We start from the raw sequence: 54901 nt of genomic DNA on the forward strand, positions 1-54901 counted from the left end.
ACGCTGTCGAGCACGGTCTCCAACCTGATCTCGGTGGTCGTGGTCGGCATCGCGATGATCGCGCTCTCGTGGCAGGTCACGCTGCTCTGCCTGGTGCTCTTCCCGATCCTGTTCCTGTCCTCCCGCATCGTCGGAGGCAAGCTCGCCGGCCTCGCGCGCACGCAGATGGACGGCAACGCCGACATGGGCAATGCGATGACCGAGCGCTTCAACGTCGGTGGCGCGATGCTCTTGAAGCTCTTCGGTCGCCGTGACGAGGAGGACGCGAGCTTCGCCGCGAAGGCAGGAAACGTCCGCGACATCGGCATCCGCATCGCGCTGGTGACCCGGATCTTCGGCGCGACGCTCATGCTGATCCCGGCCCTCGCCACCGCCCTGGTCTACGGCGTCGGCGGCAACCTCGTCATCGACGAGGAGCTGACGGTCGGGACACTGCTCGCCCTGGCAACCCTCCTGCTCCGGCTGCTCGGCCCGCTGCAGGGACTCTCCAACGTCCGCGTCGACGTGATGACCGCCCTGGTCAGCTTCGACCGGGTCTTCGAGGTGCTGGACCTGCCCTCGACGATCCAGGAGAAGCCGTCCGCTGTAGTGCTGCCCGCTTCGGCGGCGTCGCTGGAGTTCTCCAACGTCGCGTTCACCTATCCGCGCGCGGAGGACGTCTCGCTGGCCTCCCTCGAATCGGTTGCCCGCCGCGAGTCCCGCGACGTGCGCGAGGTCATCCACGACGTCTCGTTCACCGTCTCGCCCGGACAGATGGTCGCGCTGGTCGGCCCGTCGGGCGCCGGCAAGACGACGCTCACGCACCTCGTCGCCCGGCTGTACGACGTGACCGCCGGTGCCGTCCGGATCGGCGGCTACGACGTGCGCGACGTGACACTGGAGTCGCTCGAGGCCCAGGTGGGTTACGTGACCCAGGACGCCCACATGTTCCACGACACGATCCGCGCCAACCTCGTCTATGCCCGTCCGGACGCCTCCGATGACGAGATCTGGGCGGCGCTCGCTGCGGCGCAGATCGCGCCGCTGATCCAGGGTCTGCCCGACGGGCTGGAGACGGTCGTCGGTGACCGTGGCTACCGGCTCTCCGGCGGTGAGCGGCAGCGGCTCGCGATCGCGCGGTTGCTCCTGAAGGCGCCCGCCATCGTCGTACTCGATGAGGCGACGGCCCACCTGGACTCCGAGTCCGAGGTCGCGGTCCAGCGTGCACTCGACGCCGCTCTGGCCGGCCGGACGTCGCTGGTGATCGCGCACCGGCTCTCCACGATCCGGCACGCCGACCAGATCCTCGTGGTCGACGAAGGCCGCGTCGTCCAGGCCGGATCGCACGAGGCGCTGCTCGCCGCCGGGGGCCTGTACGCGGAGCTGCACGCCACACAGTTCGCCCGCAGCAACGACGGCTGACACTGTCGATGCCGCACTCGGGGCATATCGGGCGCATACTGGTAGAGATGACTACCACGCCCGCACGTCGCCGCCTGTCCAGCAGCCCGTTTGCGGTTGCCCCCGAGCCTGTCATCCTCTCGTGGGAGATGGATGAGCTGGTCTGCCACGACTCCTACGGGATGGGTCGCATCATCAACGTCGAGGCCGCTGCGGTCACCGTTGACTTCCGCCCCCAGAAGGTGCGGATCGCGAGCCCCTACCCGAAGCTCGGCAAGCTCTGAGGGTCTGAGCCCGACTCGCTAGGGTCGTCGGCATGGACCTGCACCTGACAGACCGTGTCTACATCGTCACCGGTGGCTCGCGGGGCCTCGGCCTCGCCACTGCCGAGGTGCTGATCGAGGAAGGCGCGCACGTCGTGCTCTCCGGACGGCACGAGGACTCCCTCGAAGCCGCCGTTGACGGGCTGGGGGAACGCGCGATCGGCGTGGTCGCCGACAACGCCGACCCGGGGACTCCGCAGCTCCTCATCGCCAAGGCGCTGGAGACGTGGGACCGCCTCGACGGCGCTCTCGTCTCGGTCGGTGGCCCCAAGGCGGGCAACGTGACGGACAGCAAGGACGAGGACTGGTCCGCCGCATTCAACAGTGTCTTCCTGGGCGCGGTCAGGCTCGGGCGCGAGATTGCCGCGGCGTTGCCCGCAGGCGGGAGCATCGCCTATGTGCTGTCCAGCTCCGTGAAGGCCCCTGTGCCCGGCCTGGCCATCAGCAACGGGCTGCGTCCGGGCCTGGCGATGGTCGCCAAGAGCCTGGCCGACGAGGTCGGTCCGAAGGGCGTCCGCGTCAACGGGTTGCTCCCCGGGCGCATCGACACCGACCGGTTGCGCGAGCTCGACGCACTCGGCGGCGACCCGCAGGCGGCCAGGGCAAAGGCCGTCACCAGCATTCCCCTGGGGAGATACGGCGAGGCCGCGGAGTTCGGCCGGGCGGCTGCGTTCCTGCTCAGCCCGTTGGCCTCGTACGTCACCGGCGCGATGTTGCCGGTCGACGGCGGGCTGATCCGCTCGCTCTGACCCGTCGCCGGAGTCAGCCCTGGCGGCGAGGAGCCTTGCGAGCGGTGAGGATCCGCCACTCGTCGTACGCGAGGTAGCCGAAGCCGAAGATCGCGAGCACCCCGAAGAACCACCACTGCAGCCCGTAGAAGAAGTGCGGGCCGTTGCCCAGGTCAGGAAGCTCGCCAGCGCGCAGTGCGGTCGCTGGCTCCGGCGACTCCTTGTCGAGCTGCACGAACCCCTGGTACGTCGTGAGGCCCGTCTCGGCGGCAATGGTCCGGCTCGAGATGGCGCGAGTCGAGACCGCACCGCCTTCGCCGCTGACGGCGGTCGACTCGCCCGTGGCGTCCGCACGCGCCCAGCCGGTCACGGTGACCGTGCCCGTCGGGGGATCCGGGATGTCGGCGAGCTGTGCCGTCGCCGTGTCGGTGGCCAGCCAGCCGCGGTCGATGAGGACGGCAGTCCCGGAGGACGTCACCAGCGGCACCACGACCTCGACACCGGAGTTGCCCTCATAGGTGCGGTACCGCACCTGGACGGTGTGCTCGACGTCGTACGTGCCGGTGGCCGTGATGCGCGTCCACTCGGCCGATGCGGGCACGGACCGGGAGGTCGAGAGGACGGTCGAGACAGGGACCGCAGACGCCGACTCGTTGCGCTCGATCACCGCATTGCGGTCCCGGCGATCCTCGAGCCGGTGGAACTGCCACTCGCCGAGCCACCAGGCAACGTAGGCGAGCAGGCCGACGATGATCGCAAAGAGGACCCATCGCCGGCTCACCAGGAATGAGAGCGAACGCACCGGGCGAGGGTATCTGCCACCCCCGCACCTAGGATGAGCAGGTGACGACACTTGCGCTGGGGGACCGCTACGGCCGCGTGGCCACGGACCTCCGCGTCTCGTTGACCGACCGGTGCAACCTCCGCTGCTCGTACTGCATGCCGGCGGAGGGTCTCGACTGGATGCCGGACGAGAAGATGCTCACGGACGACGAGATCGTCCGGCTGATCACGATCGGTGTGGAGCGCCTCGGCATCCGTGAGGTGCGCTTCACCGGTGGCGAGCCGCTCGTACGCCGCGGCCTCCTCGACGTCGTACGACGCACGAAGCAGCTCGAGCCGACCCCCGACGTGTCGATCACCACCAATGCGCTCGGCCTGTCCCGCATGGCGACCGCGCTCGTCGACGCGGGGCTCGACCGGATCAACGTGAGCCTGGACTCGATCCGTCCGGAGACGTTCACCGAGATCACCCGGCGTGACCGGCTCAAGGACGTCATCGCCGGCCTGGAGGCTGCGCACGACGCCGGGCTCACTCCGATCAAGATCAACGCCGTGCTGATGCGCGGCATCAACGACGACCAGGCTCCCGAGCTGCTGGCCTGGTGCGTCGAGCGCGGCTACGAGCTGCGGTTCATCGAGCAGATGCCCCTCGACGCCCAGCACGACTGGAAGCGCGCCGAGATGGTCACCGCCGAGGAGATCCTCACGTCGCTCTCGACGCGGTTCACCCTCACCCCGGCGCGAGAGCCGCGGGGGAGTGCTCCCGCCGAGCTGTGGAACGTCGACGGCACCAGTTCGACCGTCGGCGTGATCGCCAGTGTCACCCGCCCGTTCTGCGGCGACTGCGACCGGGTGCGGCTCACGGCCGACGGTCAGGTGCGCAACTGCCTCTTCGCCCGCGAGGAGTCCGACCTGCGCACGTCCATGCGCGCCGGGGCGAGCGATGACGAGCTGGCGATCCGCTGGGTTGCCGCCATGCGCGGCAAGCGCGCGGGTGCCGGCATCGATGACCCGTCGTTCCTCCAGCCCGACCGCCCGATGAGCGCGATCGGCGGTTAGGTCGGGTCGACGCCTTCGGGTGTGAAGTCCGCGATCGCCTCGGTCTCGCGCAGGAACCCCCGCGCGGTCAGGAAAGCGGTCAGCGACTCCCGGTGGGAGTCGCACGCCAGCCACGCCTTGCGGCGATCGGGCGTGTGGATCTTGGGGTTGTTCCAGCGCAGGGCCCAGGCAGCGTCGGCCTGGCAGCCCTTCGCGGAGCAGAGGGGCGCTTCAGTCGTGGGGGAGTCATTCATGCCGGCGGGAGCATCCCACGCTGGCTGCCGGGGCTCTGCATCGCCGGTCCGTCGTCGCGCTTGGTGGCGGCGTTGGCCATGACCACCGCTACATAGGGAAGGAAGACCGCGCCGATGATCATCACCCAGAGCAGCCAGCCGTCCTTGACCACGACTGCGCCGACCACGCACGCCGTGCGGATCGCCATCGAGATCAGGTAGCGACGCTGCCGGTGACCGAGCTCGTCGTCGACCGACTGAGGTGCCGTCGTGATGACGATCGCCTCGTCCCCGCCGTGTCGACGGTCCCGATGTCGCATGCCCCCAGCCTACGTCGCGGCGTACGTCGGTAGGCTCGGGGTGTCGCATCGTCCGCACCACCTGGAGGCCCTGCCATGTCGAACCGCACCTACCGCGTCACCGAGATCGTCGGCACGTCGCCGGACGGCATCGACCAGGCCATCCGCAACGGCATCGAGCGGGCCAGCAAGACCCTGCGCCACATCGACTGGTTCGAGATGACCCAGGTTCGCGGCCAGGTGAAGGACGGTGCCGTCGAGCACTTCCAGGTCGGCCTGAAGATTGGTTTCCGGCTCGAGGACGAGTGACTCAGGTGTCCCACACCCTGGTGCTGCTACGCCACGCCCACGCCGAGGGCTGGGCAGCGTCGGATGCCGACCGGGCGCTCGCGCCCCACGGCGTCGACGCGGCCGGGCGGGTTGCTGCCTGGCTTCGTGAGCAGGGCATCCAACCCGAGGTCGCGCTCGTGTCAGCGGCCGTTCGCACGCAGCAGACCTGGATGACAGTGGCGGCGGACGCGGGCTGGACGGTCGTCCCCGTGATCGACGCCGGCCTCTACACAGCCAGCCCTGACAGTGCGCTGGACACGATTCGCCTCACCGACGAGTCCGTCGGGACCCTGCTCGTGCTCGGCCACAACCCGACGATCCACTACCTCGCCCAGATCCTGTGCGACGGGCAGGGCGACCCGGCTGCCGAGACGGAGCTGCTGTCAGGCTTCGCGCCCGCCTCGGTGGCCGTCCTCGAGGTCGACGTGCCGTGGGCACGCCTGTCCGAGGGCTACGGCCGGCTCCGCGCGGTGCGGCCCGGGGAGAGCTAGACCGGGGGAGTTAGACCGGGGGAGCTGGCGTGACGATGCCGGCCTCGGCATCCGCTGCCTCGACCTCTTCGCGGCTGATGCCGAGCAGGTAGATGATCGTGTCGAGGTAGGGCACGTTGACGGCCGTGTCCGCGGCCTCCTGCACGACCGGCTTGGCGTTGTAGGCGATGCCCAGCCCCGCGGCGTTCAGCATGTCGAGGTCGTTGGCGCCGTCGCCGATCGCGATCACCGACTTCTCCGGTACGCCGAGCTCGGCGGCGAAGGCGCGGAGCGACGACGCCTTCCCGGCCCGGTCCACCACGTCGCCGACGATGCGACCGGTGAGCTTGCCGTTGACGATCTCGAGCTCGTTGGCGCGCGCGAAGTCGAACCCGAGGTCGGCCGCGATCCGGTCGGTGACCTGCGAGAACCCGCCCGACACCATGGCGAACCGGTAGCCCAGGCGCTTGAGGGTGCGGACCATCGTGCGCGCCCCGGGGGAGAGCAGGATGCCGTCGTAGACCTTGTCGAGAGCAGACGCGTCGAGCCCTTCGAGCAGTGCGACCCGCGAGCGCAGGGACTCCTCGAAGTCGATCTCGCCGCGCATCGCGGCCTCGGTGACCCGGGCGACCTCGGGCTCGCACCCGGCGTACGCCGCGAGCATCTCGATGACCTCGCCCTGGACCAGTGTCGAGTCGACGTCCATCACGATCAGGCGCGCGGCGCGACGCAGGAGGCTGACCTCCTGGACCGCGACGTCGACGCTGAACGGGCGGGTCTCGGTGACCAGTGCCGTGCGCAGTGCGTCGGTCGGGATCCCCGAGACGAGCAGCTCGATCGCGGTGACCGGGTAGCGCGCCATCCGCTTGATGCTGTCGATGTTGCCGCCCAGGTCGGCGATCCGGCCTGCCACGCCGGCCATTGCGGACGCCTTGAGCGGCGAGCCGATCACGGTCACGTGGTTGCGGTGCGGGGGCAGCGGGTTGGCGTCACCGCTGCGGCGCTGGATGGTGGCGTGCATGCCGAGGTCCGTGGCCGCTTCCTCGACGGCACGGCGGAGCTTCTTCGCGTTGCGTGGCTCCGTGACCAGGACACCGAGGACCAGGCGTCCGCGGAGCACGATCTGCTCGAGGTCGACGACCGCGACGCCCGAGGCGGAGAGCACCTCGAAGATGGCCGACGTGACGCCGGGCCGGTCGTCGCCGGTGAGGGTGATCAGCAGGGTTTCAGCAGTGGCATCAGTCATGACGCGCTGAGGTTATCGCCCTCGGGTGTCGACACCGCGCCGCGATCAGGGTGCGGGCGGCCACACCTCGGGTGAGCAGGCGGCGACCAGCGCACGTCGTGCCGCGGCTTCGAGCGGGCTCAGCTCCTCGATGGGTGCGAGGTCGGCGATCGCCCACGCCTGCAGGGCACGCGCCGCCAGGTCGACGCACAGGGCGGGTGTCCCGGCAGGAGCGTGCGGCATGTGCCGGTGGCGCAGGTTCAGCAACGCGTCAGCGAGCTCAGGCAGCTCATGGCCCAGCTGGCGGCCGTCGAGTCGGTGGGCCGTGGTCGCCAGGGTGTGCCGGAGCCCGCGGTCTGCCTCGCCCAGGTCGGGGAGCTGGCGGCGAGCCGCAGGCAGGCACTGCCACACCACGCCGTGTCCCGCACGGTGCGGGATGAGTCCCAGCCCCGCTCCGGCCAGGACCACGGCCTCGCCCGTGTCGAGCGCGGCCGTGTTGAAGTCCGCGGGACCGCCGAGGCCCAGCGGATCACCGTCGGCGGGCAGCGCCAGACCGGCGGAGACGGCGCCCAGGTCGCGCAACGCGGGGAAGGCGAAGACCAGCGAGAGCGGCTCGTCGTGGCCCGGCAGGCCGGTCACGTGGTGGATGCCCTCGAGCGCGTCGATGACGTCGTCCAGCGCGGCGTCACCGCGGCGCCAGGCGGTCCACCACCAGGCGAAGGACGCGGCATCGGAGAGGGTCACATCGGGGAAGCGTACGGACTCGATAAGGTCGTCCGCATGTCCGCAGTCATCGAGTTCGCTGACGTCACCGTGCGTCGCGGGCAGGCCACCCTTCTCGACGCCGTCACCTGGACAGTCATGGAGGGCGAACGCTGGGTCGTGCTCGGTCCCAACGGCGCCGGCAAGACCACGCTCATGCAGGTCGCCAGCGCGCAGCTGCACCCGACCGCCGGACTTGCAGGCATCCTCGGCGAGGTGCTCGGAGCCGTGGACGTCTTCGACCTGCGCGCACGGATCGGCCTGACCAGCTCCGCGCTCGCGGAGCGGATCCCGCGCACCGAGCTCGTGCGCGACCTCGTCGTCTCCGCGTCGTACGGCGTCGTGGGGCGCTGGCGCGAGGAGTACGACGCGCTCGACCACGACCGCGCGGAGGCGCTGCTCGTCGAGCTGGGTGCCAAGCCGTTGATGGACCGCACGTTCGGCACGCTGAGCGAGGGTGAGCGCAAGCGCGTGCAGATCGCCCGCGCGCTGATGACCGACCCGGAGCTGCTGCTCCTCGACGAGCCCGGCGCGGGTCTCGACCTCGGCGGCCGCGAGGACCTCGTATCCACGCTCGCGCTGCTCGCCTACGACGAGCTCTCGCCGGCAACCGTGCTGGTCTCGCACCACGTCGAGGAGATCCCCCCGGGCTTCACCCACGCGCTCGTTCTGCGCAACGGCGGCGTCGTCGCCGCTGGTCCGATCAACGAGGTGATCACCGACAGCGTGCTGTCGGCGACCTTCGGGATGCCGCTCCACGTGACCCACGAGGACGGCCGCTGGCAGGCGCGTCGCTCGCACCGGCACCTCGGCTGATCCACAGCCTCGGAGGGTCACCTGCGCCTGTTGGCGAACCCGGATAGATTCCTGCCATGGACTGGATACGCGATCACGCGTGGGAAACCTGGCTCGGGATCGCCATCGTCCTGGCGGTCGCCGAGCTGGCGAGCATGGACCTCGTGTTGCTGATGCTGGCGCTCGGCGCCCTCGTCGGCATGGTCGCGGCGTTCGCGACGCTGGACGGCGTCCTTCAGGTCGTCGTGGCCGGTGTGGCGGCCGTGGCGGCCCTCGCGCTGGTGCGTCCGTCGCTGGTCCGTCGTCTGCACAGCAGCCCGGCCGCGCCACTCGGCATCGAGCGCTATGTCGGCAAGCAGGCCGTTGTCACGGAGCGGATCACCGGCCTCGAGTCGGGCTCGATCCGCCTCGACGGTGAGACGTGGACCGCCGCGGTGCAGTTCGACTACGAGACGCTCGAGCCGGGTCAGACCGTCGACGTCGTGGAAATCCGGGGCGCGACAGCCGTCGTGCGCCCGGCCTAAGAGGGGGAAGCACATGCCCGCAGTGGCAGTAGTACTGGTCCTCGCGCTGATCCTGGTCGTCGTCTTCCTGGCGAAGACCGTCCGGATCGTCCCGCAGGCCTTCGCAGGAGTCGTGGAGCGGTTCGGCAAGTACCACGCGACGCTGCCGGCCGGCCTCAACATGGTCGTGCCGTTCATCGACAACGTCCGCTACATGATCGACCTGCGCGAGAACGTCGTCTCGTTCCCGCCGCAGCCAGTCATCACCGAGGACAACCTGACCGTCTCCATCGACACGGTCATCTACTTCCAGGTGACCAACCCGGTCGCCGCGACCTACGAGATCGCCAACTACATCCAGGCGATCGAGCAGCTCACCATGACCACCCTGCGCAACATCGTCGGTGGCATGACCCTGGAGCACGCGCTGACGTCGCGCGACCAGATCAACAACGGTCTGCGCGGCGAGCTGGACGGTGCCACGGGCAAGTGGGGCGTCCGCGTGAACCGCGTCGAGCTCAAGGGCATCGACCCGCCGCCGTCGATCTCCGACGCGATGGAGCAGCAGATGCGCGCCGAGCGCTCCAAGCGCGCGGCGATCCTGACGGCTGAGGGCGAGCGCCAGTCGGCGATCCTCACCGCGGAGGGCAACAAGCAGGCCGCGATCCTCACCGCCGAAGGTGCCAAGACCTCGCTGATCCTGACCGCCGAGGGTGACCGTGAGGCTGCCATCCTCCGCGCTCAGGGTGAGGCGCAGGCCATCACAGCGGTCTTCGAGGCGATCCACGAGGGTCGCCCCGACCAGGAGCTGCTGGCCTACCAGTACCTCCAGGCGATGCCCAAGCTGGCCGAGGGCACGTCCAACAAGGTGTGGATCGTGCCGAGCGAGTTCAGCAAGGCCCTCGAGGGCATCGGTCAGCTCGCCAAGGGTCCCGACAGCGGCACGACGCAGAAGTGACCCTGGTCGAGGCGGCCGCCATCCTGCTCGCCGGGATGGCGGCCGGCACGATCAACACGGTCGTCGGCTCCGGCACCCTGGTCACGTTCCCGACGCTCCTCGCGTTCGGGGTGCCGCCGGTGACCGCCAACATCTCCAACGCGATCGGGCTCGTGCCGGGATCGGTGTCGGGTGCGGTCGGCTACCGGCGCGAGCTCGCCGGCCAGCGGGCGCGCGTCCTCCGGCTGGCCTCTGCGACGACCATCGGCGCGGCCGCTGGTGCAGGCCTGCTGCTGGTCCTGCCCTCGGGAGCCTTCGAGACGATCGTGCCGATGCTGATCCTGCTCGGTCTCGTCCTTGTCGTGCTGCAGCCGCGCATCTCGCGGGCCGTCGCTGCGCGCCACGCCCGGCTCGGCGGCAGCCTGCCCGAGCACGGAGCCCGGTGGGTGTGGCCGGCCATCGGGGGCGTCGGCGTCTACTGCGGCTACTTCGGCGCCGCGCAGGGCGTGCTCTGCATGGCGGTCCTCGGCATCGGCGTCGACGACTCGCTCCAGCGGCTCAACGCCGTCAAGAACGTGCTCGCCGCGCTCGGCAACGGCGTGGCCGGGGTTGTCTTCCTCGCGGTCGCGCTCGACCAGGTCGACTGGAGCATCGTCGGCCTGATCGCGGTCGGCGCAACGATCGGCGGCCAGCTCGGCGCAACGTGGGGTCGCAAGCTCCCGGCGCCGGCACTCCGAGCCCTGATCGTGCTGGTCGGCACGATCGCATTGGTCAGGTTTGTGATCAGCTGAGCCCTCGTCGGCTGATCCACAGCCCGGCGAGACCGGCCGCGACGGCGCCGAGCGCAGGAGCGGTGAGGAACGCACTCGTCGGCTTGCTGACGTAGCCGTCCCGCCCGGCGAGGTAGCCGGACGCTGCGTCGGCCGCGTCCACCGCGATGCCGGCGATCGCGACGTTGCGCCACGTCGTACCGCGGGCCGTCAGTGCGGCAGCCCCGAGCGCGATCTCCCGTGAGCCGAACATCCGCGACAGGTAGGGCGACTGTGGGTTGGCCTCGGCGTCGAGCCGGAAGAGCTTCGCGGCGAGCGCAGGGCAGAGGAACGACAGCAGGCCGATGGCGATGCGCCCGAGGGCGAGGCCGGTCACAGGGTTCATGCCCTCATCCAGTCATGCCAAGGGCCCGAGGTCAACGCACGTAGGCCGTGTGCCACCGGTCGAGCTCGTCGTAGACGTGCTTGCGGACTCCCGTGCGCGACAGCACCACGTCGTGCTTCGCGCCCGGGATCGCGACGCTCGTGACGTGGTTGCCGATCGCCGGCGCCCACTGCCGGACCTGCTTCACGTTGAGAACGATGTCGCGGGTGTGCGCGATCTCGCCCATCTCCTTGGGTGCGCCTGACTTCAACGAGCTGAGCACCAGCGTGGGCGCGTCGATGCCCAAGCCGCGGTGGAGCTCGAAGTGGCCCCGACGGATGGCCGCGAGCCAGCCGAGCCGCACCGGCCAGGACGTCGACGGCTTCCAGCCGAGGTCGTAGGTCCACTCGCCGTCGAAGTCCGCGTGCAGGCTCTCCCCGTAGATGCCGGACACGGTGCGCGGCAGCACCGTCATCGGGCGACGGGTGCCGATCTCCTGCACCAGCCGGGTGCCGAGCGTGCGCTGCCACTCGGGACCCTGCAGGTCGAACCAGGGGGAGTTGAGCACGAGACCTCGCGCCTCGGCCCCCCGATCGGCGGCCCACAGCGGCACGACCAGACCGCCGGTGGAGTGGGCGCTCAGGACGACGTGGTCGTGGCCATCGCGCTCCGTGATGAGTCGCCACGCCTCGTCCAGCTCGGGCCAGTACTCCCGCAGGTCGGCGACATAGTTGGGTGTCTGGTGTGGCCGGATCGAGCGGCCGTACTTGCGCAGGTCGAGGGCGTAGAAGTCGTAGCCCCGCTCGGCCCACCACTCGGCGTACTCCGTCTGGAAGAAGTAGTCGCAGAAGCCGTGCACGTGCAGGACGGCCTTGCGTGAGGTGCTGCCGGAACCCCGGCGCACCAGCGTCGCGACGACAGCGCCCTCATTGTCGGAGGGCAGGTCGATGGTCTCAGCGGTGTACGGCGCCCCGAGGACGTCGATCACGGGATCCGGCATGGGATGAGTCTTCCACCTCAGGACGCGCGACGAGTGGCAAGGGCGACACCTGCCATGAGCGCGCCGAGTGTGCCGAGGGCCTCGTCGCCCAGGGTGTCGGTGTAGGCCGTGTCCAGCTCGGTGCCCTGACGGATGAAGCTGACCCATTCGCCGAGCTCCCAGCCGATCGCGAGGATCGCCCCGAGCCCGGTGATGGCGAGGACCAGCACCCAGCGCGGGGTGAGCTGCGGGCGGACCAGCAGCCCCAGGCCGCCGCACAGCAGAGCCCAGTTCACGAAGTGGTTGGCGTCGTCCCACCAGATGACGCGGTCGTAGAGATCGAGGCTGTTGCCGGTCACGTCGATCAGGAACGGCGACATGATCAGCGCGAAGGCGCCCCAAGGGACCACGGCGCCCTGATCACGGTGCATGCGCCACCACACGGCGGGAACCACGAGCATCAACGCGGGGTAGGCAGCCAGTCGCGAGCCGAAGGCCTTGCCCTCGAACTGGGCGAGGCCCGGCATGAACGTCGCGACCACGAGCTGGCCCACAGTGAGCACGAGGAAGAGGACCGGGACCCACCAGGGACAGCGACGCATGGCGCGATGCTCGCACGGAATACCCATGAGGGCCGGGAAGTTGATATGGTTGACACGTCATCTACCAAGGAGCAGGCCATGCAGATCGGCATCTTCACCGTCGGCGACGTCAGCACCGACCCGACCACGGGCCGCACGCAGACGGAGCACCAGCGGATCAAGGAAACCGTCGCGATCGCGAAGAAGGCCGAGGAAGTCGGCCTCGACGTCTTCGCGACGGGGGAGCACCACAACCCGCCGTTCGCTGCGCCGGCCAACCCGCCGGTCCTGCTCGCCCACCTCGCTGCCGTGACCGAGCGCATCATCCTGTCGACGAGCACGACGCTGATCACCACCAATGACCCGGTGCGGCTCGCCGAGGACTACGCCTACCTGCAGCACCTCTCCGACGGCCGCGCCGACCTGATGCTGGGGCGCGGCAACACCGGCCCGGTGTACCCGTGGTTCGGCAAGGACATCCGCGACGGCATCCCGCTGGCGGTCGAGAACTACGCGCTGCTGCACAAGCTGTGGCGCGAGGACGTCGTCAACTGGGAGGGCAAGTTCCGCACGCCGCTCCAGGGGTTCACCTCCACGCCGCGCCCGCTCGACGGTGTCGCGCCCTTCGTGTGGCACGGGTCGATCCGCAGCCCCGAGATCGCCGAGCAGGCGGCGTACTACGGCGACGGCTTCTTCTCCAACCACATCTTCTGGCCGGCGTCGCACGCGGCGCAGATGATCGGCCTCTACCGCCAGCGTTTCGAGCACTACGGCCACGGCAAGGCCGACCAGGCGATCGTCGGGCTCGGTGGCCAGTTCTTCATGCGCAAGAACAGCCAGGACGCGATCCGCGAGTACCGCCCGTACTTCGACAACGCCCCGGTCTACGGCCACGGTCCGTCGCTCGAGGACTTCATGGACCAGACGCCACTCACCGTCGGTTCGCCGCAGCAGTTCCTGGAGAAGACGCTCGGCTTCCGCGACTACGTCGGTGACTACCAGCGCCAGCTCTTCCTCGTTGACCACGCGGGCCTGCCGTTGAAGACGGTGCTCGAGCAGCTCGACCTGCTCGGCGAGATCCTGCCCGACCTGCGCGCAGGCTTCGCGGAGGGACGTCCGGCGCACGTCCCGGACGCTCCGACGCACGCCTCGCTGGTGGCGAAGGCCGGCGGTTCGCACGATGCCACGGTGTACGCCGCGGCCGACGACGTCACCGGGAAGAGCGACCGATGACGCACCGGATCGCCGTCGTCTCCGCCGGGCTCAGCGTGCCGTCATCGACGAGGAACCTCGCCGACCAGCTGGCGACGGCCGTGGTCGGGTCGCTCGAGACACGGGGCGAGCCGGTCGAGGTGGTCTTCATCGAGCTGCGCGAGCTGGCGCACGCGCTGGCAGACAACCTGCTGACAGGATTCCCGACCGGTGCACTCGCGGACGCGATCGAGCAGGTACGCCGCGCGGATGCGGTTGTCGCGGTGACGCCGGTCTTCTCCGCGTCGTACAGCGGGTTGTTCAAGACCTTCTTCGACGTCCTGGAGCCGGACCTGCTCGCCGGGAAGCCGGTGCTGGTCGCGGCGACCGCCGGCACTGCACGTCACTCGCTGGTGCTCGAGCACGCGCTGCGGCCGCTGTTCTCGTACCTGCACGCGGTCGTGGTGCCGACCGGCGTGTTCGCGGCGACCGAGGACTTCGGTGCTACTGCATCGGGCGCGTTGGCATCGCGGGTCGCGCGTGCGGCTGGCGAGCTGGCGGCTCTGCTGGGTGCCGGCTCCGCGACGACTGCGAAGCCGGCGCCCACCGCGGTGGACGCCGGGTTCGATCCGGGCTCGAGCAGCTACGTCAGCTTCGAGGATCTGCTCCGGAGTTGAGTGCGCAGGCATGTGGCGAGAACAGCCACTTGCGCACTCAACTCGGAGTCAGGCCTGCCATGTGCCGGTGATGACTGCGCGGCCCAGCGTCTTGAAGGCGAGGTTGAAGCCGACGACCGCAGGGGTGGCGTCCGCATCGGCACCGAGCTGCTCGAGGCCCACGGCGTGGACCACGAAGAAGTAGCGGTGCGGGCGGTCGCCCTCCGGGGGAGCGGCGCCGCCGAAGTCTCGGGTGCCGAAGTCGTTGCGCACGTGGAAGGCGCCGTCGGGCAGCTTGGCGTCGCCGAGCGCACCCGCGCCGGTGTCCAGCGACGTCACGTCGGCCGGGATGTCGGCCACGACCCAGTGCCAGAAACCGGACACGATCGGGGCGTCCGGGTCGAAGCAGGTGACGACGTAGCTCTTCGTGCCCTCGGGGGCACCGCTCCACGACAGCTGTGGCGAGGTGTTGCCCTCGGAGTAGACCTGCGCGGGCTTCAGCGGGGATCCGTCGGTCACGTCGTCACTGGTCACGGTGAAGGACGCGGTGGCCGGCAGGAACTCGTAGGGATTCGGGGTCTGCGGACGCTCGAGGCTCATGCGAGGCAGCCTAGGCAACAAGGCCCGCCGGGTGGAACGGGTACGGAGTTCCGATCCTGTTACGTGAGAATGGCTGCGTGACTGACGTACTGAGCACGACCCTCGCAAGCATCCAGCCTCTTGACGCCACTGCCGTCGCTGACGCCGAGGCGCGTCAGGCCGGTCTGGTCAAGCCTGCGGGTGCGCTCGGCGTCCTCGAGTCCCTGTCGATCCAGCTCGCCGGCATCGCCCGGACGTGCCCGCCCGCGGTGCCCGGTGCGCCCGCCGTCGCCGTCTTCGCCGGTGACCACGGCGTCCTCGCGCAGGGGGTGACCCCCTGGCCCAAGGACATCACCGCGGTCATGGTCGAGGTGTTCCGCAACGGTGGTGCCGCGATCAACGTGCTGTCGCGCGCCTGCGGCGCTTCGGTGACCGTCGTCGACATCGCGGTCGACGGCGACGTCGCCGAGGGTGTCGGCACCGGCGCGGAGGTCCTCTCCCGCAAGGTACGCCGCGGCACGGCCGACCTGGCCAAGGGTGCTGCGATGACCCGTGACGAGGCACTCGCTGGTCTGGCCGTGGGCATCGAGATCGCCAACCGCTTGGTCGACGGTGGCGCCGACCTCCTGCTGACCGGTGACATGGGCATCGGCAACACCACGCCCAGCGCTGCCCTGATCGCTGCCTTCACCGGCACCGACGCCGACCTGGTGACGGGTCGCGGCACCGGCATCGACGACGAGACGCTGAACCGCAAGACCGAGATCGTGGCCGCAGCTGTGGCGCGCACCGCAGGTGTCGACGACGCCATCAACCTGCTTGCCGAGGTCGGTGGCCTCGAGCACGCCGGCATCGCGGGGCTGGTCCTCGGTGGTGCCGCCCGTGGCGTGCCGGTCCTCCTCGACGGCGTGATCGCCGGCTCTGCGGCGCTCGTCGCGCAGCGCCTTGCTCCCGCCTCGATCGACTACTGCATCGCGGGTCACCGCAGCGTCGAGTCCGGCCACATCGTCGCGCTCCAGCAGCTCGGCCTGCGGCCCCTGGTCGACCTGGACCTGCGCCTCGGCGAGGGCACCGGCGCCGCCCTGTCGGTGCCGCTGGTCCAGGCCGCAGCACGGGTGCTCAACGAGATGGCCACGCTGGAGTCGGTCATGGCAGGGCCGGACGCCTGATGACGGTGATCCCGGAAGACCTCAACCTGCCGTCGTACCCGGTCGGGCTCCGGCTCGCCGGCCGCCGTGTCCTCGTCGTCGGTGGCGGACACGTCGCCCAGCGGCGCATCCCGACCCTGATCGGAGTGGGTGCCGACGTCGTCGTCGTGGCCCGCTCGGTCACCCCCGCCATCGAGGGCTTCGAGGACGAGATCACGCTCCACCTGCGTGAGTTCACCGAGAGCGACCTCGACGGTGCCTGGTACGCCATCGCCGCGACCGACGACCCGGCGACCAACGCCGCCATCGCGGCCGCGGCCGAGGAGCGTCGCATCTTCTGCGTGCGCAGTGACGATGCGAGCGCCGCCACCGCATGGACCCCGGCTGTCGGCCGCCACGAGGGCCTGACCGTCGCAGTCCTCGCCAACCGTGAGCCGCGCCGTTCGGCCGCGGTCCGCGACGAGATCCTGGTCGCCCTGCGTGACGGCACCCTCGGCGGCGGCGCCCACGAGGTCGTGAAGACCCCCGGCGTCGTCCTGGTCGGTGGTGGTCCCGGTGACCCCGACCTCGTGACCATCGCGGCCCGCAACGCGCTGGCCTCGGCGGATGTCGTCGTCGCTGACCGGCTCGCCCCGCGCGAGCTGCTCGCAGAGCTCTCCCCGGACGTCGAGCTGATCGACGTCGCCAAGCTGCCGCGTGGTCGCTACGCCTCGCAGGACTTCATCAATGAGGTCATCGTCGAGCGGGCCAAGGCCGGCAAGCGCGTCGTCAGGTTCAAGGGCGGCGACAACTTCGTGTTCGGCCGTGGCTACGAGGAAGTCCTGGCCTGCAACGAGGCAGGCGTCCCGGTCGAGATCATCCCGGGCCTCTCGTCGTCCATCTCGGTCCCGGCCCGCGCCGGCATCCCGGTCACCCACCGCGGCATCGCCCACGAGTTCACCGTGATCTCGGGCCACATCCCGCCGGGTCACCCCGACTCACTCGTCGCCTGGCCCGCCGTGGCGCAGATGCGCGGCACGATCGTGCTGCTCATGGCCGTGGAGAACGCTCCGGCGATCGCAACGGCGCTCGTCGACGGCGGACGGCCTGCGGACACGCCGGTGGCCGTGATCATGGACGGCACGATGCCCGACGAGCGCACGGTCCTCTCGACGCTCGGCACGCTCGCCGCCGACATCGAGGCCCAGCAGATCAAGCCTCCCGCGATCATCGTCGTCGGCGAGGTCGTGGCCGTGGCCCACCCGGAGCGCTACAGCCGCTGATGGCGTCAGTTATCGAGGTCGCGGACCCGGCGGACCCCAGGCTCGCCGACTACCGCGACCTGCGTGACGTCGAGCTGCGCAAGCACGTCGAGACCGAGCACGGCCTCTTCCTCGCCGAGGGGGAGAAGGTGATCCGGCGCGCGGTCGAAGCCGGCTTCCAGCCACGGTCCTTCCTGATGCCGGAGCGGCGGATGGAAGCACTTGCCGACGTGCTGGCCACCACCGACGCACCGTGCTTCGTGATGCCGGAGCGCCTGGCCGAGGAGGTCACCGGCTTCCACGTGCACCGTGGCGCGCTGGCCTCCCTCGCGCGCAAGCCGCTGCCTTCGGTCGATGAGGTGCTCGCGGGCGCCCGGTCGGTCCTGGTCCTCGAGGACCTCGTCGACCACACCAACGTCGGCGCGATCTTCCGGAGCGGCGCAGCGCTCGGCTTCGATGCAGTGCTGCTGGCGCCGCGCTGTGCGGACCCGCTCTACCGTCGCTCGATCAAGGTGGGCATGGGTGCTGTCTTCTCCACGCCGTGGACCCGCCTCCCGGACTGGTATGACGCGCTGCCCGCACTGTCTGCACGGGGATTCACCACCGTTGCGCTCACCCTCGCCGAGGACTCGACCCCCATCGAGGAGGCAGTCGCCGGCGTGGAGAGGGTGGCGCTGGTGCTCGGTTCCGAGGGCCACGGGCTGTCGCCGCGCTGGGAGCAGTCGGCTGACCGTCGCGCGATCATCCCGATGCGCGAGGGCATCGACTCCCTCAACGTCGCGGCGGCGACCGCGGTCGCCTGCTACATCACTTCACGTCGCTGATCGCTCGGCGCTAGGTTGAGGCTCATGACGAAGAAGGTTGCCCTGGTCACCGGCGCTTCGAGCGGCATCGGGGAGTCCGCGGCGGATGAGCTGATGAAGGCCGGCTTCACCGTGTACGTCGCGGCGCGGCGCACGGACCGGATGGCTCCGCTGGGCGAGCGCGGTGCGCACGTGCTCGCGCTGGACCTCACCGACGACGCCTCGATGGTGGCGGTGGTCGACCAGATCCTTGCGGAGCAGGGGCGCATCGACGTGCTGGTGAACAACGCCGGTTACGGCTCGTTCGGCGCGATCGAGGACGTCCCGATCGAGGAGGGCCGGCGGCAGTTCGAGGTGAACCTCTTCGCCCTCGCCCGCCTCACGCAGCTCGTCCTGCCTGCGATGCGCGCCCAGAAGTCGGGCCGGATCATCAACGTCTCCAGCATCGGGGCACGCTTCTACGAGCCGTTCGGCGGCTGGTACCACGCGACGAAGTACGCAGTCGAGGGCCTGAGCAACTGCATGCGGCTCGAGGTGGCGCCCTTCGGCGTCAAGGTCGTCCTGATCGCCCCGGCAGCAATCCGCAGCGAGTGGCACGGCATCGCGGGCGATTCGCTTGAGGAGGCGTCCGGCAGCACGGCGTACGGGAAGTACGCGCGTCGCGCCCGCAAGATGATGGACCAGGCCTACAAGCCCTCCACCTCGGTCGGACCCGAGGTCGTGGGGGAGAAGATTGCGAAGGCGGCCACGGCGAAGCGGCCCGCTGCCGTCTACCCGGTCGGCAAGGGCGCACGCATGATCCGCAGCTCGGTCGACTTCACGCCGACCGCGATCTACGACGCCGCGATCGGCAGGGCCTACGGCTCGCGCTGACCCCGTGCGCCCTCCGCTCGGTCAGAAGACCTTGCGGAGCACCTTCAGCTTCCACCCCTTGTACGGCGGCTTGAGGAGCGCCGGGTCTCGGAACCAGCCCGGTCGGCGGTAGACCGCCTTCGCGTGGCTGAACGTCTCGAAGCCTGCCTGGCCGTGGTAGGCGCCGTAGCCGCTCTCGCCCACGCCGCCGAACGGCATCTCGCCGCTCATCATGTGCATGAAGACGTCGTTGACCGAGACGCCGCCCGACGACGTCTCGGACAGCACCCGCTCGACCGTCTCGTCGGAGTTGCTGAAGACGTAGAGCGCCAGCGGCTTCTCGCCGGCGTTGATCGCCGCAATGGGCTCGTCGAGGTCGCGGAACGTGATGAGCGGCAGCACCGGCCCGAAGATCTCCTCCTGCATCACCGCCGCGTCGGGACGTACGCCGCGCAGCACCGTCGGCGCGACGTAACGGCTGCGGACGTCGGAGTCCCCGCCGGCCACGACCGAGTCGAAGCCGCCGGCGGTGATCAGCCCTGCGACGCGCGCCGCGTGGCGCTCGTTGACGATGCGACCGAAGTCCTTGCTCGTGCGCGGGTCGCGCCCGTAGCGCGTGACGAGGGTCTTCTTGAGGCGCTCGACGAACTCCTGCTCGACGTCCTCGTGGATGAAGACGTGGTTCGGCGCGATGCAGGTCTGGCCGGCGTTGACCCACTTGCCGCCGGCGATGCGGTCGACCGCCAGCGTGAGGTTGACGTCCTTGTCGACGATCGTGGGGGACTGGCCGCCGAGCTCCAGGGTGACCGGGGTGAGGTGCTTGGCAGCCGCGGCGGCGACGATGCGCCCGACCATGCCGTTGCCGGTGTACATGATGTGGTCCCAGCGCTGCTCGAGCAGCGCGGTCGACTCGTCGATGCCGCCCTCGACGAACCGGATCGCGTCGGAGTCGAGGTACTCCGCGGCGAGCCGCGTCAGCAGCGCGGAGGTCGCGGGGGAGAGCTCCGACGGCTTCGCGACCGCGGTGTTGCCCGCAGCGATCACCGCGGCCAGCGGCGAGATCAGCAACTGCACCGGGTAGTTCCACGGAGCGATGACCAGCACCACGCCCAACGGGTCGAACCGCACGGCCGAGCGACCCGGCTTGAAGAACGCCGGCGTCTTGTACTTCTTCTCGCCAGCCCAGCTCCGGTAGTGCTTCTGGATGGTCCGGATCTCCTTCTCGATCATCCGGACCTCGGAGACCCAGGCCTCCAGGGTCGGACGGCCGAGATCGGCGGCAAGGGCCTCGATGACAGCCGCCTCGTTCTCGACCAGCATCCGGGCCAGGGCGTCGAGCTGCGCGTCGCGCCAGGCGAAGTCGCGGGTGCGCCCCGAGGCGAAGGTGGCACGCAGGTCCCCGAGCAGACCGGCGGCATCGAATGCCTCGGTCTGGCCGGGAGTGATCTCGCTGGTCTCTGTGCTCATGGAGCCACCTTCCCGCGCACGGGCGTCCGCCACAACCACCCGTGGGTGGAAGTGAGCCGCGCGGGAGGTCCCGCGAGGATGCACGGTCAGACCTCGTTCGCGGGCCAGCTCAGGGGGTACTCGGCAATCGCCTGCTCCATCTGCTTGCGCAGCTTCTTCTGGGCGCCGAACGCGAGGCGGTCGCCGAACACCGTTCCTTCGAGGTGGTCCGCCTCGTGCTGCAGGCAGCGCGCCAGCAGGCCGTCGCCCTCGAAGTGGACGGGCTCGCCGTCGAGGCCGAACCCGTCGACCGCGGCGTAGTCCGGACGGCTGCACGGGACGAACGCGCCGGGGTAGGAGAGGCAGCCCTCATCGCCCTTGTCGAGCTTGCGGCCCCGTCCCTCGGAGACGGTCACGACGGGATTGCACACGACACCCACGGTGTGGCGGCCGCTCGCATCGGGGCAGTCGAAGACGAAGACGGCCAGATCCTCACCGATCTGGTTCGCGGCCAGGCCGACGCCCTCCGCGGCGTACATCGTCGCGACCATGTCGGCGACGAGCTCGCGCAGGGACGCGTCGTACGCCGTGACGGGGCGCAGCTTGCGGTGCATCACCGGCTCGCCCCAGCGAGTGATCTCACGCACCTTGCCGCCCCCGGGGAGGGGGCCGTGCGGAGCGAAGGGAGTGCTGTCGGGCGCGTTCGTCATGGGCAAATCGTAAACGTGATCCGTGTCCTGTAGCGCAGCGTGTAACTCACAGTTACAGTTGGCGCATGTCCCAGAACCCTGTCACCCGGGCCGGCGGCAAGTTCGGCCTGTCGAACAAGGAGACGCGCGACCCCATCGGGATCGCCGTGCTCGCCCTGAACAAGATGGCCCAGAGCCCTCTTCTCGACAAGCTGAAGATGCGCCGGTCGACCGAAGCCGTGGTGTTCAACGCCACGCGCGGCGGTTTCAAGGTCGCCGCCTCCGCCAGCCGCACCTTCTCCAAGAAGGGCAAGAAGGGCGCCGCAGGCGTCAAGACGCCCTCCGCCCAGCCGAAGGGTCTCTTCGACCTGAAGCCGACCGAGGACGAGCAGATGCTCGTCGACGTCGTGAGCGAGTTCGCCGCTGAGGCGATCCGTCCGCTGGCTGCCGAGGCCAACGAGGCCGCGGTGACGCCGCACGACGTCCTCGCCGCGTCGCTCGAGATCGGCCTGCCGATCCTCGGTGTCGCCGAGTCGCTCGGCGGCATCGCCGAGGAGCGCTCCGCTGTGGCCGGCACCCTGGTCGCCGAGGCACTCGCCAAGGGCGACATGGGCATGGCTGTCGCCACCCTGGCGCCTGGTGCGGTCGCGACCGCACTGAGCCTGTGGGGCACTGACGAGCAGCAGCAGACCTACCTCCCCGCCTTCACCGGCGCCGAGGTCCCGGGCGCTGCGCTCGCGCTCACCGAGCCCGCTGTCCTGTTCGACGTCTTCAAGCCGTCCACCCAGGCGGTCAAGGCCGACGGTGGCCTCGTGCTCAACGGTGTGAAGTCGCTGGTTCCCCGCGGTGCCGACGCCGAGCTCTTCATCATCGGTGCCGAGCTCGACGGCAAGAACGTCCTCGTCCTGGTCGAGTCCAGCACCCCCGGTCTCAAGGTCGAGGCCGACCCGGCCATGGGCCTGAAGGCTGCCAGCCTGTCCAAGGTCTGGCTGCGCGACGTCAAGGTCGAGGCTTCCGCCATCCTGGGCGAGGCCGACGGCTCGACGTACACCGAGGCTGTCCGTCTGTCCCGCCTCGCCTGGTGCGCCCTCGCGGTCGGCACCGGCCAGGCCGTGCTCGACTACGTGATTCCTTACGTCAAGGAGCGCGAGGCGTTCGGTGAGCCGATCTCGCACCGTCAGTCGGTTGCGTTCATGGTCGCCAACATCGCGATCGAGCTGCAGGCCATGCGCCTGATCACCTACAAGGCCGCCTCGCGTGCTGCGCTGGGCAAGGACTTCTCCCGCGAGGTCGCCCTGGCCCGCAAGATCTGCGCCGACAAGGGCATGCAGATCGGCAACGACGGCGTGCAGCTGCTCGGTGGCCACGGCTTCACGAAGGAGCACCCGGTCGAGCGGTGGTACCGCGACCTGCGGGCCGTCGGCATCCTGGAAGGAGGCGTCCTCGTCTGAGCCCCGGCTCAGATCAGAGGAGACACAGCCATGATCAATCTCGAAACCCCCAAGAAGCACAAGGCGTTCGTCGAGCAGGCCCACCAGGTCGCGATGAACATGCTCCGTCCGATCTCCCGCAAGTACGACCTCGCCGAGCACGAGTACCCCAAGGAACTCGACATGCTCGCCGCGATGATCGACGGCCTCGAGTCGTCGGGGTCGTCCGAGGGTGCCGGTGCGACCGGTGTCCGCGTGGAGGCCTCGGCCGACAAGGGCAACAAGAACGGCTCCAACCTCGCGTCCGTGCTCTCCGTCCAGGAGATGTGCTGGGGCGACACGGGTCTGATGCTCGCGTTCCCGCGCCAGGGCCTCGGCAACTCGGCGATCGCGTCCGTCGCGACCGACGAGCAGATGGAGCGGTTCAAGGGCACGTGGGCCTCGATGGCGATCACCGAGCCGTCGTTCGGCTCGGACTCGTCCGCGATCACCACGACCGCGAAGAAGGACGGCGACCACTACGTCATCAACGGCGAGAAGATCTTCGTCACCGCTGGTGACCGGTCCGACTCGATCGTCGTGTGGGCCACCCTGGACAAGTCGCTCGGCAAGGCCGCGATCAAGTCCTTCGTCGTCTTCAAGGACACCCCCGGCGTCAAGGTCGAGCGTCTCGAGCACAAGCTCGGCATCCGCGCCTCCGACACCGCGGTGATCACCTTCACGGACGCTCGCGTCCCGGCGGAGAACCTCCTGGGCAACCCGGAGATCAACGTCAAGGAGGGCTTCGCCGGTGCGATGGCCACCTTCGACAACACGCGTCCCCTCGTGGCCGCCATGGCCGTCGGTTGTGCCCGCGCGTCGCTCGACCTGACCCGCGACCTGCTCAAGCAGGCCGGTGTCGAGATCGACTACGACAAGCCCGCCTACCTGCAGTCGGCTGCCGCCGCCAAGTTCCTCCAGCTCGAGTCGGACTGGGAGGGTGCGCACCTGCTCACCCTGCAGGCCGCCTGGATGGCCGACAACAAGCTGCCGAACTCGCTCGAGGCCTCGATGTCCAAGGCCAAGGCCGGTCGTGTCGGCTCCGACGTGACGCTGTCCTGTGTCGAGCTCTGCACGGGTGTCGGTTACGCCGAGACCGAGCTGCTCGAGAAGTGGGCCCGCGACTCGAAGATCCTCGACATCTTCGAGGGCACGCAGCAGATTCAGCAGCTGATCGTCGCCCGTCGCATCCTCGGCCTGTCGTCGGCCGAACTCAAGTGACGCTGTAAGGCATCAGCACCATCAGTCGGGTCGGTCCGGCGTACCTGGGAGGTACGCCGGACCGGTCTGCATTTCAGGCCCGGAGGAAGAGCGGCGGATCCCAGCCGCGTTCCTGGAAGTCCAGCACGATCGATGTCATGACGAACTGGAGGCGGCCCTCGGGCACGAGCGCGATGGCCGAGCCGCCGAACCCGCCGCCGGTCATGCGCGCGCCCAGCGCGCCGGCGCGGCGGGCGGAATCGACGGCTAGGTCGAGCTCGAGGGTGCTGACCTGGTAGTCGTCGCGCAGCGACTCGTGGCTCGCGGTGAGGAGGGCTCCCGCCTCCGCCCAGTCACCACGCGCGGTGGCGCGGACGAACGCCTCGACCCGCAGGCTCTCGCTGACGACGTGAGCGGCACGGGGGAGCCACTCGGGGGAGCCGGACACGCCGGCGAGCTGCGCCAGGCTGACGTCGCGCAGCGTCCGCACTCCGAGAGCGGTCACTGCAGCGGCACAGGAGGCCCTCCGGGCGGCGTACTGCCCGTCGGCGAGGGAATGGCTGACCACCGTGTCGATGACCAGGAGCGCGAGATCGGGAGGCGCCCAGGCCACCGGTGTGCGTGAACCGTCAGCGAAGTCGAGGAGCAGCGCCTGTCCGGCGTGGCCATGGATCGCGACGGTCTGGTCCATGCCCCCGGTCGGCGCCCCGGCGCGTTCGTTCTCGGCACGGATCGCTGCCCGCACCATCACGTCGGGAGGCACGTCGCCGACCAGCGCGCCGACTGCCCGTGCAACGGCACAGCTCAGCGCTGCGGACGAGGCGAGACCGGCGCCGATCGGCACCGTCGAGGCGATGGCCAGGTCGATGCCGGGAGCGTCGATGCCCTCCTCACGAAGAGCCCAGACCACGCCGGCGGCGTAGGCGGCCCAGCCCGTTGCGTGCTCGGGCTCGCCATCGAAACCGTCAGGCGCCAGCGTGCTGATCGCGCGCACCCGGGAGTCCGGGCGCCGTGCCGCCGCGGCGTACGTCGCGTGGGGGAGCGGGAGCGGCAGGCACAACCCCGCGTTGTAGTCCGTGTGCTCACCGATCAGGTTGACGCGACCGGTGGCCCGCGCCACGACCTCCGGGTCTGTCCCGAAGGTGGACCGGAGGAGGGAGCCCGCTCGCAACGCGAGCTCGGCGGGCTCGCCGGGTTCGACGACGTGCATGTGGGCAGCCTGACATGCCTGCGGGCGCACAGCGGCCCGCCACCCCGAGGGAGTGGCGGGCCGCTGCCGATGGCGGGATCAGCAGGTGTGGTCGCCGGCGATGTTCTTGACGACCTTGCCGTCGGTGACGGTGAGCGTGCGGGACTTCTTGCCCTTCGGGCCCACGCACACGTCGACACTGCCGGCCTCGGCGGCGACCACGTTCACGACGAACGGGATGTCCTTGCCCGAGTTGCGCACGACGTACCTGGAAGCACGCTTGAAGACGCGCGGGCCGGTGACGGCCTCGAGGGCCGAGAGGTCCTCGCCGCCGGTGGCAGCGGCGGACTGGCGAGCGGCGAAGAACTCGGCAACGGTCAGCGAGTCGGCGTCCTCGGCGAGGGCCCCCTTCTCGCCGAGCGCGACGGCGTCGAGGCCCTGGAGCTTCTCCTGCTGCTCGGGGCTGAGCTTGCCGAGAACGTCGTCGACGAGGGCGCCTGCCTTGTCGCCACCCATCTCGGTGGCCTTGTCGTTGAGCTTGCCCGCAGCGTCGGATGCCTTCTCCTTGGCCTGGGCTGCAGCCTCGGACGCCTTGGCGGCGGCGGCTTCGGAAGCCTTGGCCTTCGCCTTGTCGGCGGCATCCTGTGCTTCGGAGCATCCGGTGAGGGTGACAGCGAGGATGGCCGCTGCGGCGGCCAGTCGCTGCGTGGACGCGAGTCGCTTCTGCATGGTGTGTCCTTCCATTGGTGGTTCCCCGAGAGGGGGACATTCCAGCTGTCGATCCAACCTCATTGGGAAGCGATGGTTACGGTTTCGAGAGATAGACCACAGAGACGTAGATTGCGGCGCGTGCGCTTCCTTGATGACGTTCTCCCGCCCTCGGCCCGTCCGCTCGTCGTGGCGGCCACCCGTGCCGAAGCGGCCTACGTGCCCTCCGGGCTCGACCTGGTGATCACGGGCCTGGGGAAGACCGCAGCCGCGACGGCAGTCGCGCGGTCCCTGGCTGGGCTGGGGTCACTCGCGGACGTCGTCGTGGTCAACATCGGCACGGCGGGCGCGCTCCGGGACCACCTCATCGGCCTGCACGAGCCGGGCACGGTCCTCAACCACGACATCAACGCTGACGCGATCCGCGCGCTCGGCTACGACCCCGAGGAGCGCCTGGTCGTGGACGCAGCGCGTGAGGTCGTGCTCGCCACCGGCGACGTCTTCGTCACCGACCCCGTGGTCCGGGCCAGGCTGGCGATGCAGGCACACCTCGTCGACATGGAGGGGTACGCCGTGGCCTACGCGGCGCGGCAGTTCGGCGTGCCGGTGCGGATGGCGAAGCACGTGTCCGACAACGCCGACGAGAGTGCTCTCGACTGGCCGGCGATGGTCGATGCGTCTGCGCGCGAGCTCGCGGCCTGGCTGGAGTCCCTGCTCGGCTGAGGCCCCCGGGCGCTGGATCAGCGGCGCTGGCTCAGCGGCGCTTGGGCTTGCGAGCGGTGCGACCGGACGCGCCACGCTTGCGGGCCGCCGAGCCCGCGCTTCCGCCCGTCTTCGCAACGGCGCGCTTGGCCTGTGCCTTCTTTGTCGGCTTCTGCTTGGGCGCCTCGTCACTGGAGCGCGAGCTGTTGGCCGTGCGCCCTCGCACGATGCCCATGAAGGTCTCGATGCGCGGGTCGACATCGTCCACGCGCCACGCCAGCCCGACCGGGTGCTCCGGACCGTCGGTGAGCACGCGTGCGACGACGTCCTTGCGGTGGTGCATGCGGGCGACGGACATCGGCAGGACGGCAACGCCCGTGCCGCTCGCGACCACCTCGACCGCGTCTCCTGCGGACATGGCGGGGAAGGGAAGCCGCTGGACCGTCGCGATGTCGGACCAGGCAGGCAGAGCCGCTGGGTCGGTGACCAGCTGCCGGTCGGCGAGGTGGGCAACCGTGAGCTCGTCGTGGAGGCTGAGATCGTCCTCGACCGACACGACGGCGACCGACACCTCGACGTACAGGGGGATGACGTGGAGACCGTCCTTGGCCACGGGCAGCCTGACGAACGACATGGAGACCGCGCCGTCGGTGAGGACCGCGCGCTGCTCCTCGTCAGGGACGAGGGTGACCTCGAGGGGACTGTCCGGAAAGCGGTCACGCCAGCGTCGGGTCCACTTGTCGGGGGAGACGCCGGCGACGAACGCGACGCGGAACGGGTCCGTCATGGCAACAGCCTAGTGACGACCTTCGTAGGATCACCTCATGGTGACCATCCGCCGCGAGGCGCGTCTTGAAGCTCCCACAGAGCAGGTCTGGGAGATTGCCTCTCCGCCGTCGGGATGGGCGGACTGGCTCTCGCTCCACGCGAGCTGGCCCAAGGCCCCTCCGACCGAGGTCGCGGTCGGGACGACGTTCATCGAGAAGGTCGTGCTGCTCAACATCCCGATGCCGATGACGTGGCGCATCACCGAGTTCGCTGCTCCGTCGGCGTTCGCGATGAGCGGCCAGTCCGTGATGGGTGTCGGCCTCGACATCCGGTTCGAGCTGACGCCCGCCGAGGGAGCCACTGACGTCGTGGTGACTGCCGGCCTGAGCGGCGCGCTGGTCATGGGCGGGCTGAAGAACGTGGTCCACCAGTACGCCGACACGCACCTCGAGTTGTCACTGGCGAAACTGACAAGTCTGCTGTCCTGAGGACCGCCTGCCCGACACGTCTCACGGCTCGTGGGGTGGGTGGGGCCGATGTGAGGATCAGGCCCCAGCCCTGCTACTGTTTCTCCCGCACTCGTCCGAGTGGCGGAATGGCAGACGCGCTAGCTTGAGGTGCTAGTGTCCTTTAACGGACGTGGGGGTTCAAGTCCCCCCTCGGACACTGAGAAGGCCCCGGCTCCACGGGGCCTTTTCTTCATTTCGGCGCAGGTCAGCCGGTGTTGGCGCGGGCTTTGCGGCCGGCGGCCGCGACCGCGCCCATCAGCTCCGCGCGGAGCCCCAGCTCGCCCGTGTGGACCTCGACGCCGGCGCCCTCGATCGGCGCGGCGAAGCGCAACATGCCCTCCCGGACAGCGTGGGCCGCCGCCTGGCCGGCGGTGCCGAAGACGCCGCCGACGACGACTGCTTGCGGGTTGACCCAGTTGCAGAGGTCCGCGAGCGCGCGGCCCAGCGTGCGCCCCGCTTCGCGGAGATACGTCGCGATCTCGGGGTCGGCAGCGCAGCTGCGCAGCGGGAAGACCGGATCGGTGTCGCTCGAGGCCAGCTCACGGAACCGGGTCTCCATGACATTGGTCGACAGGACGGTCTCGAGGCAGCCCCGGTTGCCGCAGCGGCACAGGAGGCCGCCGCGTTCGCTGAGCCGGATGTGGCCGATCTCCCCGGCCAGGCCGTTGGCGCCGCGGTGGACCTCGCGGTCCAGGATGAGGCTGGCGCCGAGACCAGCCGAGACCTTCACGTAGACGAAGTCACGCAGTCCGCGCGCGGCGCCGTAGCGGAGCTCGCCCAGCGCGCCCAGGTCCGCGTCGTTGGCGAGGGCCACCGGTCGGCCGAGGCGTGCCGCGAGCTCGGCCGCCGGGTCGAGGCCGGCCCAGCCGGCGAGGACCGGGTGGGAATGGGGCCGACCGGTGCGCAGGTCGAGCGGGGCCGGGAGCCCGGCCGCCACGGTCCGGACGTCGTCGATGGTCCGTCCGTCCTCGACCAGCAGCTCGAGGACCAGGGCCGTGACGGCGTCGAAGGCATCCCTGGGCCTGTGGTCGACGTCGAGGGCGCGGCGGCGCTCTCCGAGGACGGTGCCGGCGGTGTCCGCGATCCCGGCGGCGATGTGGGAGTGGCCGAAGTCGAGGCCCACGACGAGACCGCTGTCCGCCGACGGCCGGAGCACGGCGGCGGGACGTCCGGCACCGGCGCCCTTGCCGCGCGGGGGCGGCAGCTCCTCGACGACGAGCCGGGCTTCGATCAGGCCCTGCACTGCGTCCGCCACCGCGCTCCGCGAGAGCCCGATGAGCCGGTGGAGCTCCCCGCGGGTGACGCCATTGGCCTGGCGGATCGCCTCGAGCACCTGGCTCCGGGAACGGCTCATGGCAACCGCGGTGCGTGTGGCGCTCATCACGCGAGAAGCCTAGACGCCGGCCATCGAATATGTCCTGGCAGCGGACGAATTGTCCTGGCGCAACTTCCCGAGCGAGTGCTCGGAGCGGTTGACTGCGGTCCACGAGCCACTGAAGGAGAGGCAGTCATGACGCACGCAATCGGAGTCGACGTCGGCGGGACGGGCATCAAGGCCTCTGTCGTCGACACCGCGACCGGCGAGCTGCTGGAGATGCGCCGTCGCCTCGACACGCCGAAGCCGGCGACGCCGGCGGCCGTGCGAGACACGATCGCGGAGCTGGTGAACGGCTTCGGGGTGTCCGCGCCTGTCGGGATCGCGCTGCCTGCGATCGTCCGGCACGGGGTCGCGCTCTCGGCGGCGAACATCGATCCTTCCTGGGTGGGGGTCTCGCTGCCCGAGCTCCTCGACGACGCCCTTCCCGGCCCCGCGGCGTACCTCAACGACGCGGACGCGGCCGGCCTGGCCGAGACGGAGTACGGCGCGGGCCGGGGCCAGCAGGGTCTGGTCCTGACCATCACCCTCGGCACCGGCATCGGGGCTGCGATGGTCTACGACGGCACGCTGATCCCGAACGCGGAGTTCGGGCACCTCGAGCTCGACGGTGCCGTCGCCGAGTCGACGACCAGTGCCCGGGCCAGGGAGATCACGGGGCTCGACTGGGAACCGTGGGCGGCGAAGGTCTCGCGCTACCTGAAGCACCTTGAACGCCTTGTCAGCCCCGACCTGTTCCTGCTGGGCGGTGGCGTCTCCAGGACACCCGAGCCGTGGTTCCACCTGATCGATGTGGACACGCCGGTCAGGCTGGCCACGCTCATCAACAACGCCGGGATCATCGGATCCGCCTACGCAGCGACAGTTGCGCAGGCGGACCCGATCGCCCTCAGCGGGTCGTGACCACCTTCACCGTGTAGCTCGAGCCGCCGGCCCGAAGCTGGATCCGCCAGACCGTGCCCGGCCGGATCGCGGGCGGGATCCGCACGGTGGAGGCGCCGCCCACGAGCGCGCGCCAGGCGGTGGGCGTTGTGCCGCGGTAGAGACGGGAGATCCGTCCGCTGGTGACCGCCGTGGCCTTCACCTGGTAGGTCGCGCCGCGCTTCAGCTTGAATGCGCCGTCGACCCAGCGAGCACCCTTCACGGTGAGCGGCAGCGTCCGGTAGCGCGCCGTCGCCGTGGCCACGTTGCCGGCGTTGTCCGTCGCGGTCGCGGTGATGGTGGTCCACGTGGGGGTCGAGCTCGTGGCGAGCGTGCAGGTCGCCATGCCGGAGAGCGCATCCGTGCCCTCGCAGGTGGGGCGAGGCTTGTTGCCGACGTAGAGGCGACCGGCGACGACACCGCCGACCGTCACCGCGGGGGCGATGCGGTCGATGTCGATGTCGCTGACCGTCGTGGTCGCCGTGCCGCCACCCAGAGCGGTCACGGTGCCCGACACGGTCTGGTCCGCGCCACTGGCCTCGAGCACGACCGGCTCCGGGCAGCTGGTGATCGGTGCGCCCGCCGGCGCGCAGGTGAAGGTCGCGGTGACCGCGGAGCGGTACCAGCCTGAGGGCGCCTGGGTGCCGGTCAGGGCGGCGGTGACGGTCGGGGTGCCGGGAGGCGTGCAGGTGATCGTGCCCGCGCGCAGCGAGTGGCCGTCGGTGTCACCGTCGTCGGACCACAGCACCTCCTTCGTGCCGTCCACGCAGCCCGCCCGCGGAGCGATCGCCAGGCCCTCGTTGTTGAGGTTCGGCATGCCCGCCGGGCGGTCGTAGGCCTCTGCCATCACGAACACGCCGCCCTCGAGCTTGAGCAGCGACGTCTGCCCGTCGACGGTGTCGTCGGCGACCGCCCAGAGGCGGGCCCGCTCGGCATCGAAGTTCACGTCGGCCAGCTTGGGCAGGCCGGTCGAGATCGTGGCGACGAGGGTTGAGGAGTTGTCCGAGGAGTTCAGCGCGAACGCGTAGAGCTTGCCCGTGTCCTCGACCGCGACGACGTACAGGCCGCCGCCGTGGTTCGGGTACGCCGCGGGGTCGTATGCCGCGTGGGTGGCCTCGTCGACGAACCCACCCGTCGTGAGGAACGCGTCGGGGACGAAGGCGACACCCTCGAGCCCGAGGTTGGCGCCGATCGGAGGCACGGGAGAACCGGCCGCCAGGTTGATCGCCGCGGTCACGTCCCACTCGTTCGTGGCCGTCAGCGTGGCCGCGGACGAGGACGGGTCGTAGCGCAGGATCGACATCCGGCTGATGCCGCTCGCGCTGTTGTCGCGCTCCGACGCGGCGTACAGGAAGCCGTCAGCGCCGACCGCGATGCCCTCGGTGTCGGGGGCGCCGAGTCCGTTCGGGAACTTCGGGTCCTTGCCAGCAGACCAGCCGTTGGCGGTGTCGGGGACCCAGGTCGCGCCGTCGCGGACCAGGCGCCACAGCGTGCCGCGCTTGTTCTGGGATCCCCAGAGGACGTCGAGGCTGTTCGGGTCGAAAGCCAGTCCGCTGAGGTCGGCGGGGAACGTCGTGACCAAGTCGGCGGTGGTGACGGACTGGCTGCCGGGCCACGGCTGCGTCGCGAGGCCGGGGCACGCGTTGGCCGCTCCCTTGGTCGCGGCGACGGTGGTGACGAAGTCGCCCAGGCCGTCCTTGCAGCGGCCGTACGTGGTGGTCGCGTGTGCGGTCCAGGCGTAGGTGTCGATCAGTGTCGTCGCGTCCGCGGCGTACAGGCGCACGGCGTCGCCGCTGCCCAGGCCGAAGCCCAGGTTGTCGATGGCGAGGTGCCCGTGCGCGGGGATGCTGGTCGCCGCTGCGATCGTGTACGGCGATGCGTCGCCGCTGTCCTTGAGGACCCAGCCGGACACGTCGACAGGTGCGTCGCTGATGTTGACCAGCTCGGCCCAGTCGGGACCGGGAGTCGCGTCACTGGACTCGACCTCGTTCACGCGAACCGGGCTGCAGGCGTTGGGCAGCCCGCGGGTGGAGACGGTGGTGACCGCGAAGTCACCGGTGCCGCTCGGGCAGCGGCCGTAGGTGGTGGCGGCGTGGCCGACCCAGCCGTAGGTGTCCACCGTCGTGGTGCCGTCGGGCAGGAGGACGGTGACCGAATCGGTCGCGCCGAGGCCGAAGCCCGGCGTCTGGGCGATCTCGGTGTAGATGGCGTAGAGGCCACCCGCAGGGATCGTGGTGTTGGCGGGGACGACGACGGGCGTGCTCACGTGCGCGGCGTCTGCGTCGAGGATCTTCCATCCGGAGATGTCGACCGGGCCCGCGCCGTTGTTGACCAGCTCCAGCCAGTCGGCCACCTTGTCGCCGTTCGACTCGACCTCGTTGACCTTGACCGACTGCCAGGACGGGGCGACAGGGCAGTCGTTGACCGCACCCGGTGTCGCCGTGGCGCTCTGCACGAAGGCATCGCCGCAGACGCTGTAGGTCGGGGCGCCGTGGACGGTCCACGCCTGGCTGTCGACGGCAGTGCCGTCGGGCTGCTGGATGGTCACCGAGTCCGCGGAGCCCAGGCCGAACCCACCGGTCAGCAGAGCGGTGTCGAACACGTGGAACCCACCCGGCGCCACGACGGTCTCGGTGGTGGCGATCACGGCCGGCACGTGGGCCGGATCGGCGTCGATCACCTTCCAGCCGTTGAGGTCGACCGGCGCGTCGCTGGTGTTGACCAGCTCGACGAAGTCCGGGTTGGGGTTGGTCTTGACCTCGCTGATGCGGATGCCGGGCGAGCCGGCAGCCGATGCGGGCAGCGCCGATGCGGCGAGTGCGCTGGTGGAGAGGGCGAGAGCAAGACAGGTGGCGAGAGCAGACCGGCCGGTCAGGTGCATGGGGTCCTCGAAGGTCGGAAGAACGGCACAGGATCCCGAGAGTGCGATGAGGCTCGCAGGCGCGGTCGAACGCACGGTGAACGTGGGGCGACGCTTCGCCCTGATGTCAGGATGGGCGCATGGATGCCCAGCTGGATGCCCAGCCAACGGCGTACGACCCGGCCGCCGAGGTGGTCGGGCTCTGCCGCGACCTGATCCGGATCGACACCACGAACGACGGCACGGGCGACGGGCCGGGCGAGCGCAAGGCCGCGGAGCACGTGGCCACGCTCCTCGACGAGGTCGGCATCGAGTCGACCATCGTCGAGTCACGGCCGGGCCGGTCCACTCTGGTGGCCCGCATCGGTGACGGCCCGGATCCGTTGCTGATCCACGGCCACCTCGACGTCGTACCTGCCGCTGCCGAGGACTGGACCCTGCACCCGTTCTCCGGCGAGATCTCCGACGGATACCTGTGGGGCCGCGGGGCCGTGGACATGAAGGACTTCGACGCGATGGCGCTCTCGGTCATCCGTGCCCGTGCTCGTGCTGGACAGCTGCCGAAGCGCCCGATCGTCCTCGCGTTCACGGCCGACGAGGAGGCCGGCGGCCACCTGGGCGCGGAGTGGCTGGTCAACGAGCGGCCCGACCTCGTGGAGGGGTGCACCGAGGCTGTCGGTGAGGTCGGCGGTTTCAGCACGACGGTTCGCGGTCGCCGTGTCTACCTGATCGAGGCGGCCGAGAAGGGCATGGCGTGGATGCGCCTGACCGCCCGGGGGCGCGCCGGTCACGGTTCGATGATCAACCACGACAACGCGGTGACTGCGCTGGCCGGCGCGGTCGCACGCATCGGAGCGCACCAGTGGCCGGTGCGGCTCACGCCGACCATGGAGGTGCTGCTCGCCAGTGTCGCGGAGCTGGCCGGCACGACCGCGACCCCGGACAATGCTGAGGCGCTCATCGAGGAGTTCGGGGGAGCGGCTCGCATGCTCGGCGCCGTCATCCGCAACACCGCGAACCCGACGATGCTCGGAGCCGGCTACAAGGTCAACGTGGTGCCGTCCGACGCGACTGCCCACATCGACGGGCGATTCCTCCCCGGTTACGAGGACGAGTTCTTCCGCACACTGGCCGAGCTCTGTGGTGAGGACGTGACCTGGGACTTCGTCTCGCACCAGCAGCCGTGGGAGGTGTCCTACGACGGACCGCTAGTCGACGTGATGACCCGGTCGATCCTGGCCGAGGATCCCGAGGCCCTCGTCGCGCCGTACACGATGAGTGGCGGCACGGACGCCAAGCACTTCCGCAAGCTGGGCATGCGCTGCTACGGGTTCGCGCCCCTGCGCCTGCCCGCCGACCTGGACTTCACAGCACTCTTCCACGGCGTCGACGAGCGAGTGCCGGTGGACGGGCTCGAGTTCGGCGCCCGGGTCTTCGACCGGTTCCTCGACGAGGCCTGATCCGAACTGCGCCGTCAGGCGACGTAGTAGAACTGCGGCCGCACCTGGCGGATGATCTTGCGGCGTACGACGACGCGGTGTGTCCCGTCCGGGGTGATGCGGACGCGGGCAAGCTCCCACCCGCCGTTCTCGGCGAGGTCCACGAGGAACCGGGTGACCAGGTTGCGACTCATGCCGCGCGGGAGCAGGTGATCATCGAATTCCCATTCGACGTTTCGCTGAAGTGCCCTCCGCGTGGCTGCCGACATCTGCTCACTCTCCTCCGGAAACGTCGTCCAGTGCGTCGATGATCTCGGGGGGCAGCTCCAGCTCGTCGATGCTGAGCGCTGCCTTCAATTGTGCCGCGGTGCGGGCGCCGACGATGGGCGCGGTGACACCCGGACGGTCGCGGACCCAGGTGAGGGCGACCTCGACGGTGTTCCAGCCGAGGCCCTCGGCGGCACGCGCCACCGACTCGACGATCCGCTGCGAGCGGTCGTTGAGGTAGGCACCGACGAAGCCCGAGAAATGGGGAGAGGCAGCGCGGGAGTCCGAAGGAGTGCCGCTGCGGTACTTGCCGGTGAGCACGCCACGGCCCAGGGGTGACCAGGGAAGAACGCCCAGGCCCATGGCCTGGGCGGCCGGGATGACCTCCGCCTCCACGGCGCGGTTGAGCAAGGAGTACTCGACCTGGGTGGAGGCCAGGACGGCCCGGCCGGGCACCGCGCGCTGCCAGGTCGCGGCCTGCGCGCTCTGCCAGCCGGAGTAGTTGGACACGCCCACGTAGGACGCGCGACCCGTGCTGATCGCGTAGTCGAGCGCGGAGAGCGTCTCCTCGAGCGGGGTGCCGTCAACCCAGGTGTGCACCTGCCACAGGTCGACGTGGTCGACGCCGAGCCGACGCAGCGAGCCGTCGAGCTCGGTGATCAGCCGTCCGCGGGACACATTGGTCTCGCGCTCGCCGCGGCGACGGGAGATGCCCGCCTTCGTCGCGATGACGATGTCGTCACGGTCCACGACGTCGCCGAGGAGCGAGCCGATCAGCTCCTCCGAGGCCCCGTCGCCGTAGCCCGCGGCAGTGTCGAGCAGCGTGCCCCCGGCCTCGACGAAGGCCCGGAGCTGGTCACGGGCTTCGTGCTCGTCGGTGTCACGACCCCAGGTGAGCGTGCCCAGGCCCAGGCTCGAGACCTGGAGACCTGTGGAGCCCAACGTGCGCTGCTGCATGCGCCAACGGTAGCCAGCCACGGCGTGTCACGCGGGGAGAACGCGCCGGATCGGGGATGAGGCGTTCTCCACAGGCTTTCCTCCTCCCCGCGCGCCCCAGCGTGGCCGCGGCGTACGTTCGGGGCATGGCTGCCACCCGAGACCTGGTCGAAGCCGTGGCCTTCGAGCGCCGTCGGCGTCTCCGGGCCTTCGTGTCGGGGGACCCCGCGCCCCGGCTCGAGGACCTGCCGCGTCCGGGTCGTTCTCTTGCGTCCGGGGCTGCCGTGGCCGTCCTGGGGTGTGCAGCGGCTGTGGTGAAGCAGTTCTTCTGAGCTGCGGCGCGTGAGCTCCGGCGCGCCCGGTGCCTCGCGCGGCGGGCGCGGCTCGTAGGCTTCTGCGCGTGCTGGACTTCCTCAAGGCGATCTTCCTCGGCATCCTCCAGGGGCTGACCGAGTTCCTGCCGATCTCGAGCAGTGCCCACCTCCGGATCTTCCCCGAGCTCTTCGGCTGGGGCGACCCGGGCGCTGCCTTCACGGCGGTGATCCAGATCGGCACCGAGATCGCGGTGCTTCTCTACTTCCGCAAGGACATCTGGCGCATCGGCAAGGCCTGGGTGCTCTCGGTCTTCCGCGCTGAGTACCGCGGCACCCTGGACGCCCGGATGGGCTGGTTCATCATCGTCGGCTCACTGCCGATCGTGATCCTGGGCATCGCGCTCAAGTCCGTCATCGAGGACCATTTCCGCAATCTCTGGGTCATCGGCACGACGCTGATCGTCCTCGGCATCATCCTCGGCGTCGCCGACCGGGTCTCCGCCAGCAACAAGAAGATCAAGCAGCTGACCCTGCGCGACGGCATCCTCATGGGGCTCGCCCAGGCAGCCGCACTCGTCCCCGGCGTCTCCCGCAGCGGCGCGACCATCTCGATGGGCCGCTTCCTCGGCTACGAGCGCGAGGCCGCGACCCGCTACGCCTTCCTGCTCGCGATCCCGGCCGTCATCGGCGCCGGCCTCTTCGAGCTCAAGGAGATCCCGCACGGGCACAACAGCTACGGCTGGGGTCCGACCATCACAGCGACGGTCGTCTCCTTCATCGTCGGGTACGCCGCGATCGCATGGCTGCTGCGCTACGTCTCGACCAAGTCCTACCTGCCGTTCGTGATCTACCGCGTTCTGCTCGGCGGTGGCGTGCTGGTGCTGCTCACCGCGGGCGTGCTGACCGCCTGACGCCCCTGGGTCAGAGCCAGCCCGAGGCCTTGAACCGCCGGTAGAGGTAGCCCGACACGGACGCCATGAGTACCAGCGCGAACGGGTAGCCGAAGAGCCAGTGCAGCTCGGGCATGTGGTCGAAGTTCATGCCGTAGACGCCGGCGATCAGGGTCGGCACGAGGACGAGCGCAGCGCCCGCGGAGATCTTGCGCATGTCCTCGTTCTGCTGGATCGAGATGCGTGCCAGGTGCGCCTCGAACGCGGTCGACAGCAAGGTGTCGAGGTTGTCGATCGTGTCGGACACCTTCGAGAGGTGGTCGGACACGTCGCGGAAGAACGGCGCCGCCTCGGGGTCCATGCCCTGCACGAGGCCGGTCGCGGCCTGGCGCATCGGCTCACGCAGGGGCATGACGGCGCGGCGCACCTCGGCGATCTCGCGCTTGAGGACGTAGATGCGCGCGGAGTCGTCGGTCCGGTCGGGGGAGAAGACCGACGTCTCGATCTCGTCGACGTCGATCTCCAGCTCGGCAGCGACGCGCACGTAGTCGTCGACCACCCGATCACAGACCGCGTAGACCACGGCGGAGGGACCGTGGTTGAGCACGTCGGCCTTGGATTCCAGCGTGAGGCGAGCGGTGTGCAGCTCGGCACCGGCACCGTGACGGACGGTGATCACGAAGTCGCGGCCCATGAAGACGTTGATCTCGCCGGTCTCCACGGCGTCGTCCTCATCGACGTACCACAGCGTCTTGAGCACCAGGAAGAGCGAGCGGTCGTAGCGCTCGAGCTTCGGGCGCTGGTGCGCCAGGAGGGCGTCCTCGACCGCGAGCGGGTGCAGGTCGAAGACCTGGGCCACCCGGTTCAGCTCGGCGGAGGTCGGGTTGTGCAGTCCGACCCAGACGAACGCGTCGGGCTCGATGCAGCCGGCCCGGAGCGTCTTGAGGTCCTGCGCAGAGCAGTCCACGGCAACCCGGGTGCCGTTGCGGTAGAGCGCGCTGTCGACGATCACGTGCCGAGGATATGCCCGATACGCTCCACGTCATGGCAACAGTGATCCTGGTGCGGCACGGCCGCTCGAGCGCCAACGCCGCCGGCGTCCTGGCCGGATGCGCTCCGGGTGTCGGGCTGGACGAGCACGGACAGGAGCAGGCCCAGGTGACCGCCGAGCGGCTTCGCGGCGTCCCTGTCGTCGAGCTGGTGGTCAGCCCGCTCCAGCGTTGCCGCGAGACCGCCCGTCCGATCGCTGAGGTCACCGGCCTCGATCCGGTGCAGGACGAGGGACTGATCGAGGTCGACTACGGGAAGTGGCAGGGGCAGGCGATCAAGGACCTGCTCGACGAGCCGCTCTGGGCGACCGTGCAGGCGCATCCGTCGGCGGTGACCTTCCCCGACGGCGAGTCGATGGCCGCCATGGCCGCCCGCGCGGCCGCGGCAGTACGCCGTCGTGATGCCGCGATCGAGGCGGAGCACGGACCCGGAGCGATCTGGGTGGCCGTCAGCCATGGCGACATCATCAAGGCCGTCCTGGCCGACGCCCTCGGCCTCCATCTGGACCTCTTCCAGCGCCTGGCAGTTGCGCCTGCGTCGCTGTCGATCGTCCGCTACGGCGAGAAGCGCCCGACGGTCGTGGGGATGAACACCAAGGCGGGCAACCTCGCCTGGCTCACCGGCGCAGACCATGCGCCCGTTGTCGGTGGCGGCGACAGCCCCACACCTGGCCGCGCCTAGGCTGAGTGGCATGGAGCCAGTCGTCCACGCCTTCGACCCCCCGGACCGCTTCGTCGCGGGCACAGTCGGCCCTCCCGGTCAGCGGACGTTCTTCCTGCAGGCCCGGGTCGGTCGTCAGATCGTCTCGGTGAGCCTGGAGAAGCAGCAGGTCACGATCCTCGCCGCGCGCATCGACGGCCTGCTGGACGACCTGATGGAGAAGGCCGCGACGCGCACGATCATCCCGGCGGTCGCACCGCTCGACCTGGCGGACGACGCTCCGCTCGAGCAGCCGATCGAGGAGGAGTTCCGGGCCGGCACGATGACCCTGTCCTGGGACGGCGACGACGAGCGCGTGGTCATCGAGGTCTTCCCGTTCGACGAGGCGGCGGCCATCGACGACGAGACCGGCATGGCGCTCCCCGAGACGGAGCCTGACGAGGTCTTCCTGGTCCGCCTGTCCGCGGGAGTGGCGCGTGCGTTCGTCGAACGTGCTGCACGCGTCGTCAGCGCCGGCCGGCCGGACTGCCCGTTCTGCGGGGGACCGATCGATGCGTCGGGCCACCTGTGCGTCCGCGCCAACGGCTTCAAGCGACGGGCATGACTGACCCCCTCGCCGCACCTGCCGCCGGCCTGGTCCTCGACGGACGGCTGGTGGCTGCTTCGAACGCCACCTTCGTCGGTGACCTCGAAGGCAGCCGTGTCGTCTACAAGCCGATCGCGGGCGAGCGGCCGTTGTGGGACTTCCCCGAAGGGAACCTCGCCAGCCGCGAGGTCGCGGCGTACGTCGTCTCCGAGGCGCTGGGGTGGGGAGTCGTCCCGCGCACCTGGCTCGGAGAGGGGCCCCATGGCAGCGGGATGCTGCAGGAGTGGATCGACGAGGATCCAGGGGTCGGTGCGGTCGACGTCGTCGCCCCCGGCTCGGTGCCGCCGGGCTTCCGGACCGTGCTCGAGGCTCGCGATGGACACGGAAACCCCGTGCTGCTCGTCCATGAGGACACCGCCGCACTGCGCCGGATGGCGGTCTTCGACGCGTTGATCAACAACGGCGACCGCAAGGGCGGCCATGTGCTGGCAACGGCCGATGGGCAGCGCCGCGGCGTGGATCACGGGGTGTCGTTCCACGTCGAGAACAAGCTGCGCACCGTGCTCTGGGGTTGGCTCGGCGAGCCGCTGTCGGCCGACGAGTCCGCAGCGGTGCGCCGCGTCGCCGACGACGCGGACCTCGCTGAGGCACTGCGTGAACTGATCACCGCCGACGAGGTCGCCGCGTTCGTGGCCCGCGCCCGGCAGCTCCTCACGACCGGGGTGTTCCCGCAACCGTCCGCCGAGTGGCCGGCGATTCCGTGGCCAGCGTTCTGAGAAGTGCAGTGACCGACTAGGCTTCTGGTCATGCGCTCCTGGTCTGCTCCCGAGATCGCCCACCTGTCGGTGACCGGTCCTGCCGTGCGGGTGTTCGACACCTCCACCGGCGGCCTCGTCGAGACCAGCCCGGCCGCGGCCGGCGCGCGGATGTATGTCTGTGGCATCACGCCCTACGACGCGACCCACATGGGTCACGCGGCGACGTACGTCGGGCTCGACCTGCTCAACCGCGCCTGGCGCAACGCCGGCCACTCGGTGACCTACGTGCAGAACGTCACCGACGTGGACGACCCGCTGCTCGAGCGCGCAACCAAGGTCTCCGTGCCCTGGGAGGAGCTCGCGCTTCGCGAGACGCAGCTCTTCCGTGAGGACATGGAGGCGCTGCGCGTCCTTCCGCCGGACAACTACGTCGGTGCGGTCGAGTCGATCCCGCTCGTCATCACGCTGATCCAGCGCCTGCAGGCGGCAGGTGTCGTCTACGCAGTCGACACCGACCTCTACTTCTCGGTGGCCAGCGACCCTGCCTTCGGTGACGTGTCCGGCCTCGACCGCGACGCGATGATGGCGGTCTTCGCCGATCGCGGCGGCGACCCGGAGCGCCCCGGCAAGAAGGACCCGCTCGACTGCGTCCTGTGGCGCGGCGAGCGCGAGGGCGAGCCCGCGTGGGACAGCCCGTTCGGCGCCGGTCGTCCCGGATGGCACGTCGAGTGCACCGCGATCGCCCTCGAGCACCTCGGCAACGGCTTCGACGTCCAGGCCGGCGGCAGTGACCTCTCCTTCCCGCACCACGAGATGTGCGCGGGTGAGGCCCAGGTGGCCGAGGGCAGCCGCTTCGCGCAGGCCTACGTCCACGCCGGCATGGTCGGCTACAACGGCGAGAAGATGTCCAAGTCCAAGGGCAACCTGGTCTTCGTCTCCGAGCTGCGCCGCAGCGAGGTCGACCCTGCCGCGATCCGGCTCGCCCTGCTGCGCCACCACTACCGCTCCGACTGGGAGTGGACCAACGACGAGCTGTGGGCAGCCCACGACACCCTCGACGCCTGGCGCGGTGCCCTCAAGCACGGCGTCGGTGCTCCTGCCGGCCCCGTCGTCGACGCCGTCCTGGCGGCCCTCGCCAACGACCTCGACGCTCCGGCCGCTGTTGCCGCGATCGATGGCTGGGTCGCAGCCACCGAGTCCGGTGACCACAAGGACATCTACGCGGCTGACCAGGTCCGCGCCGTCGTTGACGCGGCGCTCGGCATCAAGCTCTGACTCAATCGCCCTGGTTGCGGCGCTTGAGGTATCGCTCGAACTCGCGCGCGATCGCCTCGCCTGAGGCCTCCGGCAGATCGGCGGTGTCGCGGGTCTCCTCGAGGGCACGCACGTAGTCGGCGATGTCCTCTTCCTCCTCGGCGAGCTCGTCGACACCGCGCTCCCAGGCCCGGGCCTCCTCAGGGAGGTCGCCCAGCGGGATGGAGCACTCGAGGAGGTCCTCGAGCTGACCGAGCAGCGCCAGCGTCGCCTTGGGGCACGGTGGCTGTGCCACGTAGTGCGGGACCGCGGCCCAGTAGGAGACCGCCGGAATGTCGAGCCGGGTGCAGGCGTCCTGGAAGACGCCGACGATGCCGGTCGGCCCCTCGTACGTCGAGTGCTCGAGCTTGAGCCTGTCGAGGAGCTCAGGCTCCGTCGCGCTGCCGGTCACCGGCAGCGGGCGAGTGTGGGGCGTGTCGGCGAGCAGCGCGCCGAGCGTGACCACGAGCGCGCCACCGAGCTCGTCGCACGCGGCCAGGAGCTCCGCGCAGAACTGGCGCCAGCGCATGTTCGGCTCGATGCCACGGATCAGGATCACGTCGCGACCCAGTCCCGGAGGAGAAGCGACGGCGATCTGGGTGGTCGGCCAGGTGATCCGGCGGTGCCCGGTCTCGTCGACTCCGACGATCGGGCGGTTCATCTGGAAGTCGTAGAAGTCCTCGGGATCGATCGCGCCGATCACGTCGGCGTCCCAGACATCGATCAGGTGATCGATCACCGAGGAGGCGGATTCGGCCGCGTCGTTCCACCCCTCGAAGGCGGCAATCACCAGGGGGTCGACCAGGTCACGGACATCGTCGATCTCGATCACAGGACCAGCCTAGCCATGTCCGTGTCGCGAACCCCCTAGACTGTCTGGTGCCGAGAGGCGTTGCAACGGAACTCCCGGCATCGGGCTATTCCGCCACGCTCGGTGATGAATCAAGGACGCCTTCCGGACAGGAAGGTTTGTCGTGCCGCAGCAGATCCAGCCAGACCGCACCGAAGAGCTCACCGCCGCCCTGGGCGAGCGCATCCTGGTGATCGACGGTGCCATGGGCACCATGATCCAGCGCCACACCCCGGGCGAGGCCGAGTACCGCGGGGAGCGCTTCGCCGACTGGGCCAGCGACATCAAGGGCAACAGCGACGTCCTCGTGCTGACGCAGCCCGACATGATCCGCGACATCCACAAGCAGTACCTCGCCGCGGGCGCGGACATGGTCGAGACCAACACCTTCGGCGCGACGACCATCGCACAGGCCGACTTCGGCATGGAGGCGCTCGCCTACGAGATGAACCTCGAGGGGGCGCGGCTGGCTCGCGAGGCGTGCGACGAGTTCAGCACGCCCGAGCGCCCGCGCTACGTCGCCGGAGCGCTCGGTCCGACGAACCGCACCGCGAGCATCTCCCCGGACGTCAACGACCCGGGTGCCCGCAACGTGTCCTACGACGAGCTGGTCGCGGCGTACCTCGAGCAGGCCAACGGCCTCGTCGACGGCGGCGCCGACATCCTGCTCATCGAGACCATCTTCGACACCCTCAACGCCAAGGCCGCGATCTTCGCGGTCGAGACGCTGTTCGAGGAGCGCGGCCGCCGCTGGCCGGTGATCGTGTCCGGCACGATCACCGACGCCTCGGGTCGCACGCTGTCCGGTCAGACGACCGAGGCGTTCTGGAACGCCGTACGCCACGTCAAGCCGCTCGCGATCGGCCTCAACTGCGCGCTCGGTGCCGCCGAGATGCGGCAGTACGTCGCCGAGCTCTCCCGCCTGGCCGACTGCTTCGTCTCCTGCTACCCCAACGCGGGCCTGCCCAACGCCTTCGGTGAGTACGACGAGACCCCGGCCCAGATGTCCTCGGTGATCCGCGAGTTCGCCGACTCCGGCCTGGTCAACATCCTCGGCGGCTGCTGCGGCACGACGCCCGACCACATCGGTGCCATCGCGCGCGCCGCTGAGGGCCTCAAGCCCCGGGTGCCGTCCGAGCCGGCCGCCGCCATGCGCCTGTCCGGCCTGGAGCCGTTCAACGTCGACTCTTCGTCTCTGTTCGTGAATGTCGGCGAGCGCACCAACATCACCGGCTCGGCCCGCTTCCGCAAGCTGATCAAGGACGGCGACTACGACACCGCCCTCCAGGTTGCGGCGCAGCAGGTCGAGAGCGGCGCGCAGATCATCGACGTCAACATGGACGAGGGCATGATCGACGGCGTCGCCGCCATGGATCGCTTCCTCAAGCTGATCGCGTCCGAGCCCGACATCAGTCGCGTCCCGGTCATGGTCGACTCCTCGAAGTTCGAGGTCATCGAGGCCGGCCTGAAGTGCATCCAGGGCAAGCCGATCGTCAACTCGATCTCCATGAAGGAGGGCGAGGACAAGTTCCGCGAGCAGGCCCGCCTGTGCCGCAAGTACGGCGCGGCCGTGGTCGTCATGGCCTTCGACGAGGACGGCCAGGCTGACAACCTCGAGCGCCGCAAGCAGATCTGCGAACGCGCCTACCGGATCCTGGTCGACGAGGTCGGCTTCCCGGCCGAGGACATCATCTTCGACCCCAATGTCTTCGCCGTCGGCACGGGCATCGAGGAGCATGCGACCTACGGCGTCGATTTCATCGAGGGCACGCGCTGGATCAAGGAGAACCTCCCGGGAGCGAAGGTCTCGGGCGGCATCTCCAACGTCTCCTTCTCGTTCCGCGGCAACAACGCGGTGCGCGAGGCGATCCACGCGGTCTTCCTGTTCCACGCGATTCAGGCCGGCCTCGACATGGGCATCGTCAACGCCGGGGCCCTGGTCGTCTATGACGAGGTCGACTCCGAGCTCCGCGACGCGATCGAGGACGTCGTGCTCAACCGCACGGCCGACTCGCTCGCAGCGACCGAGCGCCTGCTCGAGCTGGCCGAGGCCCACCGCGGCAACGGCGAGGTCGTCGAGGCAGCCACCGAGGAGTGGCGCAACCTGCCCGTCGGCGAGCGCATCACCCACGCCCTCGTGAAGGGTCTCGACGCCTTCGTCGAGTCCGACACCGAGGAGCTCCGCGCGGAGATCGCGGCCCGAGGTGGTCGTCCGATCGAGGTCATCGAAGGTCCGCTGATGGACGGAATGAACGTCGTCGGTGACCTCTTCGGTGCGGGCAAGATGTTCCTCCCACAGGTCGTGAAGAGCGCCCGCGTGATGAAGAAGGCCGTTGCCTACCTGATCCCGTTCATCGAGCAGGAGAAGGCAGACGCCGGCACGACCGGCGAGAAGGACACCAACGGCACCGTCATCATGGCCACGGTCAAGGGCGACGTCCACGACATCGGCAAGAACATCGTCGGCGTGGTGCTGCAGTGCAACAACTACGAGGTCATCGACCTCGGCGTCATGGTGCCCACGCAGAAGATCCTCGACGCGGCCAAGGAGCACAACGCCGACATCATCGGCCTGTCCGGCCTGATCACCCCGTCACTCGACGAGATGGTCACGGTCGCCACCGAGATGCAGCGCCAGGGACTCACCATCCCGCTGCTGATCGGCGGTGCGACGACCTCGCGCGCCCACACGGCGGTCAAGGTCGACAAGAAGTACGACGGCGCCGTGGTCTGGGTCAAGGACGCCTCGCGCTCGGTCCCGGTGGCCGCTGCGCTGCTCAGCGATGCCCAGCGCCCGAAGCTTCTCGCTGACGTCCAGGCCGACTACGACGCGCTGCGTGCGCGCCACGCCACCAAGAACGACCGGCCGATGGTCTCGCTCGAGGACGCGCGTGCCAACGCGCCCAGGCTCGACTGGTCGGCGTACCACCCTCCGCGTCCGCACCTGCTGCTCCAGCAGGAGCGCGACATCTCCGCCAACGGCGGTGGCTCGCACCAGGCGCCGCAGTTCGTGAAGACGTTCAAGGACTACTCGCTCACCGAGCTGCGGAAGTACATCGACTGGCAGCCGTTCTTCAACGCGTGGGAGATGAAGGGCTCGTTCCCCGAGATCCTCAACAACCCGGCGAGTGGCCAGGCCGCCCGCAAGCTGTACGACGACGCGCAGGCGATGCTCGACCAGCTCATCGAGGAGAAGTGGCTCTCCGCCAACGGCGTGATCGGTCTCTTCCCGGCCAACGCGGTCGGCGACGACATCGAGGTCTACACGAACGACGAGCGCACCGAGGTCCTCACGGTGCTCCACCACCTGCGCCAGCAGGGCCAGCACCGCGAGGGTGTCGCGAACAAGGCGATCACCGACTTCGTGGCGCCGAAGGAGACCGGCCTCAAGGACTACGTCGGCGGCTTCGCTGTCACCGCCGGCCTGGGCAGCCAGGACCGTGTCGCGGAGTTCAAGAAGGACCTCGACGACTACAACGCGATCATGCTCGAGGCGTTGGCCGACCGGCTCGCGGAGGCGTTCGCGGAGCGCCTGCACGAGCGGGTGCGCAAGGAGTTCTGGGGCTACGCACCCGACGAGCACCTCGACAACGTCGGCCTGATCAAGGAGCAGTACTCCGGCATCCGTCCCGCGCCCGGCTATCCCGCCTGCCCGGAGCACACCGAGAAGCAGGTCCTCTGGGACCTGCTCGACGTCGAGGCCGCCACCGGCATCGAGCTGACCGAGTCGATGGCCATGTGGCCGGGTGCGTCCGTCAGCGGCTTCTACTTCAGCCACCCTGAGTCGCAGTACTTCGTCGTCGGTCGCCTGGGTCGCGACCAGGTAGCCGACTACGCCGAGCGCAAGGGCTGGACGCTGCCCGAGGCCGAGCGCTGGCTCTCGGCGAACCTCGCGTACGACCCGGAGGACTGAGCGCGTGCTGGTCGGGGGACTTCCGGCAGCGGTGCTGTGGGACATGGACGGCACGCTGGTCGACACCGAGCCGTACTGGATGGAGACCGAGTTCGATCTCGCGGACCGCTTCGGCGGCACCTGGAGCCACGAGCACGGGCTGAATCTTGTCGGCAACGACCTGCTGGAGTCCGGCCGCTACATCCGGGAGCACATGTTCGCCGACCCTGCGTCGGCGGGCGCGAAGCTCGAACCGGCGGAGATCGTCGAGATCCTGCTGGACGGTGTCGTCGCGCGGGTCGAGCAGCAGGTTCCGTGGCGTCCCGGGGCGGTGGAGCTGCTGCTCGCCCTGCGGGAGGCGGATGTGCCGTGCGCACTGGTGACGATGAGCTACCGGCGTTTTGTGGCTCCGATCCTCAAGCACCTGCCTGAGGACACGTTCGCCGAGCTCATCACCGGTGACGTGGTCTCGCGGGGCAAGCCGCACCCGGAGCCCTATCTGAAGGCGGCTGCAGCCCTCGGGGTGTCGCCGGACAAGTGCCTTGCGATCGAGGACTCCAACACAGGCACCCGGTCCGCCGAGGATGCCGGGTGCACCGTGCTCGTCGTGCCCGCGCATGTGCCGGTGCTGCCGGGGGAGCGGCGCGTCTTCCGCGACACGCTGGTCGGGGTCACGCCGCATGACCTCGCCGAGATCCTGATCCGCTGAAGCCCGCGGCTCATCACAGGTCGGTCAGTCGTCGGTGAGGTCGCTGCCGAGGTCGCCAGCCCCCGCGAGCGCCTCGCGGAACATCGGCAGCGGCAGGATCTCGCCACCGAACTCGGGGCAGTGCGCCTGGAACGAGCACCAGTCACACAGGCGGCTCTTGTTGGGCCGCCAGTCGCCGGTCATCTCGGCGCTGCGGATCGCAGCGAAGACAGCGTTGACCTTGCGTTCGGTCGCCAACAGGTCAGCCTCGTCGGGGGAGTAGCTGAGCACCTCGGTGTTGCCGAGGTAGATCAGCTGGAGCAGTGCGGGGATCACGCCGCGCGTCCTCCACCAGACCAGCGCGTAGAACTTCATCTGGAAGAGGGCCTTGCCCTCGAAACGCTCTCCCACCGAGCGCCCGGACTTGTAGTCCACCAGCCTCACGCGACCATCAGGCGCGACATCGACCCGGTCGACGAAGCCACGGAGCAGCAGCTTCGAGTCGAGCAGCGTCTCGACGTACAGCTCTCGCTCGGCCGGCTCGAGGCGGCTCGGGTCCTCGAGCTCGAAGTACTTCTCCAGCGATCCGCGGCACTCCGCGAGCCAGGCCCCGACCTCGGGACCGTCGTCACCAAACATCCCCTCGAGCTCCGGCTCAGCCTCGAGCAACGCCTCCCACGAGGGGACGACCATCGTCTGCGCCTGCTCGGCCGTGCGCTCGACGGCCGGCAGGTCGAAGAGGTCCTCGAGCACCTTGTGGACCACCGTGCCGCGCACTGCGGCCGGCGACGGATCCTCGGGGAGCTTGTCGACACTGCGGTAGCGATAGAGCAGAGGGCAGGCCATGAAGTCCCCGGCACGACTCGGAGAGAGCGCACCGAGAACGTCGACTCCGTCGACAGGAGTCGAGTGCCGATCAGCCGGAGAGCTCGTCATGTCCCGCAATCTAGGCGACGCCACCGACAGACCGGGGCCCCGGTCCACCGCATCTCCGCTAGCCTCGACCCGTGCCAGAGACTGACACCCCGGAACCCGAGGTCCATGTGAAGCGTCCCCGCCCCCCGGGCACGTTCCGCGTCGGCAGCCTCGGTGGCGTCGACGTCCTGCTCACCACGTCGTGGTTCGTGCTCGCGGCCCTGATCGCCTGGTTGATGGCACCCACCATCGAGGAGCACCAGCCCGGTCTCGGCGGCTTGAAGTACGTCGCAGGACTGGTCATCGCGATCGTCTACGCCCTCACGATCCTCGTGCACGAGGCGTCGCACGCGTTCGCGTCGCGCCATTACGGGCACCCGGTCGACTCGATCACGCTGCACTTCCTCGGCGGGCACACCGGCGTCGACGGGGCGCCACGCTCCGCCCGCGAGGAGTTCGTCATGTCGGTGGTCGGCCCGATCGCGTCACTCGCGGTGGCCGGGCTGGCCTGGCTGCTGTCGCTCGCGATGCCCGACGGGCTCCTCTGGCTGACCGTGATCATCCTCGCCTGGGCGAACCTGGTCCTCGGCGTCTTCAACCTGATCCCGGGACTGCCACTCGACGGCGGACGCATCCTCAAAGCCCTCGTCTGGGGCGTCACGCGCAATGAGCACCAGGGCACCCTGGTAGCCGGTTGGTGCGGTCGCGTGACCGCAGTGCTGGTCCTCTTCCTGCCGTTGATCATGGAGCGGCTGCTGGACACACAGCCTGACCTCACGTCGTACCTCTTCGCCTTCATCCTCGCGGGCTTCATCTGGATGGGCGCGAGCGCAGCGATCCAGTCTGCCCGCCTTCGACGGCGGCTGCCGTCGCTGGTTGCCCGCGGCCTGGCGCGGCGGACGCTGACGGTCCCTGAGGACCTCCCGGTCGCCGAGGCCGTACGCCGCGCGCAGGACGCCGAAGCCGGCAGCATCGTCACTGTCGACGCGACCGGTCGCCCGCTGGGCATCGTGAGCGAGGCCGCTGTGCAGGCGACGCCCGAGGACCGGCGCCCGTGGCTCACCGTGGGCAGCGTCGCCCGCACCCTGGTGCCCGGGATGACGCTCCCGGCCGGGATCGCGGGTGAGGAGCTGATCCGCGCGATCACCTTCCTGCCTGCTTACGAGTACCTCCTGATCGAGGACGACGGCACCATCTTCGGCGTGCTCTCCACCGCTGACGTGGACCAGGCGTTCCGCGAGCGCCACCGCTGACCGGGAGGACCCCCGCACCGCATTAGGCTGGCCCGCATGCCTGATGCAGTGAACACCGACGTACCTTCCGACGCCTGGTCCGGTGTGCACCGTGGGCCCCTCCGTGTGGGCGAGTGGGTCCGGTTGGTCGACTCCAAGGGCCGCAAGCACAACTTCGAGCTGGTCGAGGGCAAGCGCTTCTTCAGCAACAAGGGCCACCTCGATCACGACGAGATCATCGGGCGTGAGGAGGGCTTCACCCTCAAGTCGTCCGCTGGCGGCGAGTACCTCATCTTCCGTCCGCTGCTGAGCGAGTTCGTGGTCTCCATGCCCCGCGGTGCCGCGGTGATCTACCCCAAGGACTCGGCCCAGATCGTGGCGATGGCCGACATCTTCCCCGGCGCGATCGTCGTCGAGGCTGGCGTCGGCTCGGGCGCCCTCACCTGCACCCTGCTGCGGGCAGTCGGGCCGCTCGGGCGGGTCCACTCGTTCGAGCGTCGTGAGGAGTTCGCAGCCGTCGCGCGCCAGAACGTCACCCAGTTCTTCGGAGCCACGGACGAGCGACCGCACCCGTCCTGGCAGCTCGAGCTGGGCGACCTCGCCGAGGCGCTCCCGGCCTCCGGGATCAAGGCTGACCGGATCATCCTGGACATGCTCGCCCCGTGGGAGTGCGTCGACGCAACCGCCGACGCCCTGTCGCCGGGTGGCATCCTCCTCGCCTATGTCGCGACGACGACACAGCTCTCGCGCTTCGTCGAGACGGTGCGGGTCCACGGAGGCTTCACCGAGCCCCAGGCGTGGGAGTCGCTCGTGCGTGACTGGCACGTCGAGGGTCTCGCTGTCCGCCCTGGCCACAAGATGATCGGCCACACCGCCTTCCTCGTCACCGCGCGGAAGATGGCTCCGGGGGAGCGGGCCCCGCGCAAGCAGCGTCGTCCTGCGCCGGGTGCCTACGGCGTGGACTACATGGGGCCTCGGCCTGCCGACCTCCCCGAGCAGGTTCTCGAGGAGAAGTTCGACGCCTGAGCGCCCGGCCCGGGCTCAGCAGGGGTCGGAAACACGATCGTCTTCGAATCTTGACCGACACTGCGCGCCTTCAGCCTTCCCCGGTTGAGGAATCTGGGTAGTGTCGCCATAAGGAGGTGACGCGAATGTCGGCATCCGACCAGCCTCGTTCCGCTGAGGAGCTCGCCCACCAGGTCCGTTTCCTGGAGGCCGAGATCACTGACCTGCGCCGTCGGGTGGCTGAGAGCCCGACGCAGTCCCGTCTGCTCGACGACCGACTCGCAGACACCCAGCGCTCGCTTGCCGCGGTCACCGCGCAGAACGAGCGGCTTGCGCAGACGCTCCGTGAGGCGCGCGACCAGATCCTCGTCCTGAAGGAGGAGGTCGACCGCCTGGCCCAGCCGCCGGCCGGGTTCGGCACGTTCCTGCACCGCAACGACGACGACACCATCGACATCTTCACCGGTGGTCGCAAGCTCCGCGTCACGGTGAGCCCCAACGTCGAGCTCGACGAGCTCCAGCGTGGCCAGGAAGTCATGCTCAACGAGGCGCTCAACGTGGTCGCTGCCATGGAGTTCGAGCAGGTCGGCGAGGTCGTCATGCTCAAGGAGATCCTCGCGGACGGCGACCGGGTCCTGGTGATCGCCAACGCCGACGAGGAGCGCGTCGTCCGCATCGCTGACCCGCTGCGTGCCGAGAAGCTTCGCGCAGGCGATTCGCTGCTGCTCGACGCGCGCGCCGGCTACGTCTACGAGAAGGTGCCGAAGTCCGAGGTCGAGGAGCTCGTCCTCGAGGAAGTGCCGGACATCCACTACTCCGACATCGGCGGCCTGAGCGCTCAGATCGACCAGATCACCGATGCCGTGGAGCTGCCCTACCTCTACCCGGAGCTCTTCAAGGAGCACCAGCTCAAGCCGCCGAAGGGCGTGCTTCTCTACGGTCCTCCCGGCTGTGGCAAGACGCTGATCGCGAAGGCGGTGGCCAACAGCCTCGCCAAGAAGGTCGCGGAGAAGACGGGCCAGGAGGGGAAGTCCTACTTCCTCAACATCAAGGGCCCCGAGCTCCTGAACAAGTACGTCGGTGAGACCGAGCGCCACATCCGCCTGGTCTTCCAGCGCGCACGGGAGAAGGCCTCCGAGGGCACTCCGGTCATCGTCTTCTTCGACGAGATGGACTCGCTCTTCCGCACCCGCGGTTCGGGCGTCTCCTCCGACGTCGAGAACACGATCGTCCCGCAGCTCCTGTCGGAGATCGATGGCGTCGAGCTGCTGGAGAACGTCCTGGTCATCGGCGCCTCCAACCGCGAGGACATGATCGATCCTGCCATCCTGCGTCCGGGCCGCCTCGACGTGAAGATCAAGATCGAGCGCCCCGACGCGGAGGCGGCCCGCGACATCTTCTCGAAGTACCTCCTGCCGACGCTGCCGCTGCACCTCGACGACCTGGCCGAATTCGGTGGCTCGCGTGAGGCCTGCATCGCGGGCATGATCCAGGCGGCCGTCGAGCGGATGTACACCGAGACCGAGGAGAACCGCTTCCTCGAGGTCACCTACGCCAACGGCGACAAGGAAGTCCTCTACTTCAAGGACTTCAACTCGGGCGCGATGATCCAGAACATCGTCGACCGGGCCAAGAAGATGGCGATCAAGGACCTCCTCGACCACCAGCAGCGAGGCCTCCGGGTGCAGCACCTGCTCCAGGCGTGCGTGGACGAGTTCAAGGAGAACGAGGACCTCCCCAACACCACCAACCCCGACGACTGGGCCCGCATCTCGGGCAAGAAGGGCGAGCGGATCGTCTTCATCCGCACGCTCATCACCGGCAAGCAAGGCACGGAGCCAGGGCGTTCCATCGACACCGTCGCCAACACCGGTCAGTACCTCTGACCGTTCCCGCTCCCCGAAGGCCCCCGAAGGCCGGCGCTGGTCTAGCCAGCCTCCGGGGGCCGATGGCTGCCACGACTAGGGTCCGGGCCCATGACGATCCAGGCTCGGTACGACGCGCCCCTTCGCGGCGCGCTCGCCGCCGTGATGGAGCACCGTCCCCTCGAAGGCGTGGCCCTGTTCCCCGGCGACGACCCGGTGGAGCGCGCGATGCGCGGCCTCCTTCTGGCCCTTGCCCAGGAGTTCGAGCAGGCATACGAGCTGGCGCTGGCGGCGCGTGCAGAGGCGACCAGCTTCGACGGATTGGCGCTCGCCCGGGGCGTGCTTGCCTTCGCCTCGGCAGGGTGGCCGTTGGAGCCGGATGCGGCGATTGCCGACCCGATCGATGAGGCGCTCGCCGACCTGGACCGGCTCGCGTCGGACGGCGGGGACCGGACGCTGCGTACGCTCGCTGGACACATGCTGCTCGAGGGCGCCTGCGCTCAGTACCGCCTCCATGACGCAGCGAGGCTGCTGGATGCGACGGGTCTTCCCGATCCCGCGTTCCTCGCCGGACCGGACGGGGCTCCGCACGTCTATCTCGACCTGATCCAGACCACGTACACACGGGTGCTGGTGTGGTCGGGGCGTACCGACGCCGCGCTGGCGCACCTGGGATCGCTACCGCCGTCGGCCTCCCTCGCCGGGCAGGTCATCCTGGCGGCCTGCCACGCAGTCGCCTCAGGCCACGCGGCCGAACCGGACGTCATGCGGGGCTTCGCTGCCCAGCTGGCCGACACCTTCCCGGAGCCGGTCGACCACGTCTCAAGTGGCTTCCACCTGATGGCCGGATACGGGCTGGCGGCAGTCGGGGAGACGGCGCGGGCCGCCCGCTCGGTGATCACCGCCGGAGGCGACGCCGACCTGCCACGCCTCACCCTCATCGATCGCGCGATGAGCCTGGAGCTGCTGGTTGCGGCGGCGCTTGCCGAGGACGACCACGACGCGGCCGAGTCCTGGATCGAGCGCCAGGCGCCGCTGACCGCGTCACCGATCGCACGAGCGACGGTGTGGCGGACCCAGGCCCGCATGGCCCTCCATCGCCTCGACCTCGGCGCCGCCCTGGATCTTGCCACGCGTGCACGGGATGAGTCCGAGCGTTGCCAGCGGCCCATCGAGGTCGCTGACACGGAGGTCCTGCTGTCGCGCATCGAGATCGCCATGGACCGCGGGGCCGCGGCGCACGGCCGCCTCGCCCGTCTGGTCGATGACGCCGAGCTCGGGGGACACGCTGCGACCCGGCTCGCGGCGAACCGGGAGCTGCGCCGGATCGGTCGGCGCCTTCCGCCCCCGCGGGCCCAGGGTTGGGACGTGCTCTCCGAACGCGAGAGGGCGATCGCACTTGCTGTTGCACAAGGGCAGTCGAACCCGGCCATTGCAGCCAGCTTGCATCTCTCGCCGCACACCGTGCGAATCCACGTGTCTCGTGTCCTCGCGGCGTTCGGGGTGCCCACCCGCACGCTGCTGGCCGTGCAGCTGGCGGACCGCCTGCCACAGGTCGAGCTCCCCGCGCTCACCCCGCGCCAGCTGGACGTGGCGCGCCTGGTTGCGGAAGGGGCTCGCAACGCCGACATCTCGGAGGCGTTGGGCATCGGCGTTCGCACCGTCGAGCAGCACGTGGCGGCAGTGATGGCGCGCTGGCAAGCGGGGAGCCGCGCCGCGATCGCTGGCCTGATGGCTGCTCATGCCAACCTTTGATTAGTACGAATCCCCATGGACCCCGCTCGCCCCGGAACCCCAGACTTGTCCCGGGGTCGGCTCGACAGCGGTCCCGGGGAGCGCGGGGGTCTTCTCCGGGCCCTGCTGCGCGTTCGTGGTGCGGCGCGGGAGTGGCGCCGGGAGAACCGGTGCCGCAGGTCGGGCGATCTGGCTCTCGTGCGCGAGTAGGCTCGCCGCATGAGCGTCCGGCGCGTGATGGGCACCGAGGTCGAGTACGGCATCTCGGTCACAGGTCAACCCTCGGCAAACCCGATGGTGGCTTCGTCGCAGGTCGTCAACGCCTACGCCTCGGCGACGCTCAAGGCACGTCGGGCCCGGTGGGACTTCGAGGAGGAGTCACCGCTGCGCGACGCGCGCGGCTTCGACATGTCGCGCGCAGTCGCCGACGCGAGCCAGCTGACCGACGAGGACATGGGCCTCGCCAACGTCATCCTCACCAACGGCGCGCGGCTCTACGTCGACCATGCGCACCCCGAGTTCTCCACGCCTGAGTGCACGAATCCGCTCGACATCGTCAAGTGGGACAAGGCGGGGGAGCAGATCATGCTCGACGCCTCGATCCGGGCCGCTCAGCTGCCTGGCGGGCCCGCGATCGTGCTGTACAAGAACAACACCGACAACAAGGGCGTCTCCTACGGCGCGCACGAGAACTACCTGATGCGACGGTCCACACCGTTCTCTGACATCGTTGGCCACCTGACCCCGTTCCTCGTCAGCCGCCAGGTGGTGACCGGCGCAGGCCGTGTCGGGATCGGCCAGGATGGGCGCGGCCAGGGGTTCCAGATCAGCCAGCGGTCGGACTTCTTCGAGGTCGAGGTCGGCCTCGAGACGACATTGAAGCGCCCGATCATCAACACCCGCGACGAGCCCCATGCCGACCCGGAGAAGTACCGCCGTCTGCATGTGATCATCGGGGACGCCAACCTCGCCGAGGTGTCGACGTACCTCAAGGTCGGCACGGCCTCGCTGGTCCTGGCGATGATCGAGGACCGCTACATCACGCGCGACCTCGGCCTCGAGACCCCCGTGGCGTCCCTCCGGGCGATCAGCCACGACCCGACGTGCAAGCTGACCGTCGCGCTCAAGGACGGCCGCAGGCTGACTGCGGTCCAGCTGCAGCTGGAGTACCTCGACCTCGCCAAGAAGTACGTCGAGGACCGGCTCGGCGCCGACGCGGACGCACAGACCGTCGATGTCCTGCGCCGATGGGAGTCGGTCCTCACCCGGCTGGAGGACGACCCGATGTTGTGCGCCGGCGAGCTCGACTGGGCCGCCAAGCTCAAGCTCCTCCAGCAGTACCGCGACCGCGACGGTCTCGACTGGGACGACCACAAGCTGCATGCGATCGACCTCCAGTACGCCGACATCCGCCCCGAGAAGGGGCTCTACCACCGCCTCGTGTCGATGGGCCGGATCGAGACGCTCATCGACAAGGGGCAGGTCGACGACGCGATGCACGAGCCGCCCACCGACACACGGGCGTACTTCCGTGGACGCTGCCTCGAGAAGTACTCCGCCAGTGTCGCGGCTGCTTCCTGGGACTCCGTCATCTTCGACATCCCCGGGCGCGACTCGCTCCAGCGAGTGCCCACGATCGACCCCCTGCGCGGCAGCAAGGCACACGTCGGAGAACTGTTCGATCGTTGTGACACGGCAGAGCAGCTCTTCCGTGCCCTGAC

General features: G+C 69.6%; 56 protein-coding genes and 1 tRNA gene (2 of these 57 running past the window's edge). 36 read left to right on the plus strand and 21 right to left on the minus strand.

The genetic code is table 11. The annotated features are described in order from the left end of the window. The 3 genes in view from D4739_RS13615 to D4739_RS13625 are tightly spaced (at most 47 nt apart) and all read left to right on the plus strand, a layout consistent with a single transcriptional unit that may run on beyond the window. Positions 1–1401: the 3' portion of an ABC transporter ATP-binding protein gene (locus D4739_RS13615; RefSeq protein WP_120061128.1), read on the plus strand. Its footprint begins 474 nt before the window's first position; the window shows 1401 of its 1875 coding nt (coding positions 475–1875); its start codon lies beyond the left edge, outside the window; its stop codon occupies positions 1399–1401. A 47-nt stretch (positions 1402–1448) separates the two neighbouring features. Beyond that, on the plus strand, positions 1449–1664 hold the full coding sequence (locus D4739_RS13620) for a hypothetical protein (RefSeq protein ID WP_238473654.1): 216 nt from the start codon (positions 1449–1451) through the stop codon (positions 1662–1664). A 32-nt stretch (positions 1665–1696) separates the two neighbouring features. Next, the gene (locus D4739_RS13625) at positions 1697–2452 is read left to right on the plus strand and encodes an SDR family oxidoreductase (protein WP_120061130.1); all 756 of its coding nucleotides are present in this window, start codon (positions 1697–1699) and stop codon (positions 2450–2452) included. Between the two features lie 13 nt (positions 2453–2465). On the opposite strand, the gene D4739_RS13630 is transcribed toward D4739_RS13625, so the two are convergent. After that, on the minus strand, positions 2466–3233 hold the full coding sequence (locus tag D4739_RS13630; protein WP_120061131.1) for an SURF1 family cytochrome oxidase biogenesis protein: 768 nt from the start codon (positions 3231–3233) through the stop codon (positions 2466–2468). A 41-nt stretch (positions 3234–3274) separates the two neighbouring features. On the opposite strand from D4739_RS13630, the gene moaA reads away from it, so the two are divergent. After that, on the plus strand, positions 3275–4273 hold the full coding sequence (gene moaA / locus D4739_RS13635) for a GTP 3',8-cyclase MoaA (protein ID WP_220699294.1): 999 nt from the start codon (positions 3275–3277) through the stop codon (positions 4271–4273). Here moaA and D4739_RS13640 read toward each other — a convergent pair. Together D4739_RS13640 and D4739_RS13645 are read right to left on the minus strand one after the other, a co-directional pair. Then, positions 4270–4506 carry a hypothetical protein gene (locus tag D4739_RS13640; protein WP_120061132.1) on the minus strand — a complete coding sequence of 79 codons (237 nt, stop codon included), beginning with the start codon at positions 4504–4506 and terminating at the stop codon, positions 4270–4272. The genes moaA and D4739_RS13640 overlap by 4 nt on opposite strands. After that, positions 4503–4805 carry a DUF3099 domain-containing protein gene (locus D4739_RS13645; protein WP_120061133.1) on the minus strand — a complete coding sequence of 101 codons (303 nt, stop codon included), beginning with the start codon at positions 4803–4805 and terminating at the stop codon, positions 4503–4505. Before D4739_RS13645 ends, D4739_RS13640 begins: the two co-directional genes overlap by 4 nt. A 75-nt stretch (positions 4806–4880) precedes the next feature. On the opposite strand from D4739_RS13645, the gene D4739_RS13650 reads away from it, so the two are divergent. Both D4739_RS13650 and D4739_RS13655 read left to right on the plus strand, forming a co-directional pair. Further along, positions 4881–5093 carry a dodecin gene (locus D4739_RS13650; RefSeq protein ID WP_120061134.1) on the plus strand — a complete coding sequence of 71 codons (213 nt, stop codon included), beginning with the start codon at positions 4881–4883 and terminating at the stop codon, positions 5091–5093. A gap of 5 nt (positions 5094–5098) precedes the next feature. Then, complete coding sequence (locus D4739_RS13655) at positions 5099–5605, plus strand: SixA phosphatase family protein (RefSeq protein WP_182920422.1); 507 nt, start codon at positions 5099–5101, stop codon at positions 5603–5605. Positions 5606–5615: 10 nt separating this feature from the next. On the opposite strand, the gene serB is transcribed toward D4739_RS13655, so the two are convergent. Continuing rightward, the gene (gene serB / locus D4739_RS13660) at positions 5616–6830 is read right to left on the minus strand and encodes a phosphoserine phosphatase SerB (RefSeq protein ID WP_120061136.1); all 1215 of its coding nucleotides are present in this window, start codon (positions 6828–6830) and stop codon (positions 5616–5618) included. A 45-nt stretch (positions 6831–6875) separates the two neighbouring features. Further along, positions 6876–7553, minus strand: coding sequence for a hypothetical protein (locus D4739_RS13665; RefSeq protein ID WP_120061137.1), 678 nt, complete (start codon positions 7551–7553; stop codon positions 6876–6878). 36 nt (positions 7554–7589) lie between these two features. On the opposite strand from D4739_RS13665, the gene D4739_RS13670 reads away from it, so the two are divergent. The 4 genes from D4739_RS13670 to D4739_RS13685 are packed head-to-tail and all read left to right on the plus strand — an operon-like array spanning position 7590 to position 10597. Then, positions 7590–8387, plus strand: a complete 798-nt coding sequence (locus tag D4739_RS13670; RefSeq protein WP_120061138.1) for an ABC transporter ATP-binding protein — start codon at positions 7590–7592, stop codon at positions 8385–8387. A gap of 56 nt (positions 8388–8443) precedes the next feature. Beyond that, the gene (locus tag D4739_RS13675) at positions 8444–8890 is read left to right on the plus strand and encodes an NfeD family protein (protein WP_120061139.1); all 447 of its coding nucleotides are present in this window, start codon (positions 8444–8446) and stop codon (positions 8888–8890) included. A gap of 13 nt (positions 8891–8903) precedes the next feature. After that, positions 8904–9827: an SPFH domain-containing protein gene (locus tag D4739_RS13680; protein ID WP_120061140.1), complete on the plus strand. Its 924-nt coding sequence runs from the start codon at positions 8904–8906 to the stop codon at positions 9825–9827. Then, the gene (locus D4739_RS13685; RefSeq protein ID WP_120061141.1) at positions 9824–10597 is read left to right on the plus strand and encodes a sulfite exporter TauE/SafE family protein; all 774 of its coding nucleotides are present in this window, start codon (positions 9824–9826) and stop codon (positions 10595–10597) included. Before D4739_RS13680 ends, D4739_RS13685 begins: the two co-directional genes overlap by 4 nt. On the opposite strand, the gene D4739_RS13690 is transcribed toward D4739_RS13685, so the two are convergent. Genes D4739_RS13690 through D4739_RS13700 form a run of 3 tightly spaced genes read right to left on the minus strand, consistent with a single transcriptional unit; the run spans position 10590 to position 12521 of the window. Continuing rightward, complete coding sequence (locus D4739_RS13690; RefSeq protein WP_120061142.1) at positions 10590–10961, minus strand: DUF4267 domain-containing protein; 372 nt, start codon at positions 10959–10961, stop codon at positions 10590–10592. The genes D4739_RS13685 and D4739_RS13690 overlap by 8 nt on opposite strands. Positions 10962–10992: 31 nt before the next feature. Further along, positions 10993–11940 (minus strand): alpha/beta hydrolase, encoded by a 948-nt coding sequence (locus D4739_RS13695; protein WP_120061143.1) that lies wholly within the window; start codon positions 11938–11940, stop codon positions 10993–10995. A gap of 17 nt (positions 11941–11957) precedes the next feature. Next, positions 11958–12521 carry a DUF2238 domain-containing protein gene (locus tag D4739_RS13700; protein WP_120061144.1) on the minus strand — a complete coding sequence of 188 codons (564 nt, stop codon included), beginning with the start codon at positions 12519–12521 and terminating at the stop codon, positions 11958–11960. 78 nt (positions 12522–12599) lie between these two features. On the opposite strand from D4739_RS13700, the gene D4739_RS13705 reads away from it, so the two are divergent. Both D4739_RS13705 and D4739_RS13710 read left to right on the plus strand, forming a co-directional pair. Further along, positions 12600–13733: an LLM class flavin-dependent oxidoreductase gene (locus D4739_RS13705; protein ID WP_120061145.1), complete on the plus strand. Its 1134-nt coding sequence runs from the start codon at positions 12600–12602 to the stop codon at positions 13731–13733. After that, positions 13730–14368 (plus strand): FMN reductase, encoded by a 639-nt coding sequence (locus D4739_RS13710; protein ID WP_120061146.1) that lies wholly within the window; start codon positions 13730–13732, stop codon positions 14366–14368. Before D4739_RS13705 ends, D4739_RS13710 begins: the two co-directional genes overlap by 4 nt. A gap of 48 nt (positions 14369–14416) precedes the next feature. On the opposite strand, the gene D4739_RS13715 is transcribed toward D4739_RS13710, so the two are convergent. Next, positions 14417–14947: a YbhB/YbcL family Raf kinase inhibitor-like protein gene (locus D4739_RS13715; protein WP_120061147.1), complete on the minus strand. Its 531-nt coding sequence runs from the start codon at positions 14945–14947 to the stop codon at positions 14417–14419. A gap of 77 nt (positions 14948–15024) precedes the next feature. Here D4739_RS13715 and cobT point away from each other — a divergent pair, with 77 nt between their 5' ends. The 4 genes from cobT to D4739_RS13735 are packed head-to-tail and all read left to right on the plus strand — an operon-like array spanning position 15025 to position 18991. Beyond that, complete coding sequence (gene cobT / locus D4739_RS13720) at positions 15025–16095, plus strand: nicotinate-nucleotide--dimethylbenzimidazole phosphoribosyltransferase (RefSeq protein ID WP_120061148.1); 1071 nt, start codon at positions 15025–15027, stop codon at positions 16093–16095. Next, entirely contained in the window at positions 16095–17336 is a 1242-nt protein-coding gene (gene cobA / locus D4739_RS13725; RefSeq protein ID WP_120061149.1) for a uroporphyrinogen-III C-methyltransferase, read from the plus strand. The genes cobT and cobA overlap by 1 nt, the downstream gene beginning before the upstream one ends. Then, positions 17336–18139, plus strand: coding sequence for a TrmH family RNA methyltransferase (locus D4739_RS13730; RefSeq protein WP_120061150.1), 804 nt, complete (start codon positions 17336–17338; stop codon positions 18137–18139). Before cobA ends, D4739_RS13730 begins: the two co-directional genes overlap by 1 nt. A gap of 24 nt (positions 18140–18163) precedes the next feature. After that, on the plus strand, positions 18164–18991 hold the full coding sequence (locus D4739_RS13735; protein WP_120061151.1) for an oxidoreductase: 828 nt from the start codon (positions 18164–18166) through the stop codon (positions 18989–18991). A 21-nt stretch (positions 18992–19012) separates the two neighbouring features. Here the strand turns inward: D4739_RS13735 and D4739_RS13740 are convergent, their stop codons facing one another. Further along, positions 19013–20437 (minus strand): aldehyde dehydrogenase family protein, encoded by a 1425-nt coding sequence (locus tag D4739_RS13740; protein ID WP_120061152.1) that lies wholly within the window; start codon positions 20435–20437, stop codon positions 19013–19015. An 86-nt stretch (positions 20438–20523) separates the two neighbouring features. Further along, positions 20524–21126, minus strand: coding sequence for a peptide deformylase (def, locus tag D4739_RS13745; protein WP_120061153.1), 603 nt, complete (start codon positions 21124–21126; stop codon positions 20524–20526). Between the two features lie 65 nt (positions 21127–21191). Between def and D4739_RS13750 the strand changes: the two genes are divergently transcribed. Both D4739_RS13750 and D4739_RS13755 read left to right on the plus strand, forming a co-directional pair. Then, on the plus strand, positions 21192–22556 hold the full coding sequence (locus D4739_RS13750; RefSeq protein WP_182920423.1) for an acyl-CoA dehydrogenase family protein: 1365 nt from the start codon (positions 21192–21194) through the stop codon (positions 22554–22556). Positions 22557–22586: 30 nt separating this feature from the next. Beyond that, positions 22587–23795 carry an acyl-CoA dehydrogenase family protein gene (locus D4739_RS13755; RefSeq protein ID WP_120061154.1) on the plus strand — a complete coding sequence of 403 codons (1209 nt, stop codon included), beginning with the start codon at positions 22587–22589 and terminating at the stop codon, positions 23793–23795. Positions 23796–23868: 73 nt separating this feature from the next. Here D4739_RS13755 and galK read toward each other — a convergent pair whose 3' ends face one another. Beyond that, on the minus strand, positions 23869–24984 hold the full coding sequence (gene galK, locus D4739_RS13760; RefSeq protein ID WP_120061155.1) for a galactokinase: 1116 nt from the start codon (positions 24982–24984) through the stop codon (positions 23869–23871). Positions 24985–25062: 78 nt separating this feature from the next. Then, positions 25063–25692 carry a hypothetical protein gene (locus D4739_RS13765; RefSeq protein WP_120061156.1) on the minus strand — a complete coding sequence of 210 codons (630 nt, stop codon included), beginning with the start codon at positions 25690–25692 and terminating at the stop codon, positions 25063–25065. Between the two features lie 120 nt (positions 25693–25812). Between D4739_RS13765 and D4739_RS13770 the strand changes: the two genes are divergently transcribed. Continuing rightward, complete coding sequence (locus D4739_RS13770) at positions 25813–26394, plus strand: nucleosidase (protein ID WP_238473655.1); 582 nt, start codon at positions 25813–25815, stop codon at positions 26392–26394. Between the two features lie 31 nt (positions 26395–26425). Here the strand turns inward: D4739_RS13770 and D4739_RS13775 are convergent, their stop codons facing one another. Beyond that, on the minus strand, positions 26426–27160 hold the full coding sequence (locus D4739_RS13775) for a LysR substrate-binding domain-containing protein (RefSeq protein ID WP_120061157.1): 735 nt from the start codon (positions 27158–27160) through the stop codon (positions 26426–26428). 37 nt (positions 27161–27197) lie between these two features. Between D4739_RS13775 and D4739_RS13780 the strand changes: the two genes are divergently transcribed. Then, a complete protein-coding gene (locus D4739_RS13780) occupies positions 27198–27629 on the plus strand; it encodes a type II toxin-antitoxin system Rv0910 family toxin (RefSeq protein ID WP_120061158.1) in 432 nt (143 codons plus the stop codon). A 93-nt stretch (positions 27630–27722) separates the two neighbouring features. Next, positions 27723–27807: transfer RNA gene (locus D4739_RS13785), tRNA-Leu, on the plus strand. A gap of 48 nt (positions 27808–27855) precedes the next feature. On the opposite strand, the gene D4739_RS13790 is transcribed toward D4739_RS13785, so the two are convergent. Then, entirely contained in the window at positions 27856–29031 is a 1176-nt protein-coding gene (locus D4739_RS13790) for an ROK family transcriptional regulator (RefSeq protein ID WP_120061159.1), read from the minus strand. A gap of 129 nt (positions 29032–29160) precedes the next feature. Here D4739_RS13790 and ppgK point away from each other — a divergent pair, with 129 nt between their 5' ends. Next, complete coding sequence (gene ppgK / locus D4739_RS13795; RefSeq protein WP_120061160.1) at positions 29161–29928, plus strand: polyphosphate--glucose phosphotransferase; 768 nt, start codon at positions 29161–29163, stop codon at positions 29926–29928. Here the strand turns inward: ppgK and D4739_RS13800 are convergent. Then, on the minus strand, positions 29915–32827 hold the full coding sequence (locus D4739_RS13800; RefSeq protein WP_147384925.1) for a lamin tail domain-containing protein: 2913 nt from the start codon (positions 32825–32827) through the stop codon (positions 29915–29917). The two genes, ppgK and D4739_RS13800, sit on opposite strands and share 14 nt — an antisense overlap. A 119-nt stretch (positions 32828–32946) precedes the next feature. Between D4739_RS13800 and D4739_RS13805 the strand changes: the two genes are divergently transcribed. Beyond that, a complete protein-coding gene (locus D4739_RS13805) occupies positions 32947–34266 on the plus strand; it encodes a M20/M25/M40 family metallo-hydrolase (RefSeq protein WP_120061162.1) in 1320 nt (439 codons plus the stop codon). 14 nt (positions 34267–34280) lie between these two features. On the opposite strand, the gene D4739_RS16940 is transcribed toward D4739_RS13805, so the two are convergent. Together D4739_RS16940 and D4739_RS13810 are read right to left on the minus strand one after the other, a co-directional pair. Then, positions 34281–34514, minus strand: coding sequence for a DUF5703 family protein (locus D4739_RS16940; RefSeq protein ID WP_182920424.1), 234 nt, complete (start codon positions 34512–34514; stop codon positions 34281–34283). A 4-nt stretch (positions 34515–34518) separates the two neighbouring features. After that, complete coding sequence (locus D4739_RS13810) at positions 34519–35469, minus strand: aldo/keto reductase (RefSeq protein WP_120061911.1); 951 nt, start codon at positions 35467–35469, stop codon at positions 34519–34521. A 125-nt stretch (positions 35470–35594) separates the two neighbouring features. Here D4739_RS13810 and D4739_RS13815 point away from each other — a divergent pair, with 125 nt between their 5' ends. Both D4739_RS13815 and D4739_RS13820 read left to right on the plus strand, forming a co-directional pair. Further along, positions 35595–35780, plus strand: coding sequence for a type VII secretion protein EccB (locus D4739_RS13815; RefSeq protein WP_182920425.1), 186 nt, complete (start codon positions 35595–35597; stop codon positions 35778–35780). Between the two features lie 68 nt (positions 35781–35848). Further along, on the plus strand, positions 35849–36673 hold the full coding sequence (locus D4739_RS13820) for an undecaprenyl-diphosphate phosphatase (RefSeq protein WP_238473656.1): 825 nt from the start codon (positions 35849–35851) through the stop codon (positions 36671–36673). Positions 36674–36683: 10 nt separating this feature from the next. Here D4739_RS13820 and corA read toward each other — a convergent pair whose 3' ends face one another. Then, entirely contained in the window at positions 36684–37664 is a 981-nt protein-coding gene (corA, locus tag D4739_RS13825; RefSeq protein ID WP_120061164.1) for a magnesium/cobalt transporter CorA, read from the minus strand. A 32-nt stretch (positions 37665–37696) separates the two neighbouring features. Here corA and D4739_RS13830 point away from each other — a divergent pair, with 32 nt between their 5' ends. From D4739_RS13830 to mshC, 4 genes are read left to right on the plus strand one after another with little or no spacing between them, the layout of a single operon-like run. Continuing rightward, positions 37697–38383 (plus strand): MSMEG_4193 family putative phosphomutase, encoded by a 687-nt coding sequence (locus tag D4739_RS13830; protein ID WP_120061165.1) that lies wholly within the window; start codon positions 37697–37699, stop codon positions 38381–38383. A 10-nt stretch (positions 38384–38393) separates the two neighbouring features. After that, the gene (locus D4739_RS13835; RefSeq protein ID WP_120061166.1) at positions 38394–38966 is read left to right on the plus strand and encodes a DUF3090 domain-containing protein; all 573 of its coding nucleotides are present in this window, start codon (positions 38394–38396) and stop codon (positions 38964–38966) included. Continuing rightward, positions 38963–39724 carry an SCO1664 family protein gene (locus D4739_RS13840; protein ID WP_120061167.1) on the plus strand — a complete coding sequence of 254 codons (762 nt, stop codon included), beginning with the start codon at positions 38963–38965 and terminating at the stop codon, positions 39722–39724. The genes D4739_RS13835 and D4739_RS13840 overlap by 4 nt, the downstream gene beginning before the upstream one ends. 30 nt (positions 39725–39754) lie before the next feature. Beyond that, positions 39755–40981 (plus strand): cysteine--1-D-myo-inosityl 2-amino-2-deoxy-alpha-D-glucopyranoside ligase, encoded by a 1227-nt coding sequence (gene mshC / locus D4739_RS13845; protein ID WP_120061168.1) that lies wholly within the window; start codon positions 39755–39757, stop codon positions 40979–40981. 1 nt (position 40982) lies between these two features. Here the strand turns inward: mshC and D4739_RS13850 are convergent, their stop codons facing one another. Continuing rightward, positions 40983–41831 (minus strand): PAC2 family protein, encoded by an 849-nt coding sequence (locus tag D4739_RS13850; RefSeq protein WP_120061169.1) that lies wholly within the window; start codon positions 41829–41831, stop codon positions 40983–40985. Between the two features lie 142 nt (positions 41832–41973). Between D4739_RS13850 and metH the strand changes: the two genes are divergently transcribed. Both metH and D4739_RS13860 read left to right on the plus strand, forming a co-directional pair. Beyond that, positions 41974–45762: a methionine synthase gene (metH, locus tag D4739_RS13855; protein ID WP_182920426.1), complete on the plus strand. Its 3789-nt coding sequence runs from the start codon at positions 41974–41976 to the stop codon at positions 45760–45762. 4 nt (positions 45763–45766) lie between these two features. After that, positions 45767–46450 carry an HAD family hydrolase gene (locus D4739_RS13860; RefSeq protein ID WP_238473657.1) on the plus strand — a complete coding sequence of 228 codons (684 nt, stop codon included), beginning with the start codon at positions 45767–45769 and terminating at the stop codon, positions 46448–46450. 24 nt (positions 46451–46474) lie between these two features. Here D4739_RS13860 and D4739_RS13865 read toward each other — a convergent pair whose 3' ends face one another. Continuing rightward, positions 46475–47365, minus strand: a complete 891-nt coding sequence (locus tag D4739_RS13865; RefSeq protein ID WP_120061171.1) for a RecB family exonuclease — start codon at positions 47363–47365, stop codon at positions 46475–46477. A gap of 71 nt (positions 47366–47436) precedes the next feature. Between D4739_RS13865 and D4739_RS13870 the strand changes: the two genes are divergently transcribed. The 5 genes from D4739_RS13870 to dop form a co-directional block, all read left to right on the plus strand. Next, positions 47437–48597, plus strand: a complete 1161-nt coding sequence (locus D4739_RS13870; RefSeq protein WP_238473658.1) for a site-2 protease family protein — start codon at positions 47437–47439, stop codon at positions 48595–48597. A gap of 36 nt (positions 48598–48633) precedes the next feature. Then, positions 48634–49602 (plus strand): tRNA (adenine-N1)-methyltransferase, encoded by a 969-nt coding sequence (locus tag D4739_RS13875; RefSeq protein WP_120061173.1) that lies wholly within the window; start codon positions 48634–48636, stop codon positions 49600–49602. A 125-nt stretch (positions 49603–49727) separates the two neighbouring features. After that, positions 49728–51467, plus strand: a complete 1740-nt coding sequence (gene arc / locus D4739_RS13880) for a proteasome ATPase (protein ID WP_120061174.1) — start codon at positions 49728–49730, stop codon at positions 51465–51467. Between the two features lie 90 nt (positions 51468–51557). Then, positions 51558–53201: a helix-turn-helix transcriptional regulator gene (locus D4739_RS13885; protein WP_120061175.1), complete on the plus strand. Its 1644-nt coding sequence runs from the start codon at positions 51558–51560 to the stop codon at positions 53199–53201. Positions 53202–53399: 198 nt separating this feature from the next. Then, positions 53400–54901, plus strand: the 5' portion of a protein-coding gene (gene dop, locus D4739_RS13890) for a depupylase/deamidase Dop (RefSeq protein WP_120061176.1). It continues 7 nt past the right edge of the window; only the first 1502 of its 1509 coding nucleotides appear in the window; the start codon lies at positions 53400–53402; its stop codon lies beyond the right edge, outside the window.

The organism is Nocardioides cavernaquae (assembly GCF_003600895.1).
Classification (GTDB): domain Bacteria; phylum Actinomycetota; class Actinomycetes; order Propionibacteriales; family Nocardioidaceae; genus Nocardioides; species Nocardioides cavernaquae.

What these genes read in the sequence shown, in the direction of transcription:
- D4739_RS13620 (WP_238473654.1), top strand. Translation starts at nt 1,449, where the DNA reads ATGACTACCACGCCCGCACGTCGCCGCCTGTCCAGCAGCCCGTTTGCG.
- D4739_RS13625 (WP_120061130.1), top strand. Translation starts at nt 1,697, where the DNA reads ATGGACCTGCACCTGACAGACCGTGTCTACATCGTCACCGGTGGCTCG.
- D4739_RS13640 (WP_120061132.1), bottom strand. Translation starts at nt 4,506, where the DNA reads ATGAATGACTCCCCCACGACTGAAGCGCCCCTCTGCTCCGCGAAGGGC.
- D4739_RS13645 (WP_120061133.1), bottom strand. Translation starts at nt 4,805, where the DNA reads ATGCGACATCGGGACCGTCGACACGGCGGGGACGAGGCGATCGTCATC.
- D4739_RS13650 (WP_120061134.1), top strand. Translation starts at nt 4,881, where the DNA reads ATGTCGAACCGCACCTACCGCGTCACCGAGATCGTCGGCACGTCGCCG.
- serB (WP_120061136.1), bottom strand. Translation starts at nt 6,830, where the DNA reads ATGACTGATGCCACTGCTGAAACCCTGCTGATCACCCTCACCGGCGAC.
- D4739_RS13670 (WP_120061138.1), top strand. Translation starts at nt 7,590, where the DNA reads ATGTCCGCAGTCATCGAGTTCGCTGACGTCACCGTGCGTCGCGGGCAG.
- D4739_RS13675 (WP_120061139.1), top strand. Translation starts at nt 8,444, where the DNA reads ATGGACTGGATACGCGATCACGCGTGGGAAACCTGGCTCGGGATCGCC.
- D4739_RS13680 (WP_120061140.1), top strand. Translation starts at nt 8,904, where the DNA reads ATGCCCGCAGTGGCAGTAGTACTGGTCCTCGCGCTGATCCTGGTCGTC.
- D4739_RS13690 (WP_120061142.1), bottom strand. Translation starts at nt 10,961, where the DNA reads ATGAACCCTGTGACCGGCCTCGCCCTCGGGCGCATCGCCATCGGCCTG.
- D4739_RS13695 (WP_120061143.1), bottom strand. Translation starts at nt 11,940, where the DNA reads ATGCCGGATCCCGTGATCGACGTCCTCGGGGCGCCGTACACCGCTGAG.
- D4739_RS13700 (WP_120061144.1), bottom strand. Translation starts at nt 12,521, where the DNA reads ATGCGTCGCTGTCCCTGGTGGGTCCCGGTCCTCTTCCTCGTGCTCACT.
- D4739_RS13705 (WP_120061145.1), top strand. Translation starts at nt 12,600, where the DNA reads ATGCAGATCGGCATCTTCACCGTCGGCGACGTCAGCACCGACCCGACC.
- D4739_RS13710 (WP_120061146.1), top strand. Translation starts at nt 13,730, where the DNA reads ATGACGCACCGGATCGCCGTCGTCTCCGCCGGGCTCAGCGTGCCGTCA.
- D4739_RS13715 (WP_120061147.1), bottom strand. Translation starts at nt 14,947, where the DNA reads ATGAGCCTCGAGCGTCCGCAGACCCCGAATCCCTACGAGTTCCTGCCG.
- cobA (WP_120061149.1), top strand. Translation starts at nt 16,095, where the DNA reads ATGACGGTGATCCCGGAAGACCTCAACCTGCCGTCGTACCCGGTCGGG.
- D4739_RS13730 (WP_120061150.1), top strand. Translation starts at nt 17,336, where the DNA reads ATGGCGTCAGTTATCGAGGTCGCGGACCCGGCGGACCCCAGGCTCGCC.
- D4739_RS13735 (WP_120061151.1), top strand. Translation starts at nt 18,164, where the DNA reads ATGACGAAGAAGGTTGCCCTGGTCACCGGCGCTTCGAGCGGCATCGGG.
- D4739_RS13740 (WP_120061152.1), bottom strand. Translation starts at nt 20,437, where the DNA reads ATGAGCACAGAGACCAGCGAGATCACTCCCGGCCAGACCGAGGCATTC.
- def (WP_120061153.1), bottom strand. Translation starts at nt 21,126, where the DNA reads ATGACGAACGCGCCCGACAGCACTCCCTTCGCTCCGCACGGCCCCCTC.
- D4739_RS13750 (WP_182920423.1), top strand. Translation starts at nt 21,192, where the DNA reads ATGTCCCAGAACCCTGTCACCCGGGCCGGCGGCAAGTTCGGCCTGTCG.
- D4739_RS13755 (WP_120061154.1), top strand. Translation starts at nt 22,587, where the DNA reads ATGATCAATCTCGAAACCCCCAAGAAGCACAAGGCGTTCGTCGAGCAG.
- galK (WP_120061155.1), bottom strand. Translation starts at nt 24,984, where the DNA reads ATGCACGTCGTCGAACCCGGCGAGCCCGCCGAGCTCGCGTTGCGAGCG.
- D4739_RS13765 (WP_120061156.1), bottom strand. Translation starts at nt 25,692, where the DNA reads ATGCAGAAGCGACTCGCGTCCACGCAGCGACTGGCCGCCGCAGCGGCC.
- D4739_RS13775 (WP_120061157.1), bottom strand. Translation starts at nt 27,160, where the DNA reads ATGACGGACCCGTTCCGCGTCGCGTTCGTCGCCGGCGTCTCCCCCGAC.
- D4739_RS13780 (WP_120061158.1), top strand. Translation starts at nt 27,198, where the DNA reads ATGGTGACCATCCGCCGCGAGGCGCGTCTTGAAGCTCCCACAGAGCAG.
- D4739_RS13790 (WP_120061159.1), bottom strand. Translation starts at nt 29,031, where the DNA reads ATGAGCGCCACACGCACCGCGGTTGCCATGAGCCGTTCCCGGAGCCAG.
- ppgK (WP_120061160.1), top strand. Translation starts at nt 29,161, where the DNA reads ATGACGCACGCAATCGGAGTCGACGTCGGCGGGACGGGCATCAAGGCC.
- D4739_RS13800 (WP_147384925.1), bottom strand. Translation starts at nt 32,827, where the DNA reads ATGCACCTGACCGGCCGGTCTGCTCTCGCCACCTGTCTTGCTCTCGCC.
- D4739_RS13805 (WP_120061162.1), top strand. Translation starts at nt 32,947, where the DNA reads ATGGATGCCCAGCTGGATGCCCAGCCAACGGCGTACGACCCGGCCGCC.
- D4739_RS16940 (WP_182920424.1), bottom strand. Translation starts at nt 34,514, where the DNA reads ATGTCGGCAGCCACGCGGAGGGCACTTCAGCGAAACGTCGAATGGGAA.
- D4739_RS13810 (WP_120061911.1), bottom strand. Translation starts at nt 35,469, where the DNA reads ATGCAGCAGCGCACGTTGGGCTCCACAGGTCTCCAGGTCTCGAGCCTG.
- D4739_RS13815 (WP_182920425.1), top strand. Translation starts at nt 35,595, where the DNA reads ATGGCTGCCACCCGAGACCTGGTCGAAGCCGTGGCCTTCGAGCGCCGT.
- D4739_RS13830 (WP_120061165.1), top strand. Translation starts at nt 37,697, where the DNA reads ATGGCAACAGTGATCCTGGTGCGGCACGGCCGCTCGAGCGCCAACGCC.
- D4739_RS13835 (WP_120061166.1), top strand. Translation starts at nt 38,394, where the DNA reads ATGGAGCCAGTCGTCCACGCCTTCGACCCCCCGGACCGCTTCGTCGCG.
- D4739_RS13840 (WP_120061167.1), top strand. Translation starts at nt 38,963, where the DNA reads ATGACTGACCCCCTCGCCGCACCTGCCGCCGGCCTGGTCCTCGACGGA.
- mshC (WP_120061168.1), top strand. Translation starts at nt 39,755, where the DNA reads ATGCGCTCCTGGTCTGCTCCCGAGATCGCCCACCTGTCGGTGACCGGT.
- D4739_RS13865 (WP_120061171.1), bottom strand. Translation starts at nt 47,365, where the DNA reads ATGACGAGCTCTCCGGCTGATCGGCACTCGACTCCTGTCGACGGAGTC.
- D4739_RS13875 (WP_120061173.1), top strand. Translation starts at nt 48,634, where the DNA reads ATGCCTGATGCAGTGAACACCGACGTACCTTCCGACGCCTGGTCCGGT.
- arc (WP_120061174.1), top strand. Translation starts at nt 49,728, where the DNA reads ATGTCGGCATCCGACCAGCCTCGTTCCGCTGAGGAGCTCGCCCACCAG.
- D4739_RS13885 (WP_120061175.1), top strand. Translation starts at nt 51,558, where the DNA reads ATGACGATCCAGGCTCGGTACGACGCGCCCCTTCGCGGCGCGCTCGCC.